This window comes from Brevibacterium aurantiacum, assembly GCF_003932995.1.
Taxonomy (GTDB): Bacteria; Actinomycetota; Actinomycetes; order Actinomycetales; family Brevibacteriaceae; genus Brevibacterium; species Brevibacterium aurantiacum.
The window spans coordinates 3,739,766-3,795,963 of sequence record NZ_CP025333.1 but is presented as its reverse complement, the minus strand read 5'-3'; the positions used below and the strand labels follow the sequence as shown (position 1 = coordinate 3,795,963).

53 protein-coding genes (2 of these 53 running past the window's edge) are annotated in these 56,198 nt (G+C 63.3%); 26 read left to right on the top strand and 27 right to left on the bottom strand.

The annotated features are described in order from the left end of the window. Nucleotides 1–1,306: the 3' portion of a Dyp-type peroxidase gene (locus CXR25_RS17495; protein WP_206430639.1), read on the top strand. Its footprint begins 14 nt before the window's first position; 1,306 of the gene's 1,320 nt are visible here — the last part of the coding sequence; its start codon lies beyond the left edge, outside the window; it ends in the stop codon at nucleotides 1,304–1,306. A 61-nt stretch (nucleotides 1,307–1,367) separates the two neighbouring features. Here CXR25_RS17495 and CXR25_RS17490 read toward each other — a convergent pair whose 3' ends face one another. The 5 genes from CXR25_RS17490 to CXR25_RS17470 all read right to left on the bottom strand — a co-directional run bounded on the left by CXR25_RS17490 (nucleotide 1,368) and on the right by CXR25_RS17470 (nucleotide 6,466). Beyond that, nucleotides 1,368–1,940 carry a methylated-DNA--[protein]-cysteine S-methyltransferase gene (locus CXR25_RS17490; RefSeq protein ID WP_226829650.1) on the bottom strand — a complete coding sequence of 191 codons (573 nt, stop codon included), beginning with the start codon at nucleotides 1,938–1,940 and terminating at the stop codon, nucleotides 1,368–1,370. A 154-nt stretch (nucleotides 1,941–2,094) separates the two neighbouring features. Next, nucleotides 2,095–3,003: a glycine betaine ABC transporter substrate-binding protein gene (locus CXR25_RS17485; RefSeq protein WP_101638897.1), complete on the bottom strand. Its 909-nt coding sequence runs from the start codon at nucleotides 3,001–3,003 to the stop codon at nucleotides 2,095–2,097. 57 nt (nucleotides 3,004–3,060) lie between these two features. Then, complete coding sequence (locus CXR25_RS17480; protein WP_096157718.1) at nucleotides 3,061–3,960, bottom strand: ABC transporter permease; 900 nt, start codon at nucleotides 3,958–3,960, stop codon at nucleotides 3,061–3,063. Continuing rightward, nucleotides 3,960–5,270, bottom strand: a complete 1,311-nt coding sequence (locus CXR25_RS17475; protein WP_096157717.1) for a quaternary amine ABC transporter ATP-binding protein — start codon at nucleotides 5,268–5,270, stop codon at nucleotides 3,960–3,962. The genes CXR25_RS17480 and CXR25_RS17475 overlap by 1 nt, the downstream gene beginning before the upstream one ends. 395 nt (nucleotides 5,271–5,665) lie before the next feature. Then, nucleotides 5,666–6,466 carry an alpha/beta fold hydrolase gene (locus CXR25_RS17470; RefSeq protein WP_096157716.1) on the bottom strand — a complete coding sequence of 267 codons (801 nt, stop codon included), beginning with the start codon at nucleotides 6,464–6,466 and terminating at the stop codon, nucleotides 5,666–5,668. A gap of 49 nt (nucleotides 6,467–6,515) precedes the next feature. On the opposite strand from CXR25_RS17470, the gene CXR25_RS17465 reads away from it, so the two are divergent. After that, complete coding sequence (locus CXR25_RS17465; RefSeq protein ID WP_226830090.1) at nucleotides 6,516–7,403, top strand: type I 3-dehydroquinate dehydratase; 888 nt, start codon at nucleotides 6,516–6,518, stop codon at nucleotides 7,401–7,403. Between the two features lie 21 nt (nucleotides 7,404–7,424). On the opposite strand, the gene CXR25_RS17460 is transcribed toward CXR25_RS17465, so the two are convergent. Then, the gene (locus tag CXR25_RS17460) at nucleotides 7,425–7,724 is read right to left on the bottom strand and encodes a DUF4235 domain-containing protein (RefSeq protein WP_009882283.1); all 300 of its coding nucleotides are present in this window, start codon (nucleotides 7,722–7,724) and stop codon (nucleotides 7,425–7,427) included. 197 nt (nucleotides 7,725–7,921) lie between these two features. Between CXR25_RS17460 and CXR25_RS17455 the strand changes: the two genes are divergently transcribed. Then, nucleotides 7,922–8,164, top strand: coding sequence for a hypothetical protein (locus CXR25_RS17455; protein WP_009882285.1), 243 nt, complete (start codon nucleotides 7,922–7,924; stop codon nucleotides 8,162–8,164). On the opposite strand, the gene CXR25_RS17450 is transcribed toward CXR25_RS17455, so the two are convergent. Together CXR25_RS17450 and CXR25_RS17445 are read right to left on the bottom strand one after the other, a co-directional pair. After that, a complete protein-coding gene (locus CXR25_RS17450; RefSeq protein WP_009882287.1) occupies nucleotides 8,151–9,035 on the bottom strand; it encodes an aminotransferase class IV in 885 nt (294 codons plus the stop codon). The two genes, CXR25_RS17455 and CXR25_RS17450, sit on opposite strands and share 14 nt — an antisense overlap. Nucleotides 9,036–9,083: 48 nt before the next feature. Next, nucleotides 9,084–10,190, bottom strand: coding sequence for a VIT1/CCC1 transporter family protein (locus CXR25_RS17445; protein WP_009882288.1), 1,107 nt, complete (start codon nucleotides 10,188–10,190; stop codon nucleotides 9,084–9,086). 413 nt (nucleotides 10,191–10,603) lie between these two features. Here CXR25_RS17445 and CXR25_RS17440 point away from each other — a divergent pair, with 413 nt between their 5' ends. The 4 genes from CXR25_RS17440 to CXR25_RS17425 all read left to right on the top strand — a co-directional run bounded on the left by CXR25_RS17440 (nucleotide 10,604) and on the right by CXR25_RS17425 (nucleotide 16,283). Continuing rightward, nucleotides 10,604–12,652, top strand: coding sequence for a M20/M25/M40 family metallo-hydrolase (locus CXR25_RS17440; RefSeq protein ID WP_101583529.1), 2,049 nt, complete (start codon nucleotides 10,604–10,606; stop codon nucleotides 12,650–12,652). A gap of 143 nt (nucleotides 12,653–12,795) precedes the next feature. Continuing rightward, nucleotides 12,796–13,254, top strand: a complete 459-nt coding sequence (locus CXR25_RS17435) for a DUF3817 domain-containing protein (RefSeq protein ID WP_009882290.1) — start codon at nucleotides 12,796–12,798, stop codon at nucleotides 13,252–13,254. A gap of 155 nt (nucleotides 13,255–13,409) precedes the next feature. Beyond that, complete coding sequence (locus tag CXR25_RS17430; RefSeq protein ID WP_009882291.1) at nucleotides 13,410–15,212, top strand: flotillin family protein; 1,803 nt, start codon at nucleotides 13,410–13,412, stop codon at nucleotides 15,210–15,212. Between the two features lie 162 nt (nucleotides 15,213–15,374). Further along, a complete protein-coding gene (locus tag CXR25_RS17425) occupies nucleotides 15,375–16,283 on the top strand; it encodes a cation diffusion facilitator family transporter (protein WP_009882292.1) in 909 nt (302 codons plus the stop codon). 119 nt (nucleotides 16,284–16,402) lie between these two features. Here the strand turns inward: CXR25_RS17425 and menC are convergent, their stop codons facing one another. Beyond that, nucleotides 16,403–17,527: an o-succinylbenzoate synthase gene (menC, locus tag CXR25_RS17420; RefSeq protein ID WP_069601068.1), complete on the bottom strand. Its 1,125-nt coding sequence runs from the start codon at nucleotides 17,525–17,527 to the stop codon at nucleotides 16,403–16,405. Between the two features lie 274 nt (nucleotides 17,528–17,801). Here menC and CXR25_RS17415 point away from each other — a divergent pair, with 274 nt between their 5' ends. Then, entirely contained in the window at nucleotides 17,802–18,746 is a 945-nt protein-coding gene (locus CXR25_RS17415) for an FkbM family methyltransferase (protein ID WP_101557170.1), read from the top strand. 33 nt (nucleotides 18,747–18,779) lie between these two features. Here CXR25_RS17415 and CXR25_RS17410 read toward each other — a convergent pair whose 3' ends face one another. Then, nucleotides 18,780–19,952 (bottom strand): M20 family metallopeptidase, encoded by a 1,173-nt coding sequence (locus tag CXR25_RS17410; protein ID WP_009882295.1) that lies wholly within the window; start codon nucleotides 19,950–19,952, stop codon nucleotides 18,780–18,782. 101 nt (nucleotides 19,953–20,053) lie between these two features. On the opposite strand from CXR25_RS17410, the gene CXR25_RS17405 reads away from it, so the two are divergent. Then, nucleotides 20,054–21,532, top strand: a complete 1,479-nt coding sequence (locus CXR25_RS17405; RefSeq protein WP_101583527.1) for a glutamate-cysteine ligase family protein — start codon at nucleotides 20,054–20,056, stop codon at nucleotides 21,530–21,532. A gap of 47 nt (nucleotides 21,533–21,579) precedes the next feature. On the opposite strand, the gene CXR25_RS17400 is transcribed toward CXR25_RS17405, so the two are convergent. Then, a complete protein-coding gene (locus CXR25_RS17400; protein ID WP_009882297.1) occupies nucleotides 21,580–21,876 on the bottom strand; it encodes a cupin domain-containing protein in 297 nt (98 codons plus the stop codon). A 124-nt stretch (nucleotides 21,877–22,000) separates the two neighbouring features. On the opposite strand from CXR25_RS17400, the gene CXR25_RS17395 reads away from it, so the two are divergent. The 3 genes from CXR25_RS17395 to CXR25_RS17385 are packed head-to-tail and all read left to right on the top strand — an operon-like array spanning nucleotide 22,001 to nucleotide 24,759. Further along, nucleotides 22,001–22,573: a peroxidase-related enzyme gene (locus CXR25_RS17395; RefSeq protein ID WP_009882298.1), complete on the top strand. Its 573-nt coding sequence runs from the start codon at nucleotides 22,001–22,003 to the stop codon at nucleotides 22,571–22,573. A 9-nt stretch (nucleotides 22,574–22,582) separates the two neighbouring features. Continuing rightward, nucleotides 22,583–23,788, top strand: a complete 1,206-nt coding sequence (locus tag CXR25_RS17390; protein ID WP_096146073.1) for a pyridoxal phosphate-dependent aminotransferase — start codon at nucleotides 22,583–22,585, stop codon at nucleotides 23,786–23,788. Continuing rightward, entirely contained in the window at nucleotides 23,785–24,759 is a 975-nt protein-coding gene (locus CXR25_RS17385) for a DMT family transporter (RefSeq protein ID WP_101583525.1), read from the top strand. Before CXR25_RS17390 ends, CXR25_RS17385 begins: the two co-directional genes overlap by 4 nt. A gap of 71 nt (nucleotides 24,760–24,830) precedes the next feature. Here the strand turns inward: CXR25_RS17385 and CXR25_RS17380 are convergent, their stop codons facing one another. Next, nucleotides 24,831–25,190 (bottom strand): ArsR/SmtB family transcription factor, encoded by a 360-nt coding sequence (locus CXR25_RS17380; RefSeq protein ID WP_009882302.1) that lies wholly within the window; start codon nucleotides 25,188–25,190, stop codon nucleotides 24,831–24,833. A 39-nt stretch (nucleotides 25,191–25,229) separates the two neighbouring features. Further along, nucleotides 25,230–25,817, bottom strand: a complete 588-nt coding sequence (locus CXR25_RS17375) for a peptidoglycan-binding protein (protein WP_096146071.1) — start codon at nucleotides 25,815–25,817, stop codon at nucleotides 25,230–25,232. Between the two features lie 173 nt (nucleotides 25,818–25,990). Here CXR25_RS17375 and CXR25_RS17370 point away from each other — a divergent pair, with 173 nt between their 5' ends. Then, complete coding sequence (locus CXR25_RS17370; protein ID WP_009882305.1) at nucleotides 25,991–26,218, top strand: hypothetical protein; 228 nt, start codon at nucleotides 25,991–25,993, stop codon at nucleotides 26,216–26,218. Nucleotides 26,219–26,243: 25 nt separating this feature from the next. Here the strand turns inward: CXR25_RS17370 and CXR25_RS17365 are convergent, their stop codons facing one another. Then, nucleotides 26,244–26,885 (bottom strand): GyrI-like domain-containing protein, encoded by a 642-nt coding sequence (locus tag CXR25_RS17365; protein ID WP_069601061.1) that lies wholly within the window; start codon nucleotides 26,883–26,885, stop codon nucleotides 26,244–26,246. 135 nt (nucleotides 26,886–27,020) lie between these two features. Here CXR25_RS17365 and CXR25_RS17360 point away from each other — a divergent pair, with 135 nt between their 5' ends. The 4 genes from CXR25_RS17360 (at nucleotide 27,021) to CXR25_RS17345 (ending at nucleotide 31,066) form a co-directional block, all read left to right on the top strand. Beyond that, nucleotides 27,021–27,713 carry a HEAT repeat domain-containing protein gene (locus CXR25_RS17360; RefSeq protein ID WP_009882308.1) on the top strand — a complete coding sequence of 231 codons (693 nt, stop codon included), beginning with the start codon at nucleotides 27,021–27,023 and terminating at the stop codon, nucleotides 27,711–27,713. A gap of 162 nt (nucleotides 27,714–27,875) precedes the next feature. Further along, nucleotides 27,876–28,931 carry a MerR family transcriptional regulator gene (locus tag CXR25_RS17355; RefSeq protein WP_009882309.1) on the top strand — a complete coding sequence of 352 codons (1,056 nt, stop codon included), beginning with the start codon at nucleotides 27,876–27,878 and terminating at the stop codon, nucleotides 28,929–28,931. 9 nt (nucleotides 28,932–28,940) lie between these two features. Then, on the top strand, nucleotides 28,941–30,410 hold the full coding sequence (locus tag CXR25_RS17350; RefSeq protein ID WP_125240815.1) for an LssY C-terminal domain-containing protein: 1,470 nt from the start codon (nucleotides 28,941–28,943) through the stop codon (nucleotides 30,408–30,410). Nucleotides 30,411–30,544: 134 nt separating this feature from the next. Then, a complete protein-coding gene (locus tag CXR25_RS17345; protein WP_009882312.1) occupies nucleotides 30,545–31,066 on the top strand; it encodes an SRPBCC family protein in 522 nt (173 codons plus the stop codon). Between the two features lie 35 nt (nucleotides 31,067–31,101). On the opposite strand, the gene CXR25_RS17340 is transcribed toward CXR25_RS17345, so the two are convergent. Beyond that, nucleotides 31,102–33,033 (bottom strand): acetate--CoA ligase, encoded by a 1,932-nt coding sequence (locus CXR25_RS17340; RefSeq protein WP_069601060.1) that lies wholly within the window; start codon nucleotides 33,031–33,033, stop codon nucleotides 31,102–31,104. 186 nt (nucleotides 33,034–33,219) lie between these two features. Here CXR25_RS17340 and CXR25_RS17335 point away from each other — a divergent pair, with 186 nt between their 5' ends. Both CXR25_RS17335 and CXR25_RS17330 read left to right on the top strand, forming a co-directional pair. Then, a complete protein-coding gene (locus CXR25_RS17335; RefSeq protein ID WP_096146066.1) occupies nucleotides 33,220–33,942 on the top strand; it encodes an SDR family oxidoreductase in 723 nt (240 codons plus the stop codon). Between the two features lie 176 nt (nucleotides 33,943–34,118). Further along, nucleotides 34,119–34,931 carry a hypothetical protein gene (locus CXR25_RS17330; RefSeq protein ID WP_009882315.1) on the top strand — a complete coding sequence of 271 codons (813 nt, stop codon included), beginning with the start codon at nucleotides 34,119–34,121 and terminating at the stop codon, nucleotides 34,929–34,931. A 54-nt stretch (nucleotides 34,932–34,985) separates the two neighbouring features. Here CXR25_RS17330 and CXR25_RS17325 read toward each other — a convergent pair whose 3' ends face one another. The 4 genes from CXR25_RS17325 to CXR25_RS17310 form a co-directional block, all read right to left on the bottom strand. Continuing rightward, on the bottom strand, nucleotides 34,986–35,972 hold the full coding sequence (locus tag CXR25_RS17325; protein WP_125240814.1) for an NAD-dependent epimerase/dehydratase family protein: 987 nt from the start codon (nucleotides 35,970–35,972) through the stop codon (nucleotides 34,986–34,988). Nucleotides 35,973–36,007: 35 nt separating this feature from the next. After that, entirely contained in the window at nucleotides 36,008–38,749 is a 2,742-nt protein-coding gene (locus tag CXR25_RS17320) for an alpha/beta fold hydrolase (RefSeq protein WP_096178005.1), read from the bottom strand. A gap of 7 nt (nucleotides 38,750–38,756) precedes the next feature. Next, nucleotides 38,757–39,785, bottom strand: coding sequence for a 3-oxoacyl-ACP synthase III (locus CXR25_RS17315; RefSeq protein WP_125240813.1), 1,029 nt, complete (start codon nucleotides 39,783–39,785; stop codon nucleotides 38,757–38,759). Nucleotides 39,786–39,912: 127 nt separating this feature from the next. Then, the gene (locus CXR25_RS17310; protein ID WP_069601055.1) at nucleotides 39,913–41,001 is read right to left on the bottom strand and encodes a hypothetical protein; all 1,089 of its coding nucleotides are present in this window, start codon (nucleotides 40,999–41,001) and stop codon (nucleotides 39,913–39,915) included. Nucleotides 41,002–41,168: 167 nt separating this feature from the next. On the opposite strand from CXR25_RS17310, the gene CXR25_RS17305 reads away from it, so the two are divergent. Next, nucleotides 41,169–41,972: a 3-oxoacyl-ACP reductase gene (locus CXR25_RS17305; protein WP_009882320.1), complete on the top strand. Its 804-nt coding sequence runs from the start codon at nucleotides 41,169–41,171 to the stop codon at nucleotides 41,970–41,972. An 84-nt stretch (nucleotides 41,973–42,056) separates the two neighbouring features. Here CXR25_RS17305 and CXR25_RS17300 read toward each other — a convergent pair whose 3' ends face one another. From CXR25_RS17300 to CXR25_RS17285, 4 genes are all read right to left on the bottom strand, one after another. Then, on the bottom strand, nucleotides 42,057–43,037 hold the full coding sequence (locus CXR25_RS17300) for a hypothetical protein (RefSeq protein WP_125240812.1): 981 nt from the start codon (nucleotides 43,035–43,037) through the stop codon (nucleotides 42,057–42,059). 221 nt (nucleotides 43,038–43,258) lie between these two features. After that, nucleotides 43,259–43,828 carry a dienelactone hydrolase family protein gene (locus tag CXR25_RS17295; RefSeq protein ID WP_009882322.1) on the bottom strand — a complete coding sequence of 190 codons (570 nt, stop codon included), beginning with the start codon at nucleotides 43,826–43,828 and terminating at the stop codon, nucleotides 43,259–43,261. A gap of 55 nt (nucleotides 43,829–43,883) precedes the next feature. Then, entirely contained in the window at nucleotides 43,884–45,449 is a 1,566-nt protein-coding gene (locus CXR25_RS17290) for an FMN-binding glutamate synthase family protein (RefSeq protein WP_096178015.1), read from the bottom strand. A gap of 107 nt (nucleotides 45,450–45,556) precedes the next feature. Continuing rightward, nucleotides 45,557–45,997, bottom strand: a complete 441-nt coding sequence (locus tag CXR25_RS17285) for a TM2 domain-containing protein (protein ID WP_235350412.1) — start codon at nucleotides 45,995–45,997, stop codon at nucleotides 45,557–45,559. Between the two features lie 173 nt (nucleotides 45,998–46,170). Between CXR25_RS17285 and CXR25_RS17280 the strand changes: the two genes are divergently transcribed. Together CXR25_RS17280 and CXR25_RS17275 are read left to right on the top strand one after the other, a co-directional pair. Then, nucleotides 46,171–47,451 carry an MFS transporter gene (locus CXR25_RS17280; RefSeq protein ID WP_114385104.1) on the top strand — a complete coding sequence of 427 codons (1,281 nt, stop codon included), beginning with the start codon at nucleotides 46,171–46,173 and terminating at the stop codon, nucleotides 47,449–47,451. A gap of 32 nt (nucleotides 47,452–47,483) precedes the next feature. Next, nucleotides 47,484–48,338, top strand: a complete 855-nt coding sequence (locus CXR25_RS17275) for an enoyl-CoA hydratase-related protein (protein ID WP_114385103.1) — start codon at nucleotides 47,484–47,486, stop codon at nucleotides 48,336–48,338. Between the two features lie 79 nt (nucleotides 48,339–48,417). Here the strand turns inward: CXR25_RS17275 and CXR25_RS17270 are convergent, their stop codons facing one another. Next, nucleotides 48,418–49,116: an NUDIX hydrolase gene (locus tag CXR25_RS17270; protein ID WP_114385130.1), complete on the bottom strand. Its 699-nt coding sequence runs from the start codon at nucleotides 49,114–49,116 to the stop codon at nucleotides 48,418–48,420. Nucleotides 49,117–49,350: 234 nt separating this feature from the next. Between CXR25_RS17270 and cls the strand changes: the two genes are divergently transcribed. Further along, the gene (cls, locus tag CXR25_RS17265; protein WP_125240811.1) at nucleotides 49,351–50,847 is read left to right on the top strand and encodes a cardiolipin synthase; all 1,497 of its coding nucleotides are present in this window, start codon (nucleotides 49,351–49,353) and stop codon (nucleotides 50,845–50,847) included. Nucleotides 50,848–50,914: 67 nt separating this feature from the next. Here cls and CXR25_RS17260 read toward each other — a convergent pair whose 3' ends face one another. After that, a complete protein-coding gene (locus CXR25_RS17260) occupies nucleotides 50,915–51,289 on the bottom strand; it encodes a hypothetical protein (protein WP_009882330.1) in 375 nt (124 codons plus the stop codon). 182 nt (nucleotides 51,290–51,471) lie between these two features. After that, on the bottom strand, nucleotides 51,472–52,494 hold the full coding sequence (locus CXR25_RS17255) for an agmatine deiminase family protein (RefSeq protein ID WP_205676960.1): 1,023 nt from the start codon (nucleotides 52,492–52,494) through the stop codon (nucleotides 51,472–51,474). 209 nt (nucleotides 52,495–52,703) lie between these two features. Here CXR25_RS17255 and CXR25_RS17250 point away from each other — a divergent pair, with 209 nt between their 5' ends. The 3 genes from CXR25_RS17250 to CXR25_RS17240 all read left to right on the top strand — a co-directional run bounded on the left by CXR25_RS17250 (nucleotide 52,704) and on the right by CXR25_RS17240 (nucleotide 56,033). Then, a complete protein-coding gene (locus CXR25_RS17250) occupies nucleotides 52,704–53,879 on the top strand; it encodes a CaiB/BaiF CoA transferase family protein (RefSeq protein ID WP_125240810.1) in 1,176 nt (391 codons plus the stop codon). A gap of 263 nt (nucleotides 53,880–54,142) precedes the next feature. After that, nucleotides 54,143–54,934, top strand: coding sequence for a DUF5819 family protein (locus tag CXR25_RS17245; protein ID WP_009882333.1), 792 nt, complete (start codon nucleotides 54,143–54,145; stop codon nucleotides 54,932–54,934). Next, on the top strand, nucleotides 54,924–56,033 hold the full coding sequence (locus CXR25_RS17240; RefSeq protein ID WP_009881849.1) for an HTTM domain-containing protein: 1,110 nt from the start codon (nucleotides 54,924–54,926) through the stop codon (nucleotides 56,031–56,033). The genes CXR25_RS17245 and CXR25_RS17240 overlap by 11 nt, the downstream gene beginning before the upstream one ends. A gap of 137 nt (nucleotides 56,034–56,170) precedes the next feature. Here the strand turns inward: CXR25_RS17240 and clpB are convergent, their stop codons facing one another. Continuing rightward, nucleotides 56,171–56,198, bottom strand: the final stretch of a protein-coding gene (clpB, locus tag CXR25_RS17235; protein ID WP_125240809.1) for an ATP-dependent chaperone ClpB. It continues 2,573 nt past the right edge of the window; only the last 28 of its 2,601 coding nucleotides appear in the window; its start codon lies beyond the right edge, outside the window; it ends in the stop codon at nucleotides 56,171–56,173.

Here is a 56,198-nt window from a genome sequence, read left to right as displayed (position 1 = left end):
TGAGCCCAGCGACTCCGCGCCCCGTCCCCACGGCTTCAGCCGCCGAGGCCTCATCGCATCGGCGGCTGCGGCCGGAGGGACGGGAGTCGTCGGAGCCGTCGCAGGATTCGGCATCGGGCGATCCCGTGTCACAGACCGTGCCGAGGCCGCGCCGTCCCGTGATCTCAGCGGGGCAAACGGTCCGCTCACCGAACCGTTCTACGGTCCTCACCAGTCTGGAGTCGAAACCCCTCCTCAGGCGCACGCGCACTTCCTGGCGCTGACGTTGAAGACCGGAATCAAGGCCGCCGAGGTGGTCCGCTGGCTGCGACTGCTCACCGCAGACGCGGCCGCCCTGACTCAGGGCAGCGGGCCGCTGGCTGACTCCGAACCCGAACTCGCCCACGACCCTGCGCGATTGACGGTCACGTTCGGATTCGGCCGCGGCCTCGTGAAGCTGGCAGGACAGAAACTTGTGCCGACGTGGTTGGGCCCGCTGGAGAAGTTCTCCATCGACGATCTCGATCCCGAGCGGTGCACCGGGGATCTGCTGCTGCAGATCTGCGGTGACGATCCGCTGACCTTGGCACATGCGAGACGGATGCTGTGGAAGGATTCCCGGAACTTCGCCGAGGTGGCCTGGCAGAGAGAGGGTTTCCGCCGGTCCTACGGCAGCCAGGGAGAGGGAAAGACCCAGCGGAACCTCTTCGGACAGTTGGACGGGACCGCCAATCCCGGTTCCGGATCCGAAGATTTCGCGCGCATCATCTGGGGACAGGGCACCGGTCGGACGGATGCGGTGTACTCCGCGCGCGGGGAACCGCCGGACAACCTCGGCGCGCATCTGCCTGACTGGATGCGCGGGGGAACGACCTTGGTGCTGCGTGACATCGCGATGAACCTCGACACCTGGGACAAGGCTGACCGGCCGGCACGTGAGTTCGCGACGGGACGGACCCTCGACCGGGGTGCGCCGCTGTCAGGAACAGACGAGTTTGATGTTCCCGACTTCGGTGCGGTCGACAGGCGGGGTCTGACGAAGATCTCGGCGGCCTCGCACGTGGCCAGGGCTCGTGATGGGCTGGGCCCGGAGGCGCAGATCCATCGGCGAACGTTCAACTACGAGACAGGTGCGGAGGAGGGCGCCGGGCTGCTGTTCGCCTCATTCCAGGCCGACATCGAACGGCAGTTTCTGCCGATCCAACGCCGGCTCGCCGAGGTGGATCTGCTCAATGAGTGGACCACGCCGATCGGGTCGACTGTGTGGGCGGTTCCGCCCGGTATCGAAGAAGGGGAGTACATCGGGCAGAGCCTCTTCGAGGGCTGAGGCCGACACTGCGCTGGCTGCGAGAGGATGAGGCGAGTGCCTTCTCAGGTGCGTCACTGGTTCAGAACAGTGGGCGGGGGAGTGCGTCCTCGAACTCGAGCAGCCAGTGCTTCGTGGCCAATCCTTCGCCACGACGACCGCCAGAGTAGCCGCCCAGCCCATCGCTGGCCACGACTCGATGGCAAGCGATGACCAGAGGAAGTGGATTCATGCCCATGATGCTGCCGATTGCCCGTGCAGGGATTCCAGTCCCGCTGCGCCGGGCAAGCTCGCCGTAGGTGACCGTGGTGCCCGGCTCGACCGTCTCGTCGAGAGTGGTGAGCACCGTCCGCGCGACCGCGGAGATCTGGCCCAGGTCTATGGGCAGGTCGAAGGTGCTGAGACTGCCGTCGAAGTAAGCGCGAAGCTGGCTCAGTGCTTCGGCGAGGAGAGGATCACGGTGGTCAGAGCCGGGGCCAGCAGTGTGCAGGCTGGTGCCGTCAGGCTGACCGGATTCTGTGTCCGTCTCTCGCCATTCGACGTGGGTGATGGACTGGCCGTTGCTGGTAATGGTGATCGGGCCGACGGGAGTAGAGATCGTGGCCCGAGCGGAGTCGGCTTCGGCGTGCGCGTAGTGGACCTCATTCGAACTCATCGCCATGCCTCTCCTGTGTTCCTACGGTTCCCCTTATGCAAAGTTAGCGCATACCAGCGGCCGAACTATGCGAAAGACCCTCCGGCTCGTGAACGTGAGCAGAAGGGTCATTCGCATTATTCAGGAGTTCAAGATTGATCCCCCTGGAAGAAGATCATTTCTCTTCGTCGGTGATTTCACCTTCGTAGGCGTCAGGGTTGGCCTTGAGCCATTCGGCAATGGCAGCTTCTCCATCATCCTTGTGTTCGTTGACGACGAGATCCTCGAGGTCACCATACTGCTTGTCATCGAGCTTGATGTTGCCGATGTAGTCAGCGGCCTCGGGGAAATCCTCTGCGAACGACTTGGTGCCGGTGAAGTGCAGCTTCTCAGCCTCACCCATCGCGCCCTTCGGATCTTCGAGGTCCTTGACCGGGTAGGCATTATTTGCCCAGAACGGACGCCACAGGGTGACGACGATGTCCTCTTCGGCGTCGGTGGCATTGCCGAGCTCGGTGAGCATGGCTGCGGTCGACGAAGTGACGAGCTCGTACTCCTTGTCCAAGCCGTACTCGGGGATCATCTTCTTCGTGGCAGCGGTCAGACCGGCACCGGGCTCAATGCCGATGATCTTTCCGTCGAAGTCCTTGCCCTTGCCCTTGAGGTCTTCGATCGAATTGATGTCCTTCATGTACTTCGGCACAGCAATGGTGAGCACTGCGTTGTCGTAGTACGCGCCGATATCGGAGAGATCGTCGCCGTATTTGTCGATGTACTGCTTGTGTGTGACCTCAGGCCAGGAAGAGGGGTACATGTCGACGTCGCCGTTGGCGATGCCGGCGTAGAGGACAGCAGCGTCGCTGAAGGTCTCGGTCTCAACGTTGTAGCCGAGCTTTCCGAGTTGATCTTCGAGCAGCAGCGAGACGCTCTGACCGTCGGTCCAACCGGTGACATAGCCGAGCTTGATGTCTCCCTTGTCACCGCCTCCGCCGTCGTCCTTGGCAGCTTCCTGCGAGCAGCCCGTCAGGGCCAGACCGAGAGCCGCGACTCCAGCGATGAATGTGGTGAGAAATCTATTCTTCATTGCATATTCCTTTTCTCTTGTGTTCGACAACTTTTGTCTATGAAGGTGAGGGGATGGTCAGGCCTGTGCTGCAGTGGCCTTCTTCTTGGCGCTGCGACCGCGGAATGTGGCGATCAGCGAGTTCGGAAAGTCCTTTGCAGTTCCCAACGCAGCTGTCACTCTGTCCAGGTAGACGGCAATGATGACCACGCCGAGTCCGGATTCGACGCCGAGGGGCAGGTTCTGGCTGGCGACAGCCTCGACGACGTTCTTGCCCAAGCCATCGGCTCCGACGAAGCCGGCGATGACGGCCATGGCCAGGGCGAGCATGATGACCTGGTTGATGCCGGCCATGATTGTGGGCGTGGCGAGGGGCAATTGGACGCCCCTGAGGATCTGCCCGGGTGTTGCACCGAAGGACTGTCCGGCTTCGACCGTCTCCGAGTCGACTCCGCGAATACCGAGTTCCGTGAATCGCACGCCTGGAGGGAGAGCGAAGATGACCGTTGATACGAGGCCGGGCACCACACCGATGCTGAAGAAGGTGACCGCGGGAATGAGGTAGACGAATGCCGGCATGGTCTGCATGAAGTCGAGCACCGGCCGGATCAGGGCAGAAGCCGTATCGTTCCTGGCCGCCAGGATACCGACCGGGATCGCGATGATGACTGCGATGATCGCTGCGATGATGACCAGTGCCAGAGTCTGCATTGAAGGCACCCACTGATCCATCGTCACGATGAAGAACAAGGTGATGAATGTACCCAGCGCCATCTGCCACGACCGCAGGACCCAGCCGATGAGTGCAAGCAGAACCATGATGACGAGTGGATGGAGATCGACCAGCACATTGGTGAGCGTGTCGATGAGGAAGGTAAAGAGGAAGGTGATGAAGTCAAAGAACCAGGCGACGTTGTCTTTCAGCCAGTCGAAGACGGTGTCGACCCAGATTCCTACTGGGATTCTGATGTTCTCCATTAGAGTTCACCCTTCCCTCTTGCTGCTCCGGCTTCTGACGCATCATCGGTTTCGGCGAGGACCTGATCGATGAGTCCTGTGTCCACCGGCGCAGTCCACTCGAGGCTGGTGTCATCGTGGGCCTGCTCTTCGTCCCCGTTCTGGTTGCCCAGTGCGGCGAGCAAGGTGGCGCGAGGCACGACTCCGACGAGGTGTCCTTCGTCGTTCGTCACTGGCACCGGAAGAGGTGATTCCGAGGACGGTAGGAACAGCTCGATGAGCAGGTCCTCCGGCGATGCCGGTGTCGCCAACGGTTTGATGATCTCGTCCAGTGTGTTCGCACCTCGGCGGAGGTGGTCGATGCAATCGCGATCGCTGACGACGCCGAGGAATTTGCGGTGACGGTCGGTGACATAGATTGCCGAAGCGTTGCTCTCTCGCATGTTTCGCAGTGCAACTCGCGGCCCGTTCTGATTGGTCACGACTTGTCGTGCCTTCTCCATCACGTTGCTCGCTGTCAGGACACGGGCACGATCGACGTCGTGGACGAACTGTGCCACGTAGTCATTTGCGGGATCGGTGAGGATCTCCTCTGGGGACCCGACTTGGACGATGCGTCCGTTTCGCATGACCGCGATCCGATCGCCGAGGAACATCGCCTCGTTGAGATCGTGTGTGATGAAGATGATGGTCTTCTTGAGTTCGCGCTGCAGTTCAACGAGCTGTTCCTGCATTTCGCGTCGGATCAGTGGATCCAGTGCGGAAAACGCCTCGTCCATCAGCAGGATGTCGGTTTCGGCTGCGAGAGCTCGTGCCAGACCCACACGCTGCTGCATGCCGCCGGAGAGCTGTTCGGGGTATTTGTCTCCCCAGCCTTCGAGCCCGACATCCTTGAGCCAGCGGTCTGCGACTCTGTCTCGCTCGGCTTTCTCTGCCCCCCGGATTTCAAGTGCGTAGGAGGCGTTGTCGCGAACCGTCCGGTGCGGGAGCAGCGCGAAGTGCTGGAAGACCATTGAGATGTGCTCGCTGCGCACCTTGCGCAAAGCTGCCGCATCAATCTTGGCGATGTCTGTGCCCAGGATCTCGACTGATCCTGTGGTCGGAGCCCACAGCCCGTTGAGTGTACGGATCAGCGTCGACTTGCCCGAGCCGGAGAGGCCCATGACAACGAAGATCTCCCCTGCCTCGACTTCAAAGCTGGCATCGATGACTGCGGCTGTTCCGAGCTTTGTGAGTTCATCGCGATCGGCACCTTCTTCGAGGCGTTTGACCACTTCCTTCTGGCGCTTGCCGAAGACTTTGTAAACGTTTGACGCTTTGACAACGCTCACGTGATTCCTCCTTACATTCTTGACTCTCCGCAAGAACGCGAGGCTTCACCCCCGCCTTGCGATGCGGTGGTGGTCGATCCGACCTGGGCCGATCGCTCACTCGCCTCACCGCACACGGATATCTCATTTCCTATTGTAGTTTTTTTCAGGATTCTCGGCAGTAGTTTTGTCTATAGAACGCGGTTTTGCGGACTTGACGACCCGCCTGACCTGGGGCGATATAGATCTATGCGTTACTTGATTGTTACAAACCGCTCTTGACGCATATAGATATGTCCTTATCCGATTTGTTACATAATGTGGTTTGTTGATGCGGATCGAGGCTTTGCGTCCGCTGAAAAAGCCCTCAACAGGGCGCAGTGCCAGGGAAGGATCAGGAGCTCAGCGACTGAGACTCAGAAAGCGGTATCCAGGAATCCGAGGATCTCGGGGTTGACCACCTCGGCGAATTCCTCGAAGAAACCATGCCGACCACCAGGGCAGATGAGGATCCGGGAGTTCGCTATGCGCTCATGCAACAGCTGAGCATTGTCGACGGGATTCATGAGATCGTCATCGCCGTGGACGATGAGCGTCGGCACAGTGATCTCCGGCAGACGCTCCCACGCATTGTGATGAGCGCTGATGCGCAGATGAGCCGCTGATTCCTGAGCGGTCATCGTGTCGTCGCCGAGCAGTTTGCTGTACCGCGGAGCCACGGTCCAGTTCGGGGTATAGAAGAGTGAGAACAGATACTGGGTATGTTCGCGTCCGCGTAGCCGCGCCAGGGACTGCCCCACCTCGCGGGGGCGTTTGACCGAATTCGGACCCCCGGGGGTCGTGCATCCCAGCACCAGTGCGCCGACACGATCGGGGAAATCCAGCGCCAGCATCTGAGCGATACGCCCGCCCATCGATGTCCCGTAGACGGCAGCGCGCGCAATGCCGAGATGATCGAGAACCTCGGCGGCATCAGCGGCGAAGCTCGCGGTCGAGAGCTCGGTCAGTTCGCCACGGCTGCCGCCGGTGCCGCGGTAGTCGAAGGTGACGGTGCGAAACTGCGGTTCGAAGTCCGCGCGCAGCTCATCCCACCAGCGATGGGAGTTCGACTGCCCCTGGAGGAGAAGCAGAGCCGGCGCCTCAGGCGGCCCGCTGACCTGGACCTCGAGTGGAAAACCGTCGCGAGCGGTGATGGTGCGCTGATCCCTGGTCTCCACGTGGTGTTCCTCTTCACTGGTGCGGGGCCCCAGCGCCTAGGCTTGGGCCATGAAGCAATTGCCGTTCCTCAATGATGCCGCAGACCACCGGGCAGCTGTCGACACGTCCGCGCCGGCAACGACGCAGGCGGCTGCGACACCGACGCCTGCGAATCCGCGGCGACCGGCCATTATCGTCCCTGTTCAGGCCACTGCGCCCGAGGAGATCGCCCGGCAGTGCGGGGCCATCGCCGATGCCGGTGTCGTCGACGTCATCGAATGGCGCATCGATCCCGTGATCGCCGGTATCGCGAGCGTTCGCAATACGGAACCCCGGGACCTCGCCGAGGCTGTCCTGAACCTGGCACCACATGTGACCACAGCAGGACTTCCGGTCCTCATCACGCTGCGGACAGGGTTCGAAGGCGGGCAGGCCGAGGTGGGCGAAGACGTCTACACAGAGATTCTGAGGACAGTCATCACCGGGCTGGCCGGAGAGCTCGGAGCATCAGGACCGGCGAAGCGGAGTGCGGGAGTCACGTGGGCACTTGATGTCGAGATCGAACGCAGTGGTGCGACAGAGCTGATCGAGGCGGCGCAAGATCGAGGGATCTCAGTGGTTGCCTCGCACCACAATTTCGCCGGAACGGATTCGGCGGAAGCGATGGGCGCCACGTTCACCGCGATGGCTGATGCCGGGGCGGATGTGGCGAAGATTGCGATGATGCCCACGAGCGGTGCCGATGTCGCAGAGCTGCTGGGGGCCACGGCGCGAGCAGAAGAGACTCTGGGGATACCGGTGCTCGGGATCTCGATGGGGCAGCTGGGCCGAGCCAGTCGGATCATGGGCGCTGATTTCGGAAGCTGCGCAACGTTTGCACAGCTGGGGGAGTCGTCGGCGCCCGGCCAGATCGCAGTGGCGGATCTGGCCGGGGTGATCGACGAACTCTACGGCTGACGCGTCAGCGGGACCGAGCGATCAGTCGACGCCCTCTTCGATCTGCTTGCGGAACTTCTTGGGCAGAGCGTCGTCGCCGAAGCTGTTGCGCACGGTGCTGGCGGCGACGCGCTGCACGACGAGCTGCGCCACTGCGACGCCGACGCCGGAGACGATGGTCCAGGCCAGCGCCTCGGACATCGAGATCTCGTCATCGACTGGGTTGTTCGGTGCGGGACGCTTGGTCGACTTCTCCCAAGCGAAGGTCAACGCCTTGCGAGCCGCGAATGCTGCCACGATGGGCGCTCCGACGCCGATGACCTGCCATGCGAGCTTTCCCATGCTCGTGTCCTTTCGTTAGACGTTGTGCCTGCGGCGATGATGCGCCGCGCAGATGTCGCTGGGGTGCGAATCCGTACGTGACCACACTAGCGCAGGAGAGCCATTCATACGCAGGAGGCAGAACTTCATACTTTCGAGGGATGTGGCGCGCGAATGCGAGCGATAGATTGAAGCTTCAGCGCACGAAAGGAGCTGGAATGCTCAGCAGATGGAAAGTCGCGGTCATCACCGGGCTGTTCGCCTTCGGCGCGCTGAGTTTCGTTCTGGGCCTCTTCCCGCTGCTCGCCGACATCTTCTGGATCCTGTGGTTCGCCGGCTGCGGAGCCTGCATCCTCGCGCTGGTCCTGACGGTGATCGTGCCGTCTCCTCGGTCCGCAGCGAACCGGTATACACCGAGGTCTTCGGCAGCGGATTCGGCCGACGGCGTCAGCCAGCCATGATCAGCCTCTGAAGCTCCGCTGTCAGCTCCTCGTCTCGCGGGATGGGGTTCCCGTCCAGCTGATTGAGTGACACGGCCGTGCGCATCGACGACACATACCAAGCGCCATCGGCCTCGACCACCTCGCTCAGGCCGAAGTCCGCATATTCGGCATTGAGCCCGAGCTCTCCCGCATGGTCGAAGATCAGGCGCTGGGTCGTGCCCGAGAGCAGACCTGCTTCCGGATTCGGCGTGAGGAGGCGGTCGCCTCGGCGAATGATGAGGTTCGACGTCGGCCCTTCGAGGACGATGCCGTCATGGGAGACGAAGAGGGCCTCGTCTGCGCCCTGCTCGGCCGCATACCTGCCTGCGGCCTGATTGACCGCATACGACAGGGTCTTGGCTCCGATGAGCAGCCAGGGTGCCTTGGTGCCGAGGTAGGCGTCGTAGCCGCGGTCGAGGCTGACGGCGGAGATCCCCTCTGCCCGAGCGTGCGTGATCTTCTCATCGACGGGCACGTTGAATGCCCATCCGCGCGGACTCTGACTGCCGTCTGGGTTCTGCGTTCCGCGCGACAGTGCGTAGCGGACCCCGAACTCGGTGAGGTTCGGATCGGCCGCGCGCACCTCGGTGATCACGGTATCGAGTCCGCGATCCCATAGCTGAGGTTCCGGTTCGGGCAGGCCCAGCGCCGAGGCGGAGGCGCAGAACCGTTCGAAATGACGGTCGTGAGACACCACGGTCACCTCGTCGCCGATGCGTACGAGGACGGTTTCGAAGATGCCGTCTCCGCGGTGGGCCGACAGATCCGTGACGGGAAGTTGGGGTGCGCCGAGATCGGCCACCTCGACAGTGGATGCGGCAGGGTCGATGAGGACAAGAGCATCGGTCATAACGACAGTCTAGGTTCTGAGAAAATCTGCGCCGAGCGGCTGCTGCGCTCAGCCTGCGCTGACGCCGAACAGGAGGCCGAGAGCGTATGTCACGGCTGCTGCACCGAATCCCACTGCCAGCTGTCTCAGGGCGCGGGGTCCCGGAGCGGTTCCGGAGAGCAGGCCGACGGTGCCGCCGGTGAAGAGGAGTGCGATGCCGACGAGGCCGGCAGAGAGGAACACGGCGGGCAGACCGGACATGCCGAAGATATAGGGCAGGATCGGGATGAGGGCGCCCGAGGAGAAGAAGGCGAAGCTCGACAGCGATGCCCCCAAGCCGGTGCCCAGCTCGTCGCGGTCGACGCCGGAGTCGAGGCTGGGCAGCTGAGGAGCCACGTTCTTGTTCTTGGCTGCTGCGATCGTCCGATGTGCCCGAGCATCGGCTTCAGGGGAGTCCATGCCCCTGGCGCGGAAGACGAGAGCGAGCTCGTTGGCGTCGATGTTGAGATCGGCCAGTGCATGGCGCGATTCAGGATCCGGCGTCGAGGCATCGAGCAGCTCGCGCTGGGACCGCACGGAGATGTACTCCCCGGCCGCCATGGACAGGGCTCCGGCGAGCAGGCCGGAGACGCCGGTGAGGAGAATGACGTGGTTGCCCACCCCAGCGGCGCCCACGCCGAGGACGAGTGCGAGGTTGGATACGAGTCCATCGTTGGCACCGAAGACCGCTGCACGGAAGTTTCCTGACAGGCGGGCTCGGGAACGGGCCGCGAGAGCACGGACAACCTCGGCGTGGATCCGCTCATCGGCTGCCATCTCTGCCGACGCGGCCTCCTCATCGTCATACGGTGAGCTCGTCTCCGACTGCTGTGCCAGCGCGAGAACGAAGACCGAGCCGAAGAGTCGTCCCAGGAACGCGAGGCTCAGAGTGATGAGATCGGGGGTCCGCTTCTTCTGCGCATGCTCGCCGAGGAGGCCGATCCAGTGTTCCTGATGTCGGGACTCGGCGGTGGCCAGGGCCAGGAGAATCTCCCGATCTTCGCCTGAGCGGCGGTCGGCCAGATTGCGGTAGACGCGCTCTTCGAGACGCTCATTTGCCAGGTATCTCTGCCAGCGTCTGATGGTCCTGCGATCGGGCTCAGGACGCGCTTCGGGGGCTGTGGATTCGTTGTTCATCACTGGTCTGATTCTACTGGGATTAGGCATCTGAATTCAACACTTGCGCAATCGACTAAGTATTGGTTGTTATCAATTCGTTACCTCAATCGGCCAGGGGGTAGACTAGATTAAAGCTCAATGTGAGTTGTGTCACCGTTTCGTTATAGATGTATGTATTTCGTTACCAATGACGAAGTCATCGCGAAACGTGAGAATCAAGCTTCCCCTTGAGCTCGACAGGTCGGCACCGCTGCTGTTGCGAATTTCTGACAGCGTCGGTGCCTCCGGTTCGCGCTCAGCTATTTGTGTGCTGCGATTACCCCGTGGGTGACGTCCGGTCGATGACCGGACGCGGTCAGAGATGCCCGCTCGCAGTCGTGCGCGAAGAGCAATCATGGTTCGTCTGGCACCTGAGGAGCGAAAGGAACTCCATGAAGTTGCGTACTAAAACCTGGTTGGCGGTCACCGCTGCCACCGGTCTGGCTCTCGGCGGATTCAGTCCGGCCCTGGCCGCCGGGAACGCGGGACCGACCGAGCACACCGATATGGGCGTCACAGGCGACGCCGTGATGGATCATCTGCAGAAGATCTCCGATATCTCGACCTCCCACGCCGACGAGGGATTCCGCGCGTTGGGAACGCCCGGCTATGAGGAGTCCGTTGAGTACGTCGAGCAGACGCTCGAGGCCACCGGCGCCTTCGACGTCGAACGTCAGGCCTTCGAGGTCGACAACCAGACATTCGGCGAGGTCGCTGTCAATGTGGACGGCGAAGATCTCGAGGTCACCGAGGCCAGCTACACCGAAGGCACCGAGGAACCACTGACCGATCTGCCTGTGGCGCTGCCGGTCGATGATGACTACAGCGACCTGGCCGGCGGACAGCTCGGCTGTGCTGCCAGCGACTTCGACGACAGCGCAGAGGGCGCACTCGTCCTCGTCGCACGCGGCACCTGCTCCTTCGGAGAGAAGACCCAGGCAGCCACGGACGCCGGAGCCGCAGCGGTCATCCTCTACAACAACGACACCTCCGCACCCGATGAGCCACTCAACGCCACTCTCGGCGAGCGTATTGAGAACGGCGCACCCACCGTCGGTGTCAGCTACAACGTCGGCAATGATCTGCTGACGAAGATCGAGGCTGCGGCCGAGGGCGAGCCACTGTTGGCGGACTTCACGCTCGAGACCGAATACACCACCTCGACGACCTGGAACGTCATCGCCGAGACCAAGGCCGGCGACCACGACAACGTCCAGATGTTCGGCGCTCACCTTGACGGTGTCGCCGAAGGTCCAGGAGCCAACGACAACGGTTCGGGATCGGCCGCACTGCTGGCCAGCGCCGAGGCATTGGCCGAGCAGCCGACCGAAGCCGACAACGCCATCCGCTTCGGCTGGTGGGCAGCCGAAGAGGTCGGACTCGTCGGATCGACCCACTACGTGGAGAACCTCGGCGAGGCAGAGTTGTCGAAGGTCAAGTCGTACATGAACTTCGACATGATCGGATCCGACAACTACATCGTCGGCACCCTCGACTCCGACGGTTCCGATGTGCCGATCCCCGACGGGGTCAACGTGCCCGAAGGGTCCGCGGAGCTCGAAGGGATCTTCACCGACTACTTCGCCGATATCGATCAGCCCAATGTCGGAACGGACTTCTCAGGACGTTCTGACTACCAGGCGTTCATCGACAACGGCATTCCCGCCAGCGGACTGTTCTCCGGCGCCGATGGCACGAAGACCGAACAGGAAGCAGAGTGGTTCGGCGGTACGGTCGGCGACAAGCACGACACGAACTACCACCAGCCCACAGACACGATCGAGAACGTGAGCAAGGAGTCCGTCGACATCTTCGCTCCCGCCATCGGCTTCGCAGTCCACACGCTGGCCTATGATCTGGTGGACGAGCCGACCGATCCTCCGACGGACCCGACGGATCCACCGACCGATCCCACGGATCCGCCCACTGATCCCACGGATCCTCCGACCGATGACCCGACGGACGATCCGACGGACGACCCGACCGATGACCCGAGCGAGCGCAGCCTGAACATCGATCCGACGACGATCGAAGTGGATGACTTCGTCGGGAAGACCGGCGTTCAGGTCGCGGCTGCCGGCTGCACCGCCGACACGACCGCAACGATGACCGTCGATCCGCAGAACGGAAAGATCGAGAAGTTCGAGCAGACCGCGACGGCAGATGCCGATTCTGTGGCGAAGTTCGGAGTGCGCGGTCTCGAAAAGTCGGCCGCAGATGACTACATCGGCGCCTACGATGTCACCGTCGACTGTGAGGGCGGAGATCCGCTGACCGGTTCGTTCGACGTCGTCGCCGAAGGTGACGGCCCCGGTGCCGGCGACGGTGGGGGAGACCTTCCGCGTACCGGTAACGAGGCGCTGCCTCTCGTGATCTCGGCCGGAGCACTCATCCTGCTCGGTGTGATCATGACCATGGGAGCTCGCCGCCGTAAGGCCTGAGCCTCCTCCGCAGACCACGCGGGCCGGTGACTGAAAAAGTTCACCGGCCCGCGTGCCCATTCACCTTCTGTGGTGAGACGCTCCCGCTCAGTCGGCGGAGTACTTCAGCACCTGCCCATCTTGGTCAGGCAGAATGGACTGCTGTGACTCCCAAACTCTTCTTCAAGACCTTTGCCATCGCAGAGACCATCACCTGGACTCTGCTCATCATCGGCATGATCCTCAAATACACCCATGTCACCGAGATCGGTGTGCGCATCGGCGGCGGAATCCACGGGTTCGTCTTCATCTGCTTCGTCATCGCCGTCATCGGCGTGGGAACCTCGCAGATGTGGAGCAAGAAGCGCATCGCCACGGGCCTGGGCTCGGCCATCATTCCCTACGCCACGATTCCCTTCGAGCGATCGGTAGAAAAGACGGGTGCACTCGAAGGCGACTGGGGACTGGGCGCAAACGGACGCACACCGCGGAACTGGTTCGAGAAACTCACCTCCTGGGCAATCCGCTCGCCTCTGCTGGCCATCGGCGTGGGGGTCATCGTGGTCATCGCCATCTTCAGCGGGCTGCTCTTCCTCGGTCCTCCCGGTGAATGGGGCAAGTGAACCTCGGGCCCACCTCGGCGCTGGACTGACCCGGCGCCATCTCGGGCTCTGGTAGGTCTGTCCAGGAAAAGCAGACTCGCATAGGATGAACACCACAGGCGCTGTGGTCCCACTGCGCCTTGTCCCTTCCACTCCAGAATCTCGGAAAGGCCCAAGTGGATTTCATCCTGGGCGCCGTCGTCATCGGCGCTATCGTCATCATCGCCCTGATCGTGTTCTTCGTGATCATGCGCTCGATCAAGATCGCCTCCCCGTCTGAGGCCCTCATCATCACCGGACGGAACGCCAGCAGTTCGGGTGGCACCGGCCGCATCATCATCGGCGGTCGCGCGGTCGTGTACCCGGTCGTGCAGAAGGCATTCTTCCTGTCGCTGTCCTCACGCCAGATCGCAGTCGCCATCGACGGCATCTCGATGAACGGCATCGCTTTGCGCCTGCACGGTGTTGCGCAGGTCAAGGTCGGCGGCACCGAGGAAGATGTGCGCAAGGCAGCGCAGCGCTTCCTCGATCAGCAGGATCAGATCGAGCCCTACAGCACGGAGATCCTCTCCGGCACCCTGCGCGCCGTCGTCGGCACGCTGACCGTCGAGCAGATCATTCAGGATCGGGCCTCCTTCGCCTCCCAGGTGCAGGAGGAGTCCGCGCACTCGATGAACAACCAGGGCCTGGTCATCGACACGTTCCAGATCTCCGCGGTCGAAGACGAGGGCAGCTACCTGAAGGATTGGGGTCGCCCACAGGCGGCCGAGGTCGCGAAGAATGCCGCCATCGCCGAGGCGAACGCCGGTCGCGCATCGGCCGTTGAAGAAGCGCTGCAGAACGAGTCAACCCAGAAGCAGCAGGCCCTGACCGATCAGGCCATCGCCGAACAGCAGCAGCAGCTTGCGCTGCGTCGTGCGGCGCTGAAGGAAGAGGCTGATCAGCGTCAGGCAGCAGCCGATAACGCCGGTCCGCTGTCTGCCGCGGCCGAGAAGCAGAAGCTGCTCGAGCGCGATCGCGTGGTTGCCAAGGAAGCTGCAGAGCTGCGTGCCGAACAGCTCGATGCCGAGGTCAGGCGTCCTGCCGACGCTGAACGCTACCGTCAGCAGGCCGAAGCCGATGCGCGTGCCTATGATGTCGAAGCTCAAGGTCGCGCCGAGGCTGCCGCCGAACTGCACCGCCGGTCGAAGGACGCCGAGGCCATTCGCCTCGAGGGTGAGGCCCAGGCCGATGCGATCAAGGCTCGCGGTGAGGCAGAAGCCGGAGCGCTCCAGGCTCAGGCTGAGGCCTATAAGAAGTTCAACGATGCGGCCGTGCTGTCGAAGGTCCTCGAGGTTCTGCCGACCATCGCCGGTGAGCTTGTCGCCCCATACGCGAACATCAAGGATCTCTCGATCGTCTCTACCGACGGAGAGTCCAAGCTGGCGAACTCCGTGTCGAACAACCTCGCTCAGGTCCTCGAGGTCGTGCGCGGGACGACCGGCATCGACCTCGGAAACCTCGTCGACAAGGCCCAGAACCAGGGCGGCTCGAAGTCCGCGAACGGTTGGGTCCGCGATGACTCGACCACGTTCGATGACAGCGGTGACTTCGCCGGGACTGGACCCGCGGACGATGGAGCCGACGGCCAGGATCAGGTCGTCGAAGGTGAGATCTCCGAGGGTCACAGCGGCCAGTCAGGCCGCGGCGATCGCTCGGGTCGAGGAGGATCGAAGCCCACTGGTTTGGGAGATCCCAGCGCGTGGTCGAGCGGGAACTTCGACCCGAAGGACTACCTCGACGAGAATGGTGAACTCGACCTCACGCACATCGGTGATGACGTGAAGAAGGCCACCGGAATCGACGTGCAGGCATACATCGCCGACGCGCTGCGCCGACGCGATGGCCGTGACGGCGACTTGGGCGGCTCGGGCGGCTCAGGTTCGAATGGGCCGAAGGACGACGGCGGTCCTCAGGACGGCGGACCCGGTAAGAAGTAGTTCCCCGTGTGATTGACGCGCGCAGAATGCGTACGCGTCCAGCAATCGTTGCTGGGCACGTACGCATTCTGCGTTCGGTGCCACTGCCCGGGGCTAGCCTCGGCGTCATATTGATTCATAAAGACATGCGCATATGTTAATGTGATGGCGTAGGAGGTTCCCATGGCCCACGACCACACGCACAGCTCAGGATCGCGTCGACGCTTGGCAGTCGTCTTCGGCATCGTCCTGGTCATTTTCGTCTTCCAGGTGATCGGCTCGATCATGACAGGCAGCCTGGCGCTGCTGATCGACACCGGACATAACTCCGTCGACCTCATCGGCATCGGAATCGCGCTCTTCGCCGCCACTCTGGTCCGGAAGCCGCCCAAAGGTCAGAAGACCTGGGGGTTTCGTCGGGCCGAGGTGCTCGCCGCCGGAGCGCAGGCGACTCTGCTGCTGGGGCTCGGTGTCTACAGCCTGATTGAGGGCATCCGCCGTTTCTTCGTCCCGCCAGAGGTCCCCGGACCGGAGCTGCTGTTCTTCGGTGTCGTCGGTTTGGTCGGCAATATTGTGTCGATCATCATCCTCAGCTCATCCAAGGAGCAGTCACTCAATCTCCGGGCCGCATTCCTCGAGGTCATCGCCGATGCGTTGGGATCCGTCGCCGTCATCCTCGCTGCCGTCTCCATCTGGCTCTTCGACTGGACCCGCGCCGACGCGGTGGCAGCCCTGGTCATTGCCGTGCTGATCGTCCCCAGGGCCTTCACCATCCTCAAGGAGACCGGCTCGATCCTCCTCGAAGTCGCTCCCAGGGAACTCGACCTCGACAAGGTCAAAATGCACATCGAAGGAGTCGAGCACGTCCAGGAGGTTCACGATCTTCACGTCACGCGCATCGACTCCAACCTGCCTGTGCTCACCGCACACGTGGTCCTCGCCGACGAGTGCTTCTACGACGGCCACGCGCCGCGCATCCTCGTCGCGCTGCAGGAATGCCTGGCTGAACACTTCAAGGTCGCGATCGAACACTCGACATTCCAGTTCGACCGGGCGAAGGACGCAGCCCAGGAGACACACACCCACACCTGAGGTCGTTCCCTGGCCGTCGGTCGCCGTAGCGCGAAACGGTCGGTAAGTCTTGGTCGAAAAAGTTGATGCTTTCGACGAGAACTTACCGACTGTTAGGTCTGGCGTCGAGACTCGGCGGCTCAGCTCTGCGGCAGGATCTCCACTGAGTCGGTGCGGAACTTCTCAAGCTTCGCGGGATCGATTGAGACGCCGAAGCCGACTCCTGTAGGCACGTCGACCTTGCCGTCGTACATGACGATCTCTTCGGTGATGTCCTCGTGGAAGAAGCGGTTCGATCCCGAGATGTCTCCGGGCAAGGTGAATCCGGGCAACGATGCGAGAGCGGCATTGGCGGCACGTCCCAGACCGGTCTCGACCATTCCGCCGTGCCAGACTGCCACACCGTGAGCGGAGCAGAGGTCATGGATCTTCTTCGCCTCGATGAAGCCGCCGACTCGTCCTGGTTTGATGTTGATGACGGCCGCGGCTCCCATGGAGATCGCGTCGGCGGCGGCCTCGGCGGAGTCGATCGACTCGTCCAAGCACATCGGTGTCTCCATCAGCTTCGCGAGTTCACCGTGCTGACGAATATCGGCCTCACCCAAGGGCTGTTCGATGAGGAGAAGTCCGTACTCGTCGAGCCTGCGCAGGTGGGAGGCATCGACGAGCGTATAGGCGGCATTCGCGTCGACCTGGAATCCGAAGTCATCGCCGAAGGCCTTGCGCACCGCAGCGATCGGTGCGATGTCCTTGCCCGGTTTGATCTTGAGCTTGATGCGGGCGTAGCCCTCTTCCAGGTAGCCGCCGATGACCTTGACGGTCTCTTCGACAGAGTCCTGAATGCCTACGGAGACACCTGAGGGGACGGAGTCGACGACGCCGCCGAGGTAGCTCTTGAAAGACTGGTCGTTGAGCTTGAGCTGAGCCTCGATGACCGCCATCTCCAGCGCGGACTTCGCCATCGGATGACCGATCACGTGGCGCAGATGCCAGGACACGGTTTCCGCGGTGAGATCGTCGACGTCGAAGAGGATCGGTGCCAGCCAGCGTTTCGTGACATCGATGCCCGAGGCTACGTACTCAGACGAGTAGAGCGGGGAGATCATCGCCACCGACTCGCCCCAGCCCGTGATCTCACCCTTAGGGGTGTCGAAGGTGGCCTCGACGAGGTAGCAGTCCTTCTCCGTTTCCCGCATGAACGAGGTCTCGAAGGGGGTGACGAGGGGAATGGACACCTGGTGGAGAGTGATCGACTTGAGCTTCATGCGCCATGCACCTTCTTTGTGTTCGGGCTGATGATCCTGTGACCCAGCCTATAACCACTCGCCGGACCACCTCGGCGGGTGTTGGAGTCTGGGACATGGGCGAACGTCCGAGGCGCGAAGCCGACATTGATCGCCCTCAGAATGCTCCGGCAGGACTCCTTGTGATCATTGACGGCGCGTACTGACCGTCTCACAGGTGTGACACTCCTAGAACAGGGGTTCTCGACATTGGTACTGTGAGTCAAAGATCGCGCTCAACGTGAGGGAGAGCTACGTGAACGACTACCTGCGGACTTTCAAGGGCCGGAAGCAGAAGTGGTTCGGACTCAAACTGCCCGTCAAGGCTGCTCTCGCACAGCCGTATCTCCACCCGCTGATGCGGACGGTGGCGCCCCACATCAACGGCATCAAGGTCGGCAGACTGCCCGCACCGATCGGACTCACCGAGGTGCGCGGGCGTGCCGGAGGCGCTGGCTTCTACCTCGTCGATCCCTTCCGCTGCGAGATCGCCAAGGAATTCTACTGGGGCAAGGGCCGCCGGACAGAGTCGGAGGACGCCTTCGCACTCGACCTTATGGTCGAACTGTCCCGCGACGCTGACGTCTTCCTCGACATCGGCGCCTACACCGGGGTATTCACGATGGCAGTGCTGGCTGCGAATCCGGCCGCGGTCGCCCACTCCTTCGAGATCATCCCCGCCGTCGTCACCGGGCTGGAGAAGAACGTGGCCCGCAACCACCTCGGCGATCGGGTGACTGTCCATCCGACGGGAGTCGGCAAGCCCGGCACCACGATGCAGGTGCCCACCGGCGACGGGGGATCGGCGCTGCCCTCGTTCTACGGGACGGGGATGGACTTCGACTCCGGCGCCGAGGTGCGCTTCACCTCTCTCGACGAACTCCTCCCGGACCTGCCGGAGGGCCACCCCCTGGTGACGGTGAAGATCGACGTGGAGGGCGCGGAGAACGACGTCCTCGACAACGGGCGGGAACTGCTGGCCACGTTGCGACCGGACATTCTGTGCGAGATCCTCGACGACCGAGCTCAGCCCGAGCAGCTGATGCGCATCCTCGACAGGCTCGACTACCACTACTACCTCGTCGGGACCGATCATCTCATTGCCCATGATGAGATCGTCCCGGACCCGCATTTCCGTGACTGGCTCTTCACCACGAAGAACCCGGAGGACATGCGAGTCGCGGGCTACCCGGTCAGGTGAACGACCGAGTCAGCGCAGCGCGCTGAGGCTCGCTCAGCCCTGGAGCTGATCGGCGATGAGGGCCGCGAGCAGGGCGGTGCGTGGGGCGATCTCGTCGATGACCGCGTGCTCGTGCTCGGCATGCGCACCATCGCCCACAGCGCCCAGGCCATCAAGGGTCGCAATGCCGTCGCCGGCGGTGAAGTTCCCGTCCGAAGCGCCGCCTACGGAGACACCTTCCGGTGCGGGCAGACCGAGTTCAGCGGCCAGGGCAGTCGCACGCTCGAAGAGCACCGCCGACTGCTCACGTTCGAAGGGCGGACGATTGATGCCGCCGAGGACCTCGATCGACGACCCCTCCAGCTGTGGACGAGTGGCGAGTTCACGAATAGCGGCATCGACGCGGTCGAGTTCGGCGGCGGTGCGGGCGCGCACATCGATGTCGACGCGTGCTTCGGCCGGGACCGTGTTCGACGTGGTGCCCGCACTGATCACGGTCGGCACCACAGAGGTACCCGCCTCGGTGTCGGCGAGATCCGCGACGAGGGGCAGATGCAGGGCCAGCGCCATGCCCGCGTTGATCCCCTTCTCCGGTTCGAGTCCCGCATGGGAGGCCTTGCCCGTGAACACGAGGACGTAGTTGCTCGTGCCCTTGCGCTCGAGTTTGAGTGCACCCCCGGCGCTCGCCTCCATCACATACACGGCCTTCGCCTCGGCCGCCTCGGCGCGGATGAGATCGGATGATGAGATCGACCCGATCTCCTCATCACCGCTGACCAGGATCGACAGACCATCAAGTCCACCCTCGCCGAGGTGCTCGCGCAGGATCGCGCTCGCGTGGATGCTCATGATCGCCCCGGTGAGCATGTCGAAGCTGCCCGGACCGCGCAAGATGCCGTCGTCGGTGGAGAAGGGAATGCGGTCTAAGGTTCCGTGCGGCCAGACCGTGTCCTGGTGGTTGAGGAGGACCACGCGGGCCGGGCCCGAACCGAAGCGCAGGCGCACATGAGCGGTGTCATCGACGGTGATGACCTCAGCGGTGGCCCCGAGCCGTTCGCGCAGCAGTTCGACGAAGTCGGCAGCACCGGCGGCCACGGCCTCTTTGTCGTGGGAAGGAGTCTCCTTCGTGATGACGCGTTCGATGTCTTCGAGGATGAGGGGGAGGCGGTCATTGGCCTTCGCCACGAGGTCAGCGGACTGGAGATCTGAGGTCTGAGAGGTGGTCATGACCAGATTCTACGATGGGGCCCGCAAGGCCGGTTGCGACGTCCGCATCATGCGACGAATTCGGCATGCGCAAACGCGAGTGACTGTGGTTTGCTTGACCTATGGGTGAGGAAGTCAGTTCCAAGCGGTATACGCCGGAAGAACGCACACTGTACCGAGAGAAGCTCGCGGAGAACCTCGAGCTCTTCGACACATACCTGCGCCATGCGGAGTTCAAATCTGCGGGCACGATCGGTCTGGAGCTCGAACTCAACCTCATCGACTCCGACAATCAGCCGAGTCTCAACAACACGAAAGTCCTGGAGCGTCTCGACGATGAGTTCCAGTCCGAGATCGGCGGGTTCAACCTCGAACTCAACCACCCTGTGCTGCAGGTGGCCGGGCGCGGACTGAAGACCCTGGAAGCAGGAGTGGCGCATCGGCTGGACAAAGCACAGAAGGCCGCCGAGGCGGAGGGACTGACGGTCACGTCGATCGGCACGCTGCCGACCCTGAGCACCCAATTCCTCACCGAGGAAACGTGGATCACCGAGGAGAACCGCTACGAGGCGCTGAGCAACTCGATCGTCGACGCCCGCGGTGAGTACGTCCGCATCGAACTCGACGGTGAGGAGAAGTACAAACACGAATTCGCCGACATCGCACCGGAAGCCTCATGCACGTCCATGCAGCTGCATCTGCAGGTCGCACCCAATAAGTTCGCCGAAGCCTGGAATGCCTCCCAGGCGATTGCGGCGGCACAGGTCGCGATGAGTGCGAACTCGCCGCTGTTCGTCGGCCGCAAACTCTGGCACGAATCACGGATCCCCGTGTTCACCCAGGCCATCGACACCCGCACTCCCGAACTCGTCAACCAGGGGGTTCGGCCCCGGGTGTGGTTCGGAGAACGGTGGATCACCAGCGTCTTCGACCTGTTTGAGGAGAACGTCCGCTACTTCCCGCCGCTGCTGCCCGAGATCAAGGACTTCGTCGAATTCAGTTCCGCCGACGCTCCGAAGCTCTACGAACTCAACCTCCACAACGGCACCGTGTGGCGCTGGAACCGACCGATCTACGATTCCTCCGACTCCGGTGCCGACATCCGTGTGGAGAACCGACTCCTCCCGGCCGGCCCGACTCCCGTCGACATGGTCGCCGATGCCGCCTTCTACTACGGTCTCGCCGAGTTCCTCGTCGGAGAGAATCGTCCCGTGTGGTCGCGGATGTCCTTCCGCGAGGCCGAGGAGAACTTCTTCGCCTGTGCCAAGGACGGCATCGGCGCCCGCGTGACCTGGCCGAAGATCGGCCACATCGATGTCGCGGACCTGGTGCTCGACGTTCTCATCCCGCAGGCGCGGAGAGGCTTGAGCCGTCTGGGCATCGACAAAGACGTCATCGACGAATACATGTCGATCATCGAAGGCCGCGCCGAGCTGCGCACCAACGGTGCAACCTGGCAGCTGAAGATGCTCGACCATCTGGCACCGAACAGCGCCCCGGATTCCCCGGAGCGTCGCGAGGGACTCAAAGCGATGATGGACGCCTATGTGAAGAATCAGGCCTCCGGCGAACCCGTCCATACCTGGGACGTCCCGGTCTGAGGGCTGCTGCCTGAGTCAGATGTCGCCTGAGTCAGAGGCTGTCAGAGTCAGAGGCGTTCGACCTCGACGAAGACGACGTCGGCGGTGCCGTTCGGGTTCGACACCTCATGCTCGGCTCCAGCGGCACGGGTGTAGCTGACACCGGCCTCGAGCTCGGCGACGATCTCGGTGCCGTCGGAGTTCCTCACCCGCATCGTGTCGGTGACCATGGGCACGACGACGTACTCGTAGTCATGCTTGTGCATCGGGATGACACCATCGGGTTCGATGGTCCACTTGGTCACGCGGAAGACTCCGTTGTCGAGCTGAACCTCACCTGTTGAGCCGGTGCTCTCATCGCTCATGATTCCACTCCTTCAATCGTCATCGATGGTCTGTTCCTCACCCTAGCCCTCAGCGCAGCAGCATCCCAGCTCGATCCGTGACCCGCGGCACATATGACGAGTCTTCACGGTTAGCATGAGCAGTATGCGATACCCCTACGCTGACATCGACGATGTCGAAGACGATATCCGAGAAACGATTCTGGCCGTGTCGGAGAAGTCGGGCTTCGTGCCCAACGTCTTCCTCTCCCTGGCTCGGCGACCGGCCGAGTTCCGCGCGTTCTTCGCGTACTACGACGCGCTCATGGAGAAGGAGACCGGGAACCTGACCAAGGGAGACCGGGAGATGATCGTCACGGCCACCTCGGCGGTGAATAACTGCCTCTACTGCGTCGTCGCACACGGAGCCGTGCTGCGCATCATGGAGAAGAAGCCACTGGTCGCAGACCAGGTGGCAGTCAACTACCGGCAGGCCGACATCACCGACCGGCAGATGGCGATGCTCGACTTCGCGATGACGGTCTGCACAGAGCCCTGGACACTCTCCGACGCTGACTTTGCGGCCCTGGCCGAGCACGGATTCGACGACGAGGACGCCTGGGACATCGGCGCCATCACCGGATTCTTCGGCCTGTCCAACCGCATGGCACACGTGGGCGGAATGATGCCCAACCCCGAGTTCTACCTCATGGGACGCGTCCCGCGCGAGAGGAAGTGACCACTGACCATGAGCACTCAAACGAGCGCACCCCGCGTCTCTGACCGCGCCGGACTCGTCCAGCCCTTTGCCGCCATGGGCATCGTGGCCAAAGTCCAGGAGATGTCGCGCAACGGCCGTGACACCATCGCCATGTGTCTGGGCGAGCCAACTCAGGGTGCACCGGGACCGGTGCGCAGAAGAGCCGCCGAGGTGGTCGCCGACGGGACGAACCTCGGATACTCCCCGATCTTCGGCATCCCCGAACTGCGCACAGCCATCGCCGGGCACTACCGCGACTGGTACGGCGTTGAGGTGCCCACGGAACGCATCGCCATCACCACCGGTTCCTCCGGTGCCTTCCAGACGGCCTTCCTCACCTGCTTCGACGCAGGCGACCGCGTCGCGCTCGCCCGCCCGGGCTACGGCGCGTACAAGAACATCCTCGCCGCGTTGAACTGCGAGATCGTCGAACTCGACTGCGGTGGCGACCACGGGTTCCAACCGACCGTCGAACTCCTCGAACAGGCACACGCTCAGGCTCCACTGAAGGGACTGATGCTCGCATCGCCGGCGAATCCGACGGGGACGATGATTTCGGGCGAGCACCTCGGCGAGCTCATCTCCTGGTGTGCCGAGCACGGTGTGCAGGTGATCTCCGACGAGATCTACCACGGCATCTCCTACATCGGCACGCGCGGTGAGACCGCGCTGGCCCATGACGACAATGCCATCGTCATCTCCTCGTTCTCGAAGTACTGGGCGATGACCGGGTGGCGACTCGGCTGGGCGATCCTGCCCGAGTCATTGGCGTCGGCGGCACAGAACGTGACCGGGAACCTCTCGCTGTGTGCCCCGGTTCCTGCCCAGTATGCGGCCGTGGCGGCGTTCACCGAGGAGTCCTATGCCGAATGCGAGACCGCGGTCGAATCCTTCGCCCGAGCTCGCAAGCACGTTCTCGACGCCACCGCTGACCTGGGGTTCTCCGATATGGCCCCGCCTGATGGGGCGTTCTACATGTATGCCCGCATCGATGAGATCCTGCAGCGGTCGGACGCTGGCATCGACACCGCGACCGATTGGTGTCAGTCTCTGCTTGAGACCACCGGAGTTGCCTTGGCGCCGGGTGATGACTTCGACTCCCTCAACGGGCCTCGTTCGGTGCGGCTGTCGCTGGCTGTCGGTGCGGACAAGACCGCCGAGGCGCTCGACCGGATCCTCGACTTCATGAGATGACTCCGAATTCGGCCGCGGCCTACGGCGAGGGACCGCCTGCGAAGCCACCCGTGTCGGGTTCATCCGCCGGTTCGGTCCCGCCGTCCTCCGGTCTGCCGACGCTGGGCATCATCGTGTCCGCACTGCTCTTGGGCTCGGCCGGTCTGTTCGTCATCCTCGCCGAGGCGAGTGCCCCGACCGCGGCATTCCTGCGCTGTTGGATCGCTGTCTTCGTCTTAGCCCCACTGGCAATCCTCGAACTCCGACGCCATGGCCTCCTGCCGTCCCGGGCACTTGTGGTTGCGGCGGTCTCGGGTGCGGCACTGGGCATTGACTACGTGCTGTGGGCCCAGAGCGTCCTCGACGCTGGAGTCGGTGTCTCCACAGTCCTCATCAGCGTCCAGGTCATCGTGTTCCCGGCCCTGGTCTGGGTCTTCGGAGGAACGCGGCCCGGGTGGCTGTTCATCACGTGCATTCCCATCATGATCATCGGGATGCTGCTCACCGGAGGCGTCTTCGGCGCCGATGAGGGAGCAGCGAACCCGGAGCGCGGCGCGATCTTCGGAGTGCTGTCTGGAATTCTCTACGGCGTCTACATCTTCGGCATCCACCACTGTCGCAAGGCAGCACCGAACTTCGTGGTCGCGCCGGTGGCAGTGGGCACGATCGCTGCAGGAGTCATGACGGCGATCGCCGGTCTCTTACTCGGCGGGCTCGACTTCGACCTGGGTTGGGACGGTTGGGCGTGGATGGTGGCGCTGGCGGTCTTCGGCCAGGCTCTGTCATGGGTGCTGCTGAGCATCTCCAGCCCGTTGGTGTCGGTGTCGCGGACCGCAGCCCTGATGCTGCTCCAACCGCTGTCGGCCGTGGTTCTGGGCTCGGTCATCGCCGGAGAGCGGCTGCAGCCGGCGCAGTGGATCGGCGCGGTGCTGGTCGTCGTCATCGTCTGGATTGTCGGTGGCGGCCCGGAGGCGCTGCGCAGACGACGCTGACGTTGGCGCAGACGAGGTTGCCCCTGGTGCAGACGACGCTGATGCTGGTCGGGTCCTGGCGACTTATGCGCTCAGTGCTCGTGACCTTCGACGGTGTGGGCCAGAGCGTCGAGGATGATGTGAGCGACGTGGTCGTCCTTGAGTGAGTAATAGGCTTCGCGGCCGATTCGGTTGACCCCGACGAGGTGGAGGCCACGCAGGAATTTCAGATGTTGGGAGACCAGTGGCTGCGAAAGCTCGGTGGACTCGACGATATGCGTCACGGTCGCCTCGCCGTGAGCGAGGACCAGCAGCATCTTCAGCCTCGACGGCGTGGCCAGTGCCTTGAACAGGTCGGCGGTCTCAGAGATGGCTTCGAGATTGCCCTCGGGGTCGCGCAGGAGCTGATTGACTGCGGCATTGACCGGGGTGGAATCTGAAGTGGAAGCCATGGATAGAGATTACCGGAAATTCTGCGGTGATCTCACTGTTCAGCTGAGGGCTTCGACGTTGTCCTGGGTGCCGATGAGGTCGTCGGCCAGTGACTCCCACTGCTCATAGGCGTCGGGCAAGGCAGATCGTTGGACGGCCTGTGCCGCCTCGGTGGGGGCCATCGTGTGCCAATTCTCGATCTGCACGAGTCCCGGATTCTCGACGTCCGGGTTGATTCCGTAGAAGGACTTCGTGGCATAGATGGGGTCGTTGAGGCGCTCGGGTTCACCCCACCCCTGCGAGGGGCGCTGCTGGAACAGGCCGACCGAATCGCGGTCACCCGAGTCGAGGTTCCGCAGCGAGGATTCCTGGAGCGCGGTCATGAGAGCGATTCTGATCGCGCGGTCATCGAAGTCGCCGCCGCGACCGATGCCGATGATCAGTCGGGCATTGTCGATCTGCTGCTCGGACAGTTGATTCACTGAAGCCATCTGCATCTGCCTGATCGTCGTCGAACCGAAGGAGATAGGCGAATTGACGATGATGACGGCGGCGAGGACCAAGGCCATCACCGCTGCCCCGAAACCGATCAGGGCACCACGAAGTACGGACCGAGAGCCCTTGCGGTGTCGAGTCGTTTCAGCCATGAATATAACGATAATGCAACAAACTGAGGGGTGCATGTGTCCACGCCGTGCCTTTTGTCACAGAACGGTCACGGAAGTGAATTTTTTGTGTGCGTCGGTGGTGACGCGTCATGTTCCAAGTCTGCGTCATCTCCTCAGGACGAATCGACTGGCCCGCCGTCTAATATCGGATCATGATCTTCGTGAGACGACGCAACCCGAGACCTCCACTCTTCGGGTGCCTGGTGGGTGTGATCGCGCTGTTCGTCATGGGGGTCGTGGTCATCGCAGTCGTCGCCGCAGTGGTCCTTATGAGCGCTGACATCGACAATTCGATTGAGGACTCGGGCAGTGGCTCGAGCGGGAATGGTGCATCGAGCAGTGCCCCAGCTTCCCCCGGGCAGTGGTCGAGCGGCGGCTGAACAGCGGTTGAGCGACTGAGATGACTCAGTTCGCGGTGCTTCTGCCGGCGGCTGTTGTCTGCACAGGCTGACGCAGAACCGTCCGCAACTTTTCCGGAGCCGTTCTTCGCAGGTCGCTGAGGTAGATCTCGTGGTGTCTGCCGGTCATCTCGAACCCCGCGGCCGGGATGACGTCTGTGTGCATGAGCTCGAGTACGGGCCCTTCGGTGTCGAATGGCCCGATTTGCAGGGTCTGAATGCTTGTACCCTCGTGCAGCGTCGTCATGCGGAGGTCGCCGAGGCGGGGGAGGGTCTTGCGTTGTGCAGACAGTGTGGAAGCGTGGTCGAGATGGGACTGATCCAGCCAGTCAGGCACGAGCAGCATGAGCGTGAAGTCCCACTGAGACTTATCGCGGGCACTCGTGAACGTGGACATGTCCTCTGCCCACCACAACCCCTCGAGCGGCGGGACGACGTAGTCACGACCCAGCTCGTTCTTGCTGAAGAACTTCAGGGCGTAGGCCAGCGGATAGAGCGTCTCAATGGCCGAGGTGAAATCGGGTGACGAATTCGGATCGCCGTGCCCGTCGACCATGAGGTACTGCAGTGGTGGCATGGTAAGGGTGTCGAAGACGCCGTGCTTGGCGCGATAGCCGCGCAGCGTCTTCTTGAAATCGATCTTGTTCAAGGCGCATTCCGATCCGGCAGAAGTGATTGTCCGATTCTACGAGGCGAGCCTGATGCTCAATGGGGTGTCTCTTGGTCCCGACCTTGACCTTGACACGGTGTCAAGGTCTTCACTGGTCTCAAGGAGGTGGAACCAATGACCAATCCACACAGCATCACGCAGAGCCGTTCGGATCAGGAGCCCGTCATCGCGGCACTGTCGTCGCCGAACCCACAGCAGCGGCTGCAGGCAGCACTGTCAGTCGGAACCACGGCCGAGGACCGCCACCTCGGCGCCCTCATCCAGCGGTGCAGAACCGAACCGGACTTCTTCGTCCGTGACATGCTCACCTGGGCGATCACACGGATGCCCGCCGAGGCGACCGTCCCGCTGCTCATCGCCGAGCTGAGCTCCGAGGTGCCGCAGGCCCAGAGCCAGGCCCTTCACACGCTGTCGAAGATCGGTGATCCCCGCGGCTGGGAGGCCATGGATCCGGGAACCATCGGAGACGGCCTGATCGCCCATGCCGACACCGAGGTGGCCCGCAGTGCGTGGAGGGCCGCAGTGGCACTCGTCCCCGGTGATGAGCGGGAGAAATTGGCATCGTCCCTGGTCACGCAGCTTGGACGAGGTGATGTGGAGACGCAGAAGAGCCTCAGTCGAGCCATCGTCTCCCTCGGAGAGGATCTCGTGTCAGTGCTCGATGGAAGACTGCAGGCAGAGGAAGAAACAGTGCGGACACACGCCATGGCTACCCGGGACATGTTCACCGATCCGGATGCCGGTTTTGCTCACGCCTTGAGTGAAGCCAAGCGCGTGGTCGCACTGGGGTCCGAGGCGTCAGCATAGGTCGATTTTGGGAAGGGTCGACCGAGGCAGCGTTGCCGAGCGGGGCAAGCTCGCGCGGCGCTGCGTGCGACACCTCGGACTCCTTCCTCCGAAGCTCAGTGCTCTGTCGGCCGAGCTGCAGCAGTGTGACCTGTCTATAGTGGAGACGGGAGAGGGGTGCCAATGCGGATCGGCGAAGTTGCCAGACGCTCCGGTGTGAGCGCTCGGATGCTGCGACACTATGAATCCTTGGGCCTCATCGATCCCAGCGAGCGCACCTCGAGCGGGTACCGGGAGTACTCCGCGGCCGATATCGGTCGCATCTTCCATATTGAGGGGCTGCGCAAACTCGGAATGTCGCTGTCAGAGATCGGAACCCTGCTCAGCGATCCGGCGTTCGATCCCAGCCGGCTGCTTCACGAGCTGGTCGAGACGACCAAGCAGCGCATCGCAGCCGAACAGGAGCTGCTCTCCCACCTCGAACGCATCGACCGCCTCCACCATGCCGATGGTGAGGCGCTGCTGCTGACCATCGATCTCATGCGCTCCCTGGAATCTGGTGACGTCATCCAACGGCACAAGGCGGCTTTGGGCAGCGGCGTCGACGGAACGGTGCCCGTCGAATCCCTGTCGACAGCCGTACTCAATGAACCCGTGCTCAACGCCGCCGGGGCCATGCGCTGGGCCTTGGCACAGTCGGGATCCGAAGCGGTCCGCTATTTGGCGAAGGGCATGGACGACCTGTCCGTCGACGTCCGACGCAATGCGCTGCAGGCCCTCGACGAGATCCGTCGCAATACAGCGAGAGACGAGCTCGGGCCCGTCGCTGAGAAGATGATCACCGCGTCCCTGCACTCCGGCCTCGGCGACCCAGATCTTCAGGTGCGCAGCAGTGCGGCGCTCATTCTCGGTCAGATGGGGGATCCCGTTGCAGTCTCAGATCTGCTCGAGATCGCGATGGATGGGCCCAAGGACATCGAAGCCGCCGAAGCTCTCGCCGCATTCGTCAATGAGGCCCCGGAGGAAGGGGCACGGGCAGAGGTCGCGTCCCGGATCATGGCGGACCTGCGTCGCCATGCCAAGTCACCTGAGGCGACGGTGCGTTTTCGAGTGCTGCAGGTCCTCATCGAAACTACCGGTGCCGAGGCCGATGACTTCATTGCAGAGCTGCGCACCGACGAGAGCTTCGAAGTCGCAGCCACGGCAACCGCAGCCCTGAACCGACGCCGCGATCATTAAACTTGTCCCATGACCTCCGGAACAACGACGCCCGATCCTGGGCCAGACCGATCGGCCGCCTCCCCGAAGAGACGGCAACGGCAGCCGTTCGCGTTCCGGCGTCACCATTTCACGGTCACCGGGGTGCTTGACTACCTCTTCTTCCTCTTCGCCGGAGCCTCGTCGACCTGGTTGGCGGTGCTGATCCTGTTCAAGGGATTCTCACTGGGCTGGTGGCAGGTGCTGACTCTGCTCGTGTTCTGGGTGGTGGTGTCCTACCTGGCACTGCCACGGCTGCACCGCATCCTGTCCCAGATCTACGTCCCCAACTACTTCATCGGTCGAGCCCGGACGTCGGACGGACTGCTCGGCGACCCGGTCAACCTCGCATGGCGCGGCGATGAGGCACAGATCCACCACGCGATGAAGGCCGCCGGGTGGATCCTTGCCGACAGCATCACCCCGGCCTCGACCTGGGAGATCATCGCATCCACGCTGACGAGGCGAAGCTATCCCAAGGCGCCCGTATCGCCTCTGCTGCTGTTCGGCAGACGGCAGGACTTCGCTTATCAGCAGGAGGTCGACGGCGATCCCGGGCAGCGACATCACGTCCGATTCTGGAAATGCCCCACCGGCTGGATGCTGCCCGGTGGGCACCAGGCGGACTGGTTGGCGGCGGGCACATACGACAAGAGCGTCGGAATCTCTCTCTTCACATTGCAGTTCACCCACAAGATCGAAGAGAACACCGATGTCGAACGTGACTACATCGTCGACACGGTGTCTTCGGCCGATGAGGCGATCGTCGTTCAGCACATCGAGGACTTCTCGACCGGCTACCACTCGCGCAACGGCGGCGGAGACGCGATCATCACCGACGGAGACCTGCCGATCATCGAGGTCACCGAGGTCACCGCTGACGAATCCGACTCCCCGGATCGTCTCGACCTCGCCCTCGATGCGACCTCGATCTACGCCGATGCCAAATCAGTCAGGGAGGTCACCAGGACTCTGTGGCACAGGCGGCCGCTGCAGACTGTCGTCGGTGCCGCACTCGTTCTGATTCTGCTCCTCTTCCAAGCATGGGACGTCCTGGGCACCGTGCTGGACTGGAACGGACTGCGCACTGAAGTCGTCGACTACAGCAAGGACATCGAAACCCTCGGAAACGAGGTGGCGACACGGATCGTGGCGGGCGTTCTCATCGGACTCAGCCTCCTCATCGGATGCCTGCAGGTGATCGCGAGCATCTCCGTGTTCCGGGGCAGCAACCGGGCGAGGCTGTGGATTCTGACTCTGTCCACAGTGTCGGTGATCGTGTCGATGACGAACTACTTCACCGGAGATCGCGACCTCGCGACCAACATGTACGCGTTGACGACGATCGCCATGCAGGTCGCTGTGCTGTGGTCCTTGTCGAGTGACTCGTCGCGGTTGTTCACCCGTTTCAGCACCGCAGCACTTCGTGCCGAACGCCAGGATCGGGCACTCGAGGACTGAGTGCGCGCGCACTTGCTGAGTGTCTGCGCACAGAGGAGTCGTGGACTCCCTGCCCTGTGTATCCTGATTGCGACTGCATTCCGAGGCTGCGTACCTGCCACCGGAACCGGATCCAAGCGAAGAGGCGCAATCCCATGACCGAATCGACATCCCGCTCATCTGCTCCCTCCGACGGGGCTGAGGCTTCTGACGCCTCTGTCTTCGACACGATCGATCCGGGCCTCAAAGTGGTCAGCGTCGAAGTGGAGATCGCCGCCCCGGCTGCCGAGATCTTCGAGCTCATCGCGGACCCTGTCCGCCAACCCGAGTGGGATGGCAACGACAACCTGGGCACAGCCGCTTCAGGGCAGAGGCCGACCAGCGTCGGAGGTTCCTTCATCACCACCCTGACCAAGGGCGTGGACCGTGAGAACCACATCGTCGAGTTCGAAGAGGGCAGGCTCATCGCCTGGAAGCCCTCCGAAGTCGGCGGGGAGCCCTTCGGGCAGAAGTGGACGTGGGAGATCGAAGCGACAGGAGAACGCTCAAGCCTGGTTCGCCAGACATATGACTGGACCGAGTTGAGGGACCCTCGGCGACTGCCCCGGGCACAGTCGACGACCTCGCAGAACCTGCTGGCCTCACTTGAAGGACTCAAGGCGCTCGCCGAAGGCTGAGACGCAAGCCAGCAGCACCTCGGCGAGGCCACGGCTCAGCCGCGTTGAAGCACAAGCTCCAGGTCATCGAGCACTGTCCGATCCTCGATCGTCGAGGGCACGGCCGGGGAGTCGACTCCGTCAGCGATCTCGCGCATCGTCTTGCGCAGAATCTTCCCCGACCGGGTCTTCGGCAGTGCAGTGACGATATCGACCTGCTTGAATGCGGCGACGGGGCCGATCTCCTTGCGCACCAGTGCCACGAGCTCGGCGATGACCGCCTTAGGATCGGTCGCCTCGGCGGAATCACTGAGAACGACCAGCGCACGCGGACTCTGCCCCTTCGTGTCATCGTGAACACCGATCACTGCGGTCTCTGCGACTGCGGGGTGGGAGGCGATGACGGCTTCGATGACACCCGTGGACAGGCGGTGACCGGCGACGTTGATGACATCGTCGGTGCGACCCATGACGAAGACATATCCGTCTTCGTCAAGGTATCCCGAGTCGCCGGTGAGGTAATAGCCGTCGAAGGCCGAGAGATATGAGGACACGAACCTGGAGTCATCGCCCCAGACGGTGGCCATCGTTCCCGGCGGCAGGGGCAGCTTCATGACGATGAGACCCTCCTCGCCTGCCGGCATGGGCTTGCCGGCTGGATCGAGGACGCCGACCTGGAAGCCCGGCACCGGCTTGGTCGGGGACCCGGCTTTGAGGGGGAACTGCGTGAGGCCGAGTGGATTGGCTGCGATCGGCCACCCGGTCTCTGTCTGCCACCAGTTGTCGACGACGGGAATGTCCCGACCGGTCGCCTCGGCGAGGATGTTCGTCGTCCACTCATAGGTGTCGGGATCAAGACGCTCACCGGCGAGGAACGATGCCCGCAGGCTGGAGAGATCGTACTTCTTGATGAGTTCGCCGTTCGGATCTTCTTTGCGGACCACACGCATGGCCGTCGGTGCCGTGAAGTGAACGTTGACCTTGTGGTCTTCGATGATGCGGAAGAAGGTGCCCGCATCGGGGGTGCCGATCGGTTTGCCCTCGAACAAGACCGAAGTGACTCCGGCCAACAGCGGCGCGTAGACGATATAGGTGTGCCCGACGACCCAGCCGACGTCGGAGGCTGTGAACATCGTGTCACCGGGATTGAGGCCGAAGATGTTGGGCATCGAGAATGCCGAAGCCACCGCGTAACCGCCGGAATCGCGCACGATGCCCTTCGGCTTTCCCGTCGTGCCGGAGGTGTAGAGAACGTAGAGCTCATCGGTGGCCTTGACGGGGACGGGATCAATGCCCTCGGGGGTGTTCTCGAGGAGCTCGGCGTAGTCGAGGTCATTCTCGCCCATCTCGCAGCGATGCTCGTCGCGTTGGACGATGACGGTGAACTCAGGTTTGTTCTCGGCGATGTCGATCGCCTCGTCGACCATCGGCTTGTACTCGAGGATGCGGCTCTTCTCGACCCCGCACGAGGTGGAGATGACGGCCTTCGGAGAGGTGTCATCGATGCGAACAGCCAACTCGTTGGGGGCGAACCCGCCGAAGACCACCGAGTGGATCGCGCCGAGGCGGGCACAGGCGAGCATGGCGATCGCAGCCTCGGGAACCATCGGCATATAGATGATGACCCGATCGCCCTTGACCACACCCTTATCGGACAGGGCCCTGGCGAAGCGGGAAACCTCGTCGAGAAGGTCCGAGTAGGTGATCGTGCGAATCGTGTCGGTGACAGGCGAGTCATAGATGATTGCCGCCTGATCTCCGCGTCCGGCCGCCACATGGCGATCGACGGCGTTGAAGCACACGTTGAGCTCACCGTCGGGGAACCAACGGTAGATGGGGGCGTTGGCGTCATCGACGGCGCGAGTCGGCTCGGTGATCCAGTCGACGTGCTTCTTGGCCTGGTCGAGCCAGAACTCTTCAGGATCGGCAGCGATGCGGGCGATGACATCGTCGTAGCTGGGGGATTGGTCCTGTGCGATCGTGTTCATGATCCCATTGTGACCCATGGCACAGCGGCCCGTACCGGCAGATTGCGTCGATTTTTGGGTCTGTGATGGTTGCGCGCGAGCCGTTTCGACGCTAGAGCGACGGAGTTCTCTGACTGCGAGAGTGCCACTTGAGAGCACATGGTGAGACGGTCTTGTTGAAAATGTCCCCTGTGCCACACTGACGCCATGACTCAAACACAGGACAGCACGCAGAAGGTAGCAATCGTCACCGGAGCCTCTTCGGGAATCGGCGCGGCCACAGCAGCCGCACTCGCACAGGACGGTTGGCAGGTCATCGTCGCCGCCCGCCGCAAAGACAAGATCGAGAAGGTCGCTGCCGACATCGGCGGCACCGCCGTCGAGCTTGATGTCAGCTCGGACGAATCCGTCGCCAATCTCGCAGCCCAGGTCGATCGGGTCGATCTTCTGGTCAACAATGCTGGCGGTGCCCGCGGACTGGACCCTGTGGCAGAGGCCGACCTCGAAGACTGGCAGTGGATGTTCGACGTCAACGTCCTCGGCACCGTCCGAGTCACCAAGGCTCTGCTCGACAAGCTCATCGCCTCGGAGGGCCACATCATCAACACCGTCTCCATGGCCGCCTTCACCCCCTACGCCGGTGGTGCAGGCTACAACGTCGCGAAGTTCGGCGAGGGCGCACTGACCCGGGTACTGCGACTCGAGCACGTCGGCGACCCCATCCGAGTGACCCAGATCGATCCGGGACGGGTGGAGACCGACTTCTCCCTCAACCGCTTCGACGGTGACGCGGACAAGGCCGCCAAGGTGTACGCCGGCAAGCTCAACCTGTCCGCCGACGATGTCGCAGAGTCGATCCGCTGGGCCGCTTCTCTGCCGAGCCACGTCAACATCGACCACATCCACATCATGCCGCGCGACCAAGCCTGAGCTTCCCGGTCGCGCGTCGGCGCTCGGCGCGCGACCGGTGGCCACCGGCCAGCAGCTGTTCGGGCAGGCCGTACGTCGGCCCAGCCTGCGCAGAGCGTGCATGAACTCAGCTGTTTCACAACAGGTATTGTGCCGAGAACTCCTGATTGTCATCGCAGACAAGGCACAATGGGGACATGAGATATCTTGTTGCTCTGATCATCGGCATCGGCGCCCTGTTCGGCATCAACGCCTTCGCCGACCTCTTCTCGATGCCACGCCCATGGGGTTCGCTGCTGATGGGTGCGACCGTCGGAATCACGATGGTCGTCGTTCTCCTGATCTGGGAAGTCGTCAAACCCAGCAATAAGGACGCCGCCCCCGCGAAACCGGCGATGAGCGAGGAAGAGCGCGCGAATGCGCGTGCGGAACGTCGCGCCCGTTTGGCCGCCGAGGCGGGGGTGAGTCTTGATGACAACGGCGAGCCCGAGTCGCAGAGTGAAGCGAAGACCTCCGAAGCGAAGCCTTCCGAAGCCGAACCTGCGCCGGAGAAGACCACCGCGACTGAGTCGAAGACCACTTCGCCCGGAAAGACCGCTGTGCCCGGGGCGACCGCTGTGCCGGAATCGAAGACCACTGAAGACTCTGTGCCTGAGACGGCCCCGCCGATGCGATCGGCGGCAGAGGACGACACGTCACCGGAAGCCGACGAATCCTCGATTGAGGCGGAACCGGGCGTGGCCCCAGGCACCGATGCCGAGCGGAACTACGAAGAACCGGAGACCTTGTCACCGGACGAATTCAACGAAGAGGCGACGGGATCGTCCCTGGAAAGCCCTCCGACCGGAGAACCCGGAGTCTCCGTGGACTCGCTGGAAGCCGCTGAATCCGAGACCGCCGAGGCAGACGGAGTATCCGGTGACGACGAATCGGCAGACGCCGAGGAGTCCTCGGATGACGACGGGGCCGGAGAAGAGACGATTCCCGGCGGACCAACACCTAAAGGCTGATCACGGCAGCTGACTGCCGAAGGCGCTGACTGAGGAACAGGCCTCGCCCCGGCATCACTCCGTGTCTGAGGCTGCCCCCGAGTAGTGTGCGGCGAGGATCCTCAGACCCTCTTCGATGCTGACGCGCGGCGTCCACCCGAGAACCTTCTGGGTGCGGCGCTGGTTGAACCAGTGCGCGGTGGAGAGCTGCTCGGCCAAGAACCTCGTCAGCGGAGGCTCATCGTCGTGTTCTCCCAGTTCCCAGGCCTTCTCCACGACCGAGCCGGCGGCCAACGCGGGCCCCACGGGAATGCGCAGCTTCGGCACCTCGGCGCCGCCGGCGATCGCGATCCGCGACATGAGTTCACCGATGGGACGCGGCTGACCGTTCGTCACGACCAACGATTCGCCGTGCGTGGCCGCCACAGCGTCTACGGCGGCAACGATCGCCTCGACTGCGTTGTCGACGAACAGGGCGTCGACTAGCGGGGCACCCGATCCGAGAATCGGCATCCGGCCCGCCCGTGCACGGTCGATGACGCGTTCCGTCAACTGTGTGTCGCCAGGACCCCACATGAGGTGGGGGCGGAGGACGAGGACCTTGAAGTCCTGCGAATCGGCATCCAGTGCAATGAGCTCCCCAGCGGCCTTCGTTCGCGCGTACTCGCCGCGTGCCAGCTCGGGGGAGGCCGGACCTGCTCCTGCGCCGATGATCGAATCACCGGTATGGGCCACCGACGGTGAGGAGATGTGGACCAACCGCTTCACACCAGCTGCCTGAGCAGCATCGACGAGGGTCCGCGTGCCGCCGATGTTCACGGCCTCGAACTCGCTGGGGTCGCCCATCATGGATACCTTCGCTGCCAGGTGCACGACCGCCTCGGCGCCGGTGAGGGCTTCGGCAGTGCGGCTCGGATCAGTGACCGAGCCGATGACATCGCGGGCACCGGCCACCGAGGAGGGGCGACGCTGCAAGGTGGTGACCTCGTGGCCGTCTGCCACCAGCGCACGAGCGACGGATGACCCCAGGAGCCCGGAGGCGCCGGTGACGGTGATCTTCATGAAGACTCCTCAGACGGACGGGAAACGGACGGAATTCAGACCTTGGTGCGCACCGAACCGCCGGATAAGACGTGGTCGGCCCAGGTCGCCAAACGAGATCGATCGATCTTCGAATTGTGGCGGATATCGGTCGGGAATGTGGGAGCGATGAGGACCGCTGTGAGGTCGTGTCCGACAGTGTCGGCAACGAGTTCCCGCAGGCGCGCGGTCAGGTCCAGCGGTGCCAGACCGGGAGACAGCTCGGTCCCTTCAGCATCGAGGACGGCCACCAGCGACTGCGTTCCAGCCGGGCCGATGCCCACGATCGAGGAGCGGCTGACCTGCTCATCGGAATCGATGAGTGCCTCGAGGCCACCGGGACCCACAGGTCCTCGCGGTGTGGTGACCACATGCTGCAGGCGACCTTCGAGCCAGACGCGTCCCTCGGCGTCGATGTGGCCGATGTCGTTCGTCCGATGCCAGGTCCGACCGTCGAGGTCATCGCGTGCCGAGGCCGCGGTGGTGGCCCAGAGGTTGTCGTAGCCGGATTTGATGTGAGCGGCGCTGACGACGAATTCGCCCAGGTGTCCCTGTGCGTCAACGCCTTGTTCCAGCACATCCGCGGATGCACCTGAGTCGTCGATCGGAGCCAGGGCCAGTTCGACGCCGTCGATGGGGCGGCCCACGCACACGCCGAGGTTGGCCGTGGCGTCCGCGGCGGCCACACCGGCACGGTCGATGTCGGTCAGCAGGAGACCCTCGGTCATCCCATACGGCGAGTGGATGCTCGCGTTCGGGAACACCTCGGCGATGGAATCCATCAGCTCCAGCGGCACGGGGGCACCTGCCGAGAGCACGAGTTCGACCCGCGCGCAGGCGGCCTTCTGCTCCTCATCGAGGTCAGAGGCGGTGGCTGCGACGTTCTTGTACGCGGCAGGGGAGGCGAAGACCATCGTGGAATGACCGGCGATGATCGCATCGGAGATGGCGCTGGCCGTCAGAGTCTTCGGCTTGGTCACGGACATGTCCGGAGTCACCGAGGTGGCCCCGATGGCCGGTCCCAACAGCGCGAAGGGTGGGAAGCCGGCGACCAGGCCGGTGCCTTCGCGGACATCGAAGACGCGGGTCAGCACTGCTGCCAGGGCTGAGATGTCGCCGTGGGTGTAGCGCACGCCCTTGGCCGGTCCCGTCGATCCGGAGGTGAAGAGGATCGCCGCATCGTCGGTGGCTGCCGGGGTTGGCAGCTGTGCGTGGTGTGTGGTGCGCGAAAGCGCAGTCAGGCTGGTTTCGACCTTGAGGAGTTTGGCCTGCACCGCTCCCAGCGGGGATACGGAGATGCGGCGTCCGGGCCAGTTGAAGGCGCGGGCGAGGCCCAGTCCCGGCAGTTCCCCGATGATCCACTGCGGATCCGCCGAGGTGGTTGCCCGGGTCATGCCCTTCGGTCCGAGCCCGGCGTCGGCGACGACGGCGACCGCACCGATCTTCAGGCAGGCGTAGAGGGCCGCGGTGAGGTTGTTGCCGGGTGGCACGAGCATGGAGACCCGATCACCGGGGCGCACACCGAGTTCGAGCAGACCGCCCGCGATGCTCGTCGTCACGTGCCAGAGATGGCGCCAGGAGATCTGCTGCGCAGGGTTCTGGGCGAAGTCCACCGAGGCGATGGACTCGTCATCGTGGCGTGCGTCGAGGATCGCGGTGACCCCGCGTGCCGGGGGTTCTGCGTCCGGTGACTGCACGTTGTCGGCGTTCGTGTCCGTCGAGGCAGGGAACTGTGTCTTCAGCCAGTCGGTGACGACTCCGGCGACATCGTAGTCCTCGCTGACCAGGTGCGAGCCTAGTTCGAAGCGGTGCACATCGGCCTGGGGCAGGCGCTGACGCAGATCACGCAGGTAGCGTTCGAGGAACACCGGGTCCTTCGGTCCCCACACGAGGAGCGCAGGGTGCTCGTTGGCGGCGATGTCGGCACCCACGCGCTGGAGCTCGGAATAGGACGGGTGGTTCTCATCGACGGGGATGTCGGCGACGAAGCCACCGATCCCGTGACGCAGAGAGGCGTTGTCATAGGGGGAGCGGAAGGCGTCCTTGATCTCTGGATCGAGATCGCCGAGGCTCATCGTCACCCGCAGGAATCCGTCGGTGACCACGGTGGCAGTCGGGAGCATGGGCCCGGCCAGTGTGGCCCGCAGGGGTGCCGGTATGGGGGCGTCCTCGGGCTGGTGGACGGCCGTGTTCAGGCTGATGGAGGCGGAGACGAGATCGGTGTTGCGTGAGGCCCAGCCCAGGGACAGGACGCCACCCCAGTCGTGACCGATCGTCACGATCGGATGATCGACGGACGTAGCTCCGTCGTTGGGTGCAGTCCCGGCGTTGGGTGCGGCACTGCCGGCAACCTCGGCGAGGAGGGGTGTGACGACGGCATCGAAATCGGTGATGCGCTGGGACATGCGACGGACCTCGGCACCGTGGGGAGTCGGCAGCGACTCATGGCTCAGCCGCTCTGAGAACCCCATATCGAGCTGGTCGGGGGCGATGAGACGCCACACGCGACCACCGGACCGGGCGATGTCCACCGTCGCCTGCGCGAGGTGTCGCCACAGGTATGACCAGGTCGGATTGCCGTGCAGGGCAAGGATCGTGCCGCTTGGTTCCAGCCCTTCGCCGCGCAGCACCTCAAGGGTGTCGAGGACGTGGAAGGAATGCGGCCCGTCGGGAGTCCTGGCCTCGACGATTCGGGACCAGGCAGGGTCCCACTCGGGCAGCTTCGGGGGAGTCTGAGCCGGCCGTGCAGGAAATCTCATTGAACCTCTACCACTCGATTTCGGTCATTGCGGTGTTGAGTCCCGACCCGACTCCCATGCACAGGATGCGGTCGCCGGGCTTGAGGTGTGATGCCTCACGGCTGAGCGTGATCGGCAGGGATGCCGGTCCCACATTGCCCAGTTCGGGATAGGTGACCGGAATCCGATCGGGATCGAGATTCGCGGCCTTCGTGATTGAGTTCACGTGCACGTCGGAGACCTGGTGCATGACGTAGCGATCCATCTCGCGCCAGTCCCAACCGTCCTCGTGGGCTTCCTCCCACGCGGCGACGACGAGTTCCATACCGCCGGCCAGCAGGCCCTTGGTGTCGGTGAACATTCCGTTGTGATCGCCTACGCACAGCTCGTGGTGCTGGGTCGCGGCACGGGTGATGCCGCCCAGGATGCGGTGGCCCTCCGGGTGCTTGTCGGCTGGCCCGAGGACGGCGGCGGAGGCACCGGACCCCAGTGTCAGGGAGGCGAACTCGTTGAGGTATTCCTCGCGGCTGATGCCGGGACGGGTCAGTCGGGCCAGTGTGGCCTCTTGGACGCGGGAGGCATCCTCACCGGCGACGACGAGCGCGTACTCGATCTGTCCGGCGTCGATCATGTTCGCAGCCAAGGTCATGCCGTTGACGAAGCCCAGGCAGGCGTTGGTGATGTCGAAATTCATCGCCTGCGAGCCCAGACCGATGCCCGCGTGGACGCCGACGGCCACAGAGGGTTCGAGGTGCTCACGCGTGACTGAGGTGTTGACCATCAGTCCGATCGACTCGGGAGAGACCCCCGACTCGGCGAGGGCCTTCTTACCGGCCGCGATCGCTCCATCGGCGAACTGGCTCGGCACGTCCCAGTTGCGGCGTGCGTCGACACCGGCGACGCGCTGCAGAAGACCGGTTGGCAGATTGAGGGTGGACAGGGTATCGGCGAGGCGCTCGTCGAATTCTTGGGAGGTCACTTCGTTCGGGGCGAGGATCTCGGTCAGGCCGAGAAGCGCCACGTTCGAGTGCCTGAATGTTGCGTTGCCGTTCGCCAATTGAGGTTCTCATCCCTTTGCGGGTCGTTCGTCGTAGTCTGCTGGGCCGATGCGACGCACCCTATGAAGCGCGCCACGACGGGGGAAGTCCGGAGACTATCTTATATCCCTCAGGCTGAATTGTTTCTCAGCGAGTGAACCAGGTGAATCCGTCATAGGCCATTCCCGTCGCACAGAGGATCGCGATTCCTGCTAAAACGATCGACGTCACCGTGTGCGAGACCTTCGAGGACTGGAACCGAACGGCACGCGAATGGGACATGGGGCGGTCGGTGACGAAGCGTCCGAACTGCACGAAGATGCGCCAGTCCATGACATCGATGAGCGACTTCGCGGCGAGGGTGAAGACGATGATGCATCCCACACCCATGAGCAGCGCGAAGATGAAGCCCATGAAGCCGAACTCGCGGAAGAACTCGACGACACGATCAGCGATGGCGGTGGCGAAACCGGTGAATCCCTCGCTGAAGGGCAGCGCGTCAAAGGAATCGGTGATCCGGCCCAGGGTGAACCCGTCGCGTTCGGTCTGCTCCGCGCCGATGAACATGGCGACGGCGGCGGCCAAGGCGACGAGGAGGTTGATGATGGTGATCGTCGAATTGTCCGGCCAGAAGGCCAGGGACTTCAGCGTGTAGGTCGAGGCCAGAGCCACGCAGATGATCGCTCCGGCCAGGGCACCGACGGTCGCGGGCAGGAGCAGGTTGTTGAAGAACACGAACGCGATGACGGCGATGAGGGCGGCGCCGAAGATATATGTGAACACCGCCAGCGTGTCACCGTTGGACGACGTGGCCGCACGACGGTTCGTTTCGACCATCTGCCCCGACTGGCCGATGTTGTCCCGCAGCTGCGCCTTCGTGGCGCGCTCGTCGGAATCGGTGCCGGCCGCGGGCATGACGCGGGTCTCGTCCTCGGTCATTCCGTAGACGCGCTCGGGTTGCTGGTTATAGGCCCGAGTCGACTGATCATAGGCACGAGTCGGCTGGTCATAGGCTCGGGTCGACTGATCGTATGAGCCGCCCCGTGGCCGTGAACCCGGTGCGTGGCCCGGCTGACCGGTGCCGCCGGGACCGTAGCCTGGCTGCGTCTGCCCGCCTTGTGGCCCACGCTGCGGAGCCGGCTGCCATCGCCCGATCCGAGCCGCGATGATGTAGATGATGAGGACGACGAGTGCTGCGAGGACTCCGATTGAGATGCTGGCGCCGAGCTCGCTCATGAAGGACTTCCTGGGGATGGACAACGATGGTCGAGTACTCAGTCTAAGGAGGATCGGGGCGGTATTCACGTTCACCCACGGGACGGGCCGCGAATGTAGGGTGAGATCACGACCTGCAACGGCCTCCCGAGCAGTGAGGACCGCCCAGCATTCGAAGGAGAATCGCGATGAGCAACGCCCAGGCATTCACATCATCGGCTATGCCGCTTGACCAGCAGATCGTCCTCGTGACAGGAGCCGGGCGCGGTGTGGGCTCGTCCATCGCGAAGGCCTTCGCGCACGAGGAGGCCGCGCTCGTCATCAACTACCGCTATTCGGCCGAAGCAGCGGAGGAACTCGCCGAGGCGGTCCGGGCCCGCGGCGGACGTGCGGTGGCGATCGAGGCCGATGTCACCGACTCACGTGCCGTGGACGCCATGTTCGCCGCCGCACATGCGGAGTTCGGCGCGCCCGTGTCGACGGTGGTCAACAACGCCCTCGTCGACTTCTCCTTCAACGGGGAGGAACGACAGCCGGCAGACGAGATCGACTTCTCCGATTTCACCGACCAGTTCCGCGGCGCCGTCGGTGCCGCGCTCAACACCGTCCAGGCCGCGATGAGCGGATTCCGTGAGATCGGATCGGGCCGGGTCATCAATATCGGATCCAACCTCGTCCAGAACCCGGTCGTGCCGTACCACGACTACACGGCGGCCAAAGCGGCTCTACTGTCCCTGACCAGGACCTTTGCAAAAGATCTCGGCCCCTCAGGAGTCAGAGTGAACATGGTCTCCGGTGGTCTGCTGCGCACCACCGACGCCTCCTCGGCAACGCCGGAGGAGGTCTTCGACCAGATCGCGGCACAGACTCCGCTGGGTCACGTGACGACTCCGGAGGAATTCGCCTCGGCGGTGGTGTTCTTCGCATCGCCGGCCTCACGCGCGGTGACGGGCCAGAACCTCGTCGTCGACAACGGCCTGGTGATGGGCTGACCCGCCGGCAGCCGAAGTCAGGAGCGACTCCGCACCGGCTCGTGAACTTTCGTCGAGAGCCGACCGTAGCGGCGGCGGGCGACTTCAGGGAGTCGGCTTTGGCTGGTGCGGTCGGCTCTCGGCGATGTGCTTCTTGATGGCAGTGAACATTTCGCTGCGAAAGAGATCGGCCCAGACCAAATTGAAGACTGTGAACCCGGCATTGGCGAGCCGCATGTGCCGAGCATGGTTGTCCTTGCTGGCTCGATCTGGTCCGGACTCATTGAGGTAGTACTTGCCCAGACCATGGAACTCCACGATCAACGGAAGTCTTGCGTGCTTGAAGTCGCATCTGCCGAGAAACTTCCCAGCGCGATCGTGCACTGTCACCTGCGGAATCATCTCTCCGATGGAGAATCTGTGGAATTTCACCGCACAGAGTGACTCGCCCTGAGACTCATGCAGCGGGTCGGACAGCTCGATGCCTTGCTTCGCAACTCTGCACCCTCTTCGACGAATCTTCATCTGCTCGAAAAGGTCGGACTTGCTGATGTTGCCGGCTCGAAGAGCCTCGGAGATCATCGGTACGGATATCTCCAATGGGTAGTCATGAGCGATGTCGGAGAGCGTGCGCGAGAGATCTGTGACCGCAAAATCGCCGATGGTGGTCTGGTCTGCCGGTGGAACGATGCGGTTATAGATGCGCAATGTTGGGAAGTTCTCGTGATAACCGGTACGGATGATCTCGGCCCTGTCGGTTGCAGGGAACGGCGGGCGAATGCCGTGAATCAGAGCAGCCGAGATGTGAGAGAAGACGTCTCCGGAGCGGAGCTCGTGCAGTCGCGAACGAATCAAGGGTTTGAGGTTCTCGCTCTGGTCTCGGATATCGCCGAAAGTCTGGGGATAAGAGATCGGCTCGGCAGCGCCAGGCGAGTGCAGAACGGCATGATGCGGTGAACTGCAAGGGCGGACCACAGCATAGTGCCCACGCCGAATCTTTTGCAGGCAACACTGCTGCGCTCGGCGGACGTCATCATCGGTCAAGCCGAATCTGAGAAGGTCCTGTTTCATGTAAACCTGAACCATCTAACGATAATGGCATCAAACGATACTAAACGCAATGAAATGCTAAGTATTGAAGCGGATGCAATCGCAGATTCTGCTAGTCCGGAGAATGCGAATTCGCCGAAGGCCGACCGTAGCGGCGGCGGGCGACTTCAGGGAGTCGGCTTTGGCCGGTGCGGTCGGCTCTCGACGATTGATCGGACGGCTCTCGACGTTTGTTGGGTGGGAGCGAGCCGAGGGCCTCAGACCTTGTCGAGGAACGCCAGACTGCGGTCGAGGAGCAGCTGCGCGCTGTCCCCTCGGTAGTCAGCGACCAGCGGATCGCTGAAGAGGTGACTCCCGCCCGGGTAGAGGAAATACTCCGCCTGCGCCCCCGCTCGGGTAGCCGACTCCAGCAGAGTCTGTGGCGCAGCTGCGTCTCTCCACTCGTCATCGACTGAGAAATGGATCTGGACGGGCACATTCTCCTGCCATCGCGTGGGCTTGGGGAAGCCGCCGCCGTGGAAGAGGAGCGCGCCCCGTGCCCGCGCGTCGTTCTTGCCCATCTGCTGGGCGATGCCGGCACCGAGGGAGAGCCCGGCGAAGACGATCTCACCAGTCAGGTCAGCACAGGCCGCGGCAGCCCGATCGACCAGCTGAGAGAACCCGACGTCCTGCGAGTGACCGACCCCGGCCTCGGCGGTGGTGAACGTGCGTCCCTCGTAGACATCGGGGGTGAGCACGGTGTGCCCGGCGGCTCTGTATCGATCGGCGATCGCTTCGACGCCGGGAGTCTTGCCCAGTGCGGAATGGAGCAGAACGAGGGTTGCCATGGCGATCTCCTGTTGTCTCAGTTGAATCCAGCACTGCCGCGGCTCAAGGTATGACTCAGCGGCTGCGGCCGTGCGGGATGGCGAAGGAGTCGACCTGTGCCGTCTCCCAATCGGCAGCCCAGTCATCGGGAGCGCCGCTGAGCAGCTCGCCGGGCTTGAGCCAGTCGTAGAGACGAGCGTAGGACCAGGACTCAGACTCCGAGACATTGCGACGCAGCATCGTCGGTTCCAGCTCATCCGGATGGGCCACGCCCATCGAAGCCATCAGGCGCACGGCCTCGGTGACGGTGCCGTCGTGGTAGTTCTTCACGCGAGTCGACTTGTCGGGAACATCGATGGCGCGAGCTCGGCGAGGATCCTGTGTGGCCACGCCGACGGGGCACTTGCCTGTGTGGCAGACCTGAGCCTGAATGCAGCCGACGGCCATCATCATGGCACGAGCTGCCATCGTGAAGTCGGCACCCTGGATGAGTCGCTTGACGATGTCGGAACCGGCCGCGATCTTCCCTGCCGCACCGATCTTGATGCGATCCCGCAGTCCCGCACCCATGAGCGCGTTGTGCACGATCATCAGGCCCTGTGTCAGGGGCAGGCCGACGTGGTTCTCGAATTCGAGCGGCGCAGCTCCCGTGCCGCCTTCAGAGCCGTCGACGATGATGAAGTCTGGAGTGATGCCAGTCTCGACCATCGCCTTGCAGATGCCGAGGAATTCGGTGCGCGAACCAACACAGAGCTTGAAACCAGCAGGCTTGCCGCCGGAGAGCTTTCGCATCTGCTCGATGAACTGCAGGAGCTCGATCGGCGTCGAGAACACGCTGTGGTTCGGTGGGCTGACACAGGTCTTGCCGACGGGAATGCCGCGGATCTCTGAGATCTCCTCGGTGACCTTCGGGCCGGGCAGGACGCCGCCGAGGCCGGGTTTGGCACCCTGGGAAAGCTTGAGAGAGACCATCTTGACCTGTGGGTCCTGTGCTTTCTGGGCGAAGACGTCCGGAGCGAATTCGCCCTCGGGGGTTCGGCAGCCGAAGTAGCCGGTGCCGATCTCCCAGATCAGGTCGCCGCCGAACTCCTGGTGATAGGGCGTGATCGAGCCTTCTCCGGTGTCCTGGGCGAACCCACCCAGGGCGGCGCCTTTGTTGAGCGAGCGCACCGCATTGTCACTCAGCGATCCGAAGCTCATGGCCGAGACGTTGAGGAGCGAGATGTCATAGGGCTGTGTGCATTCCGCCCCGCCGACACGGATCCGCGGGGGAGTGGGGGAGCTCGCGATCGGAACCGTGGAGTGCATGAGGGCCTCGTAGCCCGTGCGATTGACATCGCGTTCAGTCCCGAAGGCGCTTTCGGAGTGCTTGCCTTTGGCGCGTTCGTAGATTATTGCGCGAGTGTTGCGATTGTACGGACGGCCATCCCAGTTCCGCTCGATGAAGTACTGCTGGATCTCTGGGCGAATCGACTCGAGCAGATACCGTGCGTGACCGGCGACCGGATAGTTGCGCAGGATCGAATGCTTCTTCTGGGTCACATCCCAGGCGGCGAGGGCGCCGAGGCCGAGCGCTGAGACGGCGGCAGCGGCCTGAGCCACGCGCTTTCCTGTTGAGTCTCCTCCGGGCTGGCTGACCATGGGGTACCGACCTTTCCTTGAACTTCTTCGGTCTGTGCTTGATGCGAGCCTAAACCGAGAACACGGGGATTTCAGGAAAGGGTGGGCTAAATTTCCGCCCGTCTGGCTCAGAACACTCGTATGAGCAGCGCCTGGACCAGTTCGTCGAGCTGGAGGGAGTAGCCGATGATGAGGAGGAACCCCGTGGCGATCCACGCGACTTCCTTCCAGGAGTCGTAACCGCTGAGGGGACGGTTGTCGTAGCGAAGTCCGCCGGCCATGACGATGACGAGGTCGATGACCCACCACAGGCCCAGTCCGCCGAGGCTGACCAGCTTGAGCCCGCCGGTGAGGAAACGTCCCGTGTAGAGGCGGTCGGCACCGAGGAAGCCCAGCAGGAGCGATAGGAGCCAGGTGACGAAGAAGGAGCGGTTGGGATGGTTGTGCTCGGCCTCATTGTCGGAGTTCGGTCGTTTCACGGAACCCGGACGTTCAAGGGAGTCAAGGGAATTGAGGGAATCGAAGGGGTCGATGGAGGGCAGTTCGGGGACCAGAGGCGACACGGACACGGTGTTCTCCTTCTCTTGCGTCGCCGCTCTCCGGGGAGCGGCGACGTGATGTGATCGACGTGCCGCGGAGAACCGGGGGATGGGCGTCAGGTGGGGGATCTGAGTACAGCCTAGGAAGCACGTGAGTGTTCGCGCATTGGGGTTTTCCCCAGTATCGGCATAGCGTTGGATCTATGAGTACTGGTGAGCCGAGCGCGACGAGTACTCGGCGAACCATCGTGGCGGTGTTCTTGGCCGGAGTCTCGGTCTTCCTCGTGCTCTATGAGACGCAGGGACTGCTCCCCGCCATCCGCGGCGCCTACGACATCGACGCTCCCACAGCGAGCCTGACGGTCTCCGCCACCAACGTTGCCATGGCCGTCTTCCTCATCCCGTTCTCCGTGCTCGCCCCGCGCATCGGGCATGCCAGGCAGATCGCCGGCGGCGTGGTCCTGGCCGCGCTCCTCGCGCTCATCCTGCCGTTCATGCCGAGCCCCGAACTGCTCATCGCGGTCCGCTTCCTCCAAGGCGTGGCGATCGCCTCGGTGCCTGCCACCGCAATGGCCTATCTTTCGCTGCGGCTGCCGGCGAAGGCACTGCCCGGCGCTATCGGTGTCTACATCGCCGGCAACACGATCGGCGGACTCTCCTCCCGGCTCCTGACCGGTCTTGCCGCGGAGGGCCTCGGCTGGCACGGCGGCCTGGCGTTCACCGCGGCAGTCTCTCTGGTCTTCGGGCTCATCGTGGTCTGGCTGCTCCGCCACGATCTCTTCACCACCTCACGAGTGATCGCCGCCCGCGAATCGTCGACGACTGCGCCGGAACCGGCGGCGACAGAGCAGGAGTCGACGTCCGATGCAGAATCCTCGGCAGCAGCGGACACCGCGCAGCCACCTCGGCGGGCGATCATTCCGCTGAGATCGGGGCTGTGGCGGATCTACCTCACCGGCTTCCTGTGCATGATCGTCTTCGGCGGCTCCTTCACGATGCTCGGCACTCGGCTGCAGCATGATCCCTGGCGGCTGAGCGAAGGCGCAGTCGCACTGTTCTTCCTCATCTACCTCGTCGGCACCGTCGTCACCACGTACTACGGTCGGTTGGCCACGAGGCTCTCGCGCACCTCGTTGACACTGATCGGGATGGTCACAGCACTTGTCGGCGCCGGACTCACTCTCGTCGATGATCTGCCGGTGATCATCATCGGCATGTCCCTGCTCACCGGCGGCTTCTTCCTCGGCCACACGGGCGCATCCGCGTCAGCCAGCGCCTCACGGCCCGGTGTCGACTCCACCCGATCGGCGGCCATCTATCTCACCGTCTACTATCTGGGCACCAGCCTGGGCGCCTGGCTGTCGGCGGTTCTGTTCACCGTTTTCGCGTGGCCGGGCGTGGTCGTGATGTGCATGACCTCATTGTTCGCCGTTCTCATCTTGACGTTGACCGGGGCTTCGATAGGGTTCAAGAAACGCAGCTGATCATTCGTTCAGCTTAAGAACCGGAGGACTTCATGCCCCACGCAGCACATTCGAACGTCACCTATACGATCGACCGGGGCGTCGCCCATGTGGAGATCGACCGCGCCGAGAAGCTCAACTCACTGACCAGAGAGGTGTTCGAAGACCTCGTCGAGGTCGGCCTCGCGCTCAGGGAATCGACTGAGGTCAGGGCCGTCGTGCTCTCCGGCCGCGGGCGGGCGTTCAGTGCTGGCCTGGACTTCACCGAGATGTCCAGGCTCGCGGAGGAAGGCACCGCGACGACCTCCGCCGAGGCGGGTGCGGGGTCCGAGTCACCGGCCGAAGGCGCCGTCGACGTGGGTGAGCGGCTCGGGTCCGCTCGGGCGCTGGCGCAGAAGGCCGTGCACGTGTGGTCCCTGATCGAGGTTCCGGTCATCGCCGGACTCAGGGGTCCGGCGCTCGGCGGCGGGATGCAGATCGCGCTGGGCACGGACATCCGCATCGCCGGACCCGACGTCCAGCTCTCGCTGATGGAGATCAAATGGGGGATCATCCCGGACATGTGCGGGACTCAGCTCCTGCCGCGCCTGGTCGGACCCGGAATGGCGAAGAAGCTCATCGCCACAGGTGAGGCCATCGGAGCCGAGGAAGCCCTGCGGATCGGTCTCGTCGAAGAAGTCGCCGAGGACCCGGTCGAGCGAGCCCTTGCGCTCGCCGCCGACATCGCCGGAAAATCACGCTCGGCGCTCGTCTGGGCGAAGAAGCTCGTCGATCTCTCCTTTGAGGCCGACCTGGCCACTGGCCTCGATGCCGAGCAGGAGGCCTTGGCCTCCCTCATCGGCACCGACGAGCAGCGCAAAGTCGTCACAGATCGGCTGGCGCGCATGGCCAAGCGGTCGAAGGGCTGAGGCGCAGCGACGCAGTTGTGATGTGCCGGCCGCTCAGCTGACGGCCCGCCGCGGCTCAGCCGTGACGACCCGGCGAGGCTCAGCCGTGCTTGCCGGGGAACTCCGGGCGGACCGGGTCGATGCTCCGGGCGGATCCGACCACCTCGGCGACGGTGTCGAACGTGTCGAGCTCACGCAGCAGCACGAGTGTCGGGCGCATGAGCTTGAGGCGTTCCTCGGCTTCGGCGGTCAGGATCTCGGCCACTGGCATCCATTCACTCGAATGGGCTTCGGTGGTCTGATGGTGGGCTGACTCGAGGTCACCGGCCGAGAGGGCATAGAAATAGGTGTCGAAGCGTTTAGGCCGTCCGGCCGGGGTGACCCAGTTCGCCCACGGCTTCAAGCCGGCAGGATCGAGCACGGCGCCGGTCTCCTCCTCGACCTCACGCACAGCGGTGGCCAGCAGGATGCGCCAACCGTCGGCCACCTCGGCGATGGTGGAGTCCTTCCACGCTGCCTGATGACTCTGCGGATCGGGGACCGCGATGGAGGCCGCAGTCTGCTCATCGATGGGATCGACGCGGCCGCCGGGGAAGACGACGACGCCGGCGGCGAAGTCCATCGTCGACACCCGATGCTGGACGAAGACCTCGAGCCCCGTGGCACCGTCGCGGATCATGAGCACGCTGACGGCGGGTTTGATCGGCACGGCGTGCGGGTCGGGCACATCGGGCCCGCGGCTGGAGGAATCGGCGAGGTCCGAACGGTCGGACCCCTCGGGGGAGATTTCTCGAATCACTGTCAGCACCTTCGCCTCTGTGTCTGCTCGTCACCTTCCATTATGACTGTGACTGTTGTCCTCGGCGGAGGCGGGGTGGGCCGCTGGGGCGAACTCATTGGAAATCATGCGGCAGGATACGATGGTGCCAGACGAGAGCGACGGCGAGTTTCTCAAGGCAGCTTGAGCTCTGGTGCCTGGGAGTCTGAGCGCGGCACCCGGCGTTGACGGCCCGCAGACCGGAAGAGTAAGGACATGACCAGATTGGAGAACTATCTTTTCTTCTCAATCGATCAGGCGTGGCCGAACTGGCTGATTGTCACACTTCTGGCGATCGACATGATCATCCGCATCGTTGCGCTGGGCTGGATTCCGCACAACCGCAGACCATCTGTCGCGCTCGGCTGGCTGCTCGCAATCTTCCTCATCCCCTACGTCGGAATTCTCGCGTTCCTGCTGCTCGGCTCGGCGAAGCTGCCGAAGAGGCGGCGGGACAAACAGGTGCTCGTCAACGACATCTTCCGGGACCAGACCGATGATCGGGCGATCATCGGCGACTCCGCCCACATGCCCGAACCGCTGAGCACCGCGGCGCAGCTCAACTTCGAACTGGGCGCGCTGCCGATGACGCACGGCAACGCCTTCGATCTGCAGATCGACAACCACGCCTGCATGGAGGCGATGGCCGACGAGATCGATGCGGCCACTCGGTTCGTCCACTTCGAGTTCTACATCGTCGCCATCGATGACACGACGAGGCGGCTCTTCGAATCGCTGCTGGCCGCGCACGAGCGCGGGGTTCGGGTGAGAATCCTCATCGACCATCTGGGTTCACTGGGATATCCCGGCTACTCGGACCTGGTCAAGCGGCTCAACTTATCGGGAGTGGCGTGGCGCCGAGCCCTGCCGATCCGTCCCTGGAAGGGCGAATACCAGCGACCCGACCTGCGCAACCACCGGAAGATCCTCGTCGTCGACGGCGAGGTCGCCTTCACCGGGTCGCAGAACATCATCGACCGGTCCTACAACAAGCGACGCAACTTGCGGAAGGGCTTCCAATGGATGGACCTGTCGCTGAAGTGCAGCGGCCCAGTCGTCGATGAACTCGATGCGGTCTTCATCACGGACTGGTATTCGGAGACGGGGGAACTCTTCGACGAAGCCTCGCAAGGGGAACTCCGGGCACCGCAGAACGGCGGCATCCAGGCGCAGGTGGTGCCGTCTGGACCAGGGTTCGAAGACGAGAACAATCTGCGTCTGTTCAATCACCTCATCTACAACGCGAACCGCAGCGTCGTCGTCTGCTCACCGTACTTCGTGCCCGACGAGTCGCTCATGCACGCGCTCACGACAGAGGCCCGGTCCGGAGTCGACGTGCGCCTGTATGTGGGGGAGACGAGCGACCATTGGGTGACGCAACGGGCCCAGCAGTCCTATTACGCCGATCTGGTGCGGGCCGGAGTCCGGATCTTCCTGTACCACGCCCCGACCGTGCTGCATTCGAAGTTTCTCATGATCGACGATGAAGTCTCGATCATCGGATCCTCGAACATGGATGAGCGATCGTTCGCGATGAACATGGAGGTCACCATGTTCATCGTCGACAAGGAGTTCACCCAGCGGATGTACGACCTCGAAGCGCAGCGGTACGCGCCGAACTCCGTCGAGCTCGACGCCGAACGCTGGAACGATCGGCCGCTGCTGCACAAGTATGTGGAGAACGTCGCCAGGCTCACGAGCTCGCTGCTCTGAACTGGACAGGATAAGACAACGCTCCCGCACACCGATCAGTGTGCGGGAGCGTCGTCGCTTACGAGCCTCAGGTGTCTTCGGAGAGTCCGGATGGGCCTTCGTCATCGAGATCGCGCATGGGGTCAGCCATGACATCGTCCTTGACCTCGGGGGTGCCCGTGGACGTGGCACCTGGGGTGCCGGCGGACTTGCTGCCCGTGGAGGCTGCACCGGCTCCGGCAGCGGAGTTGACCTTGTCGGCTGCAGTCTGGACAGCATCGGCGACAGCCGGTGACTTCTCGCGGATCGACTGGTTCGCCTTCTCAACGGTGTCCTGCACTCGCGGGTCGGTCCAGAGATCCTGTGCCTGGGCCTTGAGCTTCTCGTAGCTCTGACGTCCGGTGCGTGATCCGAGTACGTAACCGACTCCCAGACCAGCCAGGAGAATCAATCGCTTCTTCATTTTCCTGCTCTCCTTCTCAGCTTGCCGTGACTGCATGCAACACGTGTGAGTGCTCGGACCGACGGTGAACGGCGGTCGTGCGCATCGGCACTGTGTCCTGGTTCACCACCTTATACTGCAGATGGTTCCCTCGTGAAAGAATATCGTCTCAGGTTTGTAGAAAGCACACAGTTCAGCGGCGTTCAGCTCACTGTGGCCTGCTGCTGGGTGATGCAGTGGATTCCTCCGCCGCGAGCATAGAGTTCGCGAGCGTCGACGCCGACGACCTTGCGGCCCGGGTACACCTGCTCAAGCACGGACACCGCCTCGGCGTCCATCGGATCGTCGAAGGTGCAGGCGATGACCCCGTCATTGGTGACGAGATGGTTGACGTAGGAGTAGTCGACCCACCCCTCGTCATCGCGCAGCACCTCGGGCGCCGGGATCGCTACGACCTCGAAGGGCTGGCCCTCCGCTGTGGTCTCGGCCCTGAACTGGGTCTTGAGCGACTGAGAGAACTCGAAGTCCGGGTGTTCGGGATTGCGCTGATCGTGGATGAGGACGACACCAGGGCTGGGCATGGCCGCGACGATGTCGACGTGGCCGCGCGTGCCGAAGGTCTGATTGTCGCGGTAGAGACCGTGGTCGAGCCAAATGACCTTCTTCGCCCCGATGGTGCGGGCGAATTCGGCCTCCACATCGGCCTCGGTCAGGTCGGGGTTGCGGCCCGGATCCAGCTGCACGCTGCGCGTGGCCAGCACCGTGCCCTGCCCGTCGACGTGGAAGCCACCGCCCTCATTGCGCAGCTGGGAGTCCAGGATCGGGACGCCGGCCTGGTTCGCAACGAAGCGGCCGATGTGCTGATCGTGATCCCATGTCGCCCATTCCTGAGCGCCCCAGCCGTTGAAGACCCAGTCCACGGCGTGCAGCTTACCGTTGTCGTCGACGACGAAGCTGGGACCGATGTCACGCATCCACGCATCATCGAGTTCTGCGTTGACGACGGTGATCGGATGGCTGATCCCCTCGCCGAGGTGGCGGTGGGCATGGTCTGTCTGCGACGTTGACACCACCACAGTCACCGGCGTGAACTCGCTGGTGGCACGGGCCACGGCGGCCCAGGTGCGGCGGGCGGCCTCTGCCTCATCTTCGGTATCGCCCAAGGCGTATCCAGAGGATGGGAATGCCATCCAGATGCGGTCATGGGCGGCTGTTTCCGCGGGCATGTGAAACGTCATCGTTCATCCCTTCGAGTCTGAGGAAGCGTGGCTTGTCCCGAGTGTAGCGAGATTCGGCTCCTGGGGGTCAACGGATTTCGCACCACTCTGGGCGATGTAGGCACCACCTCGGGCGGTGAGGGGCGGGTCCGTATAGTCTGACGTGAATGACAGGATTCCTGGATGACAGGGTTCGAACTCGCCATGGGAGGCAGTACGTGGAACAGCAGGATCTGCAGGAACTCTTCTCTCGCTCGGGCACGGGCCCGTTGTCGGGCGTGGTCGTCGCTGACTTCTCACGAGTGCTCGCGGGGCCCTACGCGACGATGATGCTCGCGGACCTCGGGGCCACGGTCATCAAGGTCGAGGGCAGGACCGGTGATGACACTCGGCACTGGGCGCCACCTCGGCGCGGGGACGATGCGACGTACTTCCTCACGGCGAACCGGAACAAGCATTCCGTGGTCCTCGACTTCAAGGACGAAGACGACCTGGGGCTGGCACAGGAACTGGCCCGGCGGGCGGATATTCTGGTGGAGAATTTCAAGGCCGGTGGTTTGGCCAAGTACGGGCTCGACTACGAGACCGTCAAGGCCGAGAATCCAGGCATCATCTACGCTTCGGTGACCGGGTTCGGGCGCGACAACCCGCAGCCCGGCTACGATCTGCTCATCCAGGGGCTGTCGGGTTTCATGAGCGTGACCGGATCCCAGGAGTCGGGCCCGGTCAAGGCCGGTGTCGCCGTCGTCGACGTGTTCACCGGTCTGCACACCACGGTCGGGATCCTGGCCGCATTGGCCCACCGCAAGGACACCGGTCAGGGGCAGCTGGTTGAGACGAACCTGCTGTCCTCGGCGCTGTCGGGACTGGCGAACCAGACCTCGGCGTACGTTGCCGGTGGCGTCGTTCCGCAGGCCATGGGCAACGCCCACCCGAGCCTCTACCCCTACCAGCCGATGCCCACAGCCGAGGGTCAGATCATCATCGCCGTGGGCAATGACAACCAGTTCAAGTCATTGGCCTCCGTGCTCGGCCACCCCGAGTGGGCCGAGGATGAACGCTTCGCGAACTTCTCCGACCGCAACGAGAATCGTGGAGAACTCGAACCCGAACTCATCGCCGCACTGAGTGAGAAGACGAATCAGGAGTGGTTCGACATCCTCTCCGCTGCCGGCCTTCCGTGTGCCCCGATCAACACGATCGCCCAGGGTGTGGAGTTGGCATCGTCGCTGGGACTTGAGCCCGTCGCCGAGGCGGGGGCCGGGGATCGCGTGATCCCGACGGTGGCCAATCCGATCCGTCTGTCAGAGACTCCGGCCAGCTACGATCTTGCGCCGCCGACCTTGGGGGAGAGCACCGACGCGGTCAAGGAATGGCTGCGCGGTCAACGATGAGGGCAGTCACTTCACCGTCACGACCAGAGTCATGGTCGACGTCATGGCACCAGTCATGACCTCAGGCGCATGAACTCTGGCTGCGGCAGGCGTGGGAACAGGGTGGGTTCGTAAAACACCTGGGTTGTTCGGGCTGAACTTCCGGATTCACTGACGTACCCTAGAGTCTGTATGAAAGCACCCTAGTCACTGGGGAGATCCTGAGCAGTCCACTTCTGGTCAAGGCGGATTTCGCGAAGTGGCGCCCATAATCCAGGACTGAGATGGACACAGACAAGACTGAGACGAAGGCCGCCGGGAGGCCGGTCGTCAAACGCGTACTGATGGTTGTGGCCATGCTGCTGACCGCGTTCCACCTGCTCGCAAGCTTCCTCTGGATCGCCCCGTCGTCGACGGCGCGACAGGTGATCCCCGGGAACCTGCTCTCGGAGTACATGATTCCCCTGTGGGGTCAGTCATGGAGCGTATTCGCTCCTGAGCCGATCAACGGCGACTACTACTTCGACGTCCGCGCGGTCGTCAAGACCGACGGCGGCGGCGAAGAGGTCACCGACTGGGTGCGAGCCACCGATGTCGAACTCGACCATTCGACCTACAGGCCCTTCCCGCCGCGCTCGGCCGGCCTGGGCATCGGAGTAGCCTCCGATATCAAGGGATCGTGGGAGGACCTGCCCAATGATCAGAAGGCAATCGTCAAGCTCGACTACTTCAAGGGTGATGACTCGGTCGACCGACTGACGACGAAGTTGAAGGAGTACGAGGACCCCGATGGTGCTGTGGGCGGATATCTCGAGAGCGAGCACCTGGCCACGGCGTATGCGACACAGGTGGCCAAGGCGATCTGGGGCGAGGACGTCCAGCGCGTCCAGTACCAGGCGGCTCGGCAGAACGTCGTCCCGTTCGCGCAGCGCAATGACGATGATGCCGAACGACCGAACATCCAGCCGGTTCCGGTCGGGTGGCGAGCACTGGTGAGCGAACCACACCAGTCTGATGAGGAGTTCGCGAAGTACTTCTGTGCCTCCGATGAAGTGAGGTGTGCAGATGAGCAGTGACAGGAACACCAAGGTCAAGGGTGACGAACCCGAAGTGGACTCACAAGCGCAGACGCAGGCGGATTCGAATGAGAACATTCCGCTCGCCTCACGCGTCCTAGGCAGCATTTCACGCGGGTGGAACTGGCTGGAGGAAATGCTCACCGGGCGTTACCACGCCACTTATGGTCTCGCGGTGACCCGTATCCTCATCGGCCTGACCGGGCTCGGCATTCTGCTGACGAACTTCAACGCCCGGCACTACACCTTCGGCGTGGGCAGCGCCTGGAACGGTGAGATCGCCGAACCCAAGAGCGACTTCCCCAACATCTGGCTGTTCTCCCTCTTCCACCGCGCAGTGACCAACCCTGCCTTGTTCACCATCATGATGATCGGTCTGGCGATCCTCGCCGTCGTCATCGTCCTGGGATGGCGGACACGCATCGTCCTGCCCTTCTACCTCGTCCTGTGGGTCAGCTTCATCGAGCTCAACGACGGTGCCGGGGATCAGGGTGACAACGCGTATCGCATGTTCATGATCGCGATGCTCTTCGCCGACACCACTCGCCGATGGTCATTGGACGCCAAACGCAAGAGAAAGCAGAACCCGGAGTTCCCCGACACCGATGGCGGCAGTTATCGCTGGGTCCTCATCATGGCCAACAACTTGGCGATCGTCGTGCTGGCCTTCCAGGTCTGTGCGATCTACATGTCGGGTGGTCTCTACAAGGCAGGCGGTGCCGCCTGGCAGCACGGATTTGCGGTGTACAACCCGCTGCAGACTCAGCAGTTCGGTACCTGGCCGGTGCTCTCTGACCTGCTCACCGCCTGGGGGCCGATGGTCGTGGCCATCTCCTGGGGTTCGGTGCTGTTCCAGTGCGCGTTCCCGTTCATGCTCTTCAACAGGTACACGCGAATCATCGGCCTCCTGGGCATTCTGTCCTTCCACTTGGGCATCGCCCTGCTGATGGGACTGCCCTGGTTCTCGCTGACGATGATCGCCGTCGACGCCATCTTCATCCGCGACCGCAGCTTCGAAAAGCTCCACAAGCTGGTGAGTCGCTGGTGGAAGTCGACGAGCGACGGCATGGAACGGGCGAAAGCGAAGTCCTCGCGCTGACCTCTTAAGCGTCGCTTCGCGGACACAGCGGAAGGGCCCCATCGAAGTTTGAGAGCTCGACTTTGAAGCAGAGCTCTGAAACTTCGATGGGGCCCTCACTGCTCACCTACGCGGCGCATCACCGACTACGCGGCGCGTCACCGCTTGGGGCGCAGCTCCAGTCCG

What these genes read in the sequence shown, in the direction of transcription:
- CXR25_RS17490 (WP_226829650.1), bottom strand. Translation starts at nt 1,940, where the DNA reads ATGAGTTCGAATGAGGTCCACTACGCGCACGCCGAAGCCGACTCCGCT.
- CXR25_RS17485 (WP_101638897.1), bottom strand. Translation starts at nt 3,003, where the DNA reads ATGAAGAATAGATTTCTCACCACATTCATCGCTGGAGTCGCGGCTCTC.
- CXR25_RS17480 (WP_096157718.1), bottom strand. Translation starts at nt 3,960, where the DNA reads ATGGAGAACATCAGAATCCCAGTAGGAATCTGGGTCGACACCGTCTTC.
- CXR25_RS17465 (WP_226830090.1), top strand. Translation starts at nt 6,516, where the DNA reads ATGAAGCAATTGCCGTTCCTCAATGATGCCGCAGACCACCGGGCAGCT.
- CXR25_RS17460 (WP_009882283.1), bottom strand. Translation starts at nt 7,724, where the DNA reads ATGGGAAAGCTCGCATGGCAGGTCATCGGCGTCGGAGCGCCCATCGTG.
- CXR25_RS17455 (WP_009882285.1), top strand. Translation starts at nt 7,922, where the DNA reads ATGCTCAGCAGATGGAAAGTCGCGGTCATCACCGGGCTGTTCGCCTTC.
- CXR25_RS17450 (WP_009882287.1), bottom strand. Translation starts at nt 9,035, where the DNA reads ATGACCGATGCTCTTGTCCTCATCGACCCTGCCGCATCCACTGTCGAG.
- CXR25_RS17445 (WP_009882288.1), bottom strand. Translation starts at nt 10,190, where the DNA reads ATGAACAACGAATCCACAGCCCCCGAAGCGCGTCCTGAGCCCGATCGC.
- CXR25_RS17440 (WP_101583529.1), top strand. Translation starts at nt 10,604, where the DNA reads ATGAAGTTGCGTACTAAAACCTGGTTGGCGGTCACCGCTGCCACCGGT.
- CXR25_RS17425 (WP_009882292.1), top strand. Translation starts at nt 15,375, where the DNA reads ATGGCCCACGACCACACGCACAGCTCAGGATCGCGTCGACGCTTGGCA.
- menC (WP_069601068.1), bottom strand. Translation starts at nt 17,527, where the DNA reads ATGAAGCTCAAGTCGATCACTCTCCACCAGGTGTCCATTCCCCTCGTC.
- CXR25_RS17410 (WP_009882295.1), bottom strand. Translation starts at nt 19,952, where the DNA reads ATGACCACCTCTCAGACCTCAGATCTCCAGTCCGCTGACCTCGTGGCG.
- CXR25_RS17405 (WP_101583527.1), top strand. Translation starts at nt 20,054, where the DNA reads ATGGGTGAGGAAGTCAGTTCCAAGCGGTATACGCCGGAAGAACGCACA.
- CXR25_RS17400 (WP_009882297.1), bottom strand. Translation starts at nt 21,876, where the DNA reads ATGAGCGATGAGAGCACCGGCTCAACAGGTGAGGTTCAGCTCGACAAC.
- CXR25_RS17395 (WP_009882298.1), top strand. Translation starts at nt 22,001, where the DNA reads ATGCGATACCCCTACGCTGACATCGACGATGTCGAAGACGATATCCGA.
- CXR25_RS17390 (WP_096146073.1), top strand. Translation starts at nt 22,583, where the DNA reads ATGAGCACTCAAACGAGCGCACCCCGCGTCTCTGACCGCGCCGGACTC.
- CXR25_RS17385 (WP_101583525.1), top strand. Translation starts at nt 23,785, where the DNA reads ATGACTCCGAATTCGGCCGCGGCCTACGGCGAGGGACCGCCTGCGAAG.
- CXR25_RS17380 (WP_009882302.1), bottom strand. Translation starts at nt 25,190, where the DNA reads ATGGCTTCCACTTCAGATTCCACCCCGGTCAATGCCGCAGTCAATCAG.
- CXR25_RS17375 (WP_096146071.1), bottom strand. Translation starts at nt 25,817, where the DNA reads ATGGCTGAAACGACTCGACACCGCAAGGGCTCTCGGTCCGTACTTCGT.
- CXR25_RS17370 (WP_009882305.1), top strand. Translation starts at nt 25,991, where the DNA reads ATGATCTTCGTGAGACGACGCAACCCGAGACCTCCACTCTTCGGGTGC.
- CXR25_RS17360 (WP_009882308.1), top strand. Translation starts at nt 27,021, where the DNA reads ATGACCAATCCACACAGCATCACGCAGAGCCGTTCGGATCAGGAGCCC.
- CXR25_RS17355 (WP_009882309.1), top strand. Translation starts at nt 27,876, where the DNA reads ATGCGGATCGGCGAAGTTGCCAGACGCTCCGGTGTGAGCGCTCGGATG.
- CXR25_RS17350 (WP_125240815.1), top strand. Translation starts at nt 28,941, where the DNA reads ATGACCTCCGGAACAACGACGCCCGATCCTGGGCCAGACCGATCGGCC.
- CXR25_RS17345 (WP_009882312.1), top strand. Translation starts at nt 30,545, where the DNA reads ATGACCGAATCGACATCCCGCTCATCTGCTCCCTCCGACGGGGCTGAG.
- CXR25_RS17340 (WP_069601060.1), bottom strand. Translation starts at nt 33,033, where the DNA reads ATGAACACGATCGCACAGGACCAATCCCCCAGCTACGACGATGTCATC.
- CXR25_RS17335 (WP_096146066.1), top strand. Translation starts at nt 33,220, where the DNA reads ATGACTCAAACACAGGACAGCACGCAGAAGGTAGCAATCGTCACCGGA.
- CXR25_RS17330 (WP_009882315.1), top strand. Translation starts at nt 34,119, where the DNA reads ATGAGATATCTTGTTGCTCTGATCATCGGCATCGGCGCCCTGTTCGGC.
- CXR25_RS17325 (WP_125240814.1), bottom strand. Translation starts at nt 35,972, where the DNA reads ATGAAGATCACCGTCACCGGCGCCTCCGGGCTCCTGGGGTCATCCGTC.
- CXR25_RS17320 (WP_096178005.1), bottom strand. Translation starts at nt 38,749, where the DNA reads ATGAGATTTCCTGCACGGCCGGCTCAGACTCCCCCGAAGCTGCCCGAG.
- CXR25_RS17310 (WP_069601055.1), bottom strand. Translation starts at nt 41,001, where the DNA reads ATGAGCGAGCTCGGCGCCAGCATCTCAATCGGAGTCCTCGCAGCACTC.
- CXR25_RS17305 (WP_009882320.1), top strand. Translation starts at nt 41,169, where the DNA reads ATGAGCAACGCCCAGGCATTCACATCATCGGCTATGCCGCTTGACCAG.
- CXR25_RS17300 (WP_125240812.1), bottom strand. Translation starts at nt 43,037, where the DNA reads ATGGTTCAGGTTTACATGAAACAGGACCTTCTCAGATTCGGCTTGACC.
- CXR25_RS17295 (WP_009882322.1), bottom strand. Translation starts at nt 43,828, where the DNA reads ATGGCAACCCTCGTTCTGCTCCATTCCGCACTGGGCAAGACTCCCGGC.
- CXR25_RS17290 (WP_096178015.1), bottom strand. Translation starts at nt 45,449, where the DNA reads ATGGTCAGCCAGCCCGGAGGAGACTCAACAGGAAAGCGCGTGGCTCAG.
- CXR25_RS17280 (WP_114385104.1), top strand. Translation starts at nt 46,171, where the DNA reads ATGAGTACTGGTGAGCCGAGCGCGACGAGTACTCGGCGAACCATCGTG.
- CXR25_RS17275 (WP_114385103.1), top strand. Translation starts at nt 47,484, where the DNA reads ATGCCCCACGCAGCACATTCGAACGTCACCTATACGATCGACCGGGGC.
- cls (WP_125240811.1), top strand. Translation starts at nt 49,351, where the DNA reads ATGACCAGATTGGAGAACTATCTTTTCTTCTCAATCGATCAGGCGTGG.
- CXR25_RS17260 (WP_009882330.1), bottom strand. Translation starts at nt 51,289, where the DNA reads ATGAAGAAGCGATTGATTCTCCTGGCTGGTCTGGGAGTCGGTTACGTA.
- CXR25_RS17255 (WP_205676960.1), bottom strand. Translation starts at nt 52,494, where the DNA reads ATGCCCGCGGAAACAGCCGCCCATGACCGCATCTGGATGGCATTCCCA.
- CXR25_RS17245 (WP_009882333.1), top strand. Translation starts at nt 54,143, where the DNA reads ATGGACACAGACAAGACTGAGACGAAGGCCGCCGGGAGGCCGGTCGTC.
- CXR25_RS17240 (WP_009881849.1), top strand. Translation starts at nt 54,924, where the DNA reads ATGAGCAGTGACAGGAACACCAAGGTCAAGGGTGACGAACCCGAAGTG.